Annotated in this window: 47 protein-coding genes, 1 tRNA gene and 1 rRNA gene (1 of these 49 running past the window's edge); 32 read left to right on the plus strand and 17 right to left on the minus strand. The window is 71.0% G+C overall.

Annotation, left to right across the window (positions count from 1 at the left end):
* From rrf to ACZ6KY_RS11675, 3 genes are all read left to right on the plus strand, one after another.
* Window positions 1-88: ribosomal RNA gene (gene rrf / locus ACZ6KY_RS11665) — 5S ribosomal RNA — on the plus strand; the annotation flags it as partial.
* 113 nt (window positions 89-201) lie between these two features.
* On the plus strand, window positions 202-864 hold the full coding sequence (locus ACZ6KY_RS11670) for a DegT/DnrJ/EryC1/StrS family aminotransferase (RefSeq protein WP_469310379.1): 663 nt from the start codon (window positions 202-204) through the stop codon (window positions 862-864).
* A gap of 85 nt (window positions 865-949) precedes the next feature.
* Window positions 950-1,022: transfer RNA gene (locus ACZ6KY_RS11675), tRNA-Thr, on the plus strand.
* Window positions 1,023-1,116: 94 nt separating this feature from the next.
* Here the strand turns inward: ACZ6KY_RS11675 and ACZ6KY_RS11680 are convergent.
* On the minus strand, window positions 1,117-3,864 hold the full coding sequence (locus tag ACZ6KY_RS11680; protein ID WP_469310139.1) for a SpoIIE family protein phosphatase: 2,748 nt from the start codon (window positions 3,862-3,864) through the stop codon (window positions 1,117-1,119).
* A gap of 388 nt (window positions 3,865-4,252) precedes the next feature.
* Between ACZ6KY_RS11680 and ACZ6KY_RS11685 the strand changes: the two genes are divergently transcribed.
* The 10 genes from ACZ6KY_RS11685 to ACZ6KY_RS11730 all read left to right on the plus strand — a co-directional run bounded on the left by ACZ6KY_RS11685 (window position 4,253) and on the right by ACZ6KY_RS11730 (window position 19,316).
* Complete coding sequence (locus ACZ6KY_RS11685) at window positions 4,253-9,748, plus strand: HAMP domain-containing protein (protein WP_469310140.1); 5,496 nt, start codon at window positions 4,253-4,255, stop codon at window positions 9,746-9,748.
* 325 nt (window positions 9,749-10,073) lie between these two features.
* Window positions 10,074-10,757 (plus strand): response regulator, encoded by a 684-nt coding sequence (locus ACZ6KY_RS11690; RefSeq protein WP_469310141.1) that lies wholly within the window; start codon window positions 10,074-10,076, stop codon window positions 10,755-10,757.
* Window positions 10,758-10,929: 172 nt separating this feature from the next.
* On the plus strand, window positions 10,930-13,668 hold the full coding sequence (locus ACZ6KY_RS11695) for a DNA translocase FtsK (protein WP_469310142.1): 2,739 nt from the start codon (window positions 10,930-10,932) through the stop codon (window positions 13,666-13,668).
* Between the two features lie 333 nt (window positions 13,669-14,001).
* Window positions 14,002-14,859, plus strand: a complete 858-nt coding sequence (locus ACZ6KY_RS11700) for a helix-turn-helix domain-containing protein (protein WP_469310143.1) — start codon at window positions 14,002-14,004, stop codon at window positions 14,857-14,859.
* A gap of 92 nt (window positions 14,860-14,951) precedes the next feature.
* A complete protein-coding gene (rimO, locus tag ACZ6KY_RS11705; protein WP_469310144.1) occupies window positions 14,952-16,427 on the plus strand; it encodes a 30S ribosomal protein S12 methylthiotransferase RimO in 1,476 nt (491 codons plus the stop codon).
* Entirely contained in the window at window positions 16,424-17,164 is a 741-nt protein-coding gene (pgsA, locus tag ACZ6KY_RS11710; protein ID WP_469310145.1) for a CDP-diacylglycerol--glycerol-3-phosphate 3-phosphatidyltransferase, read from the plus strand. The genes rimO and pgsA overlap by 4 nt, the downstream gene beginning before the upstream one ends.
* On the plus strand, window positions 17,161-17,706 hold the full coding sequence (locus tag ACZ6KY_RS11715) for a CinA family protein (protein WP_469310146.1): 546 nt from the start codon (window positions 17,161-17,163) through the stop codon (window positions 17,704-17,706). The genes pgsA and ACZ6KY_RS11715 overlap by 4 nt, the downstream gene beginning before the upstream one ends.
* A gap of 109 nt (window positions 17,707-17,815) precedes the next feature.
* On the plus strand, window positions 17,816-18,193 hold the full coding sequence (locus ACZ6KY_RS11720; protein ID WP_328553067.1) for a helix-turn-helix domain-containing protein: 378 nt from the start codon (window positions 17,816-17,818) through the stop codon (window positions 18,191-18,193).
* Window positions 18,194-18,438: 245 nt separating this feature from the next.
* The gene (locus tag ACZ6KY_RS11725; RefSeq protein WP_469310147.1) at window positions 18,439-18,909 is read left to right on the plus strand and encodes a Dps family protein; all 471 of its coding nucleotides are present in this window, start codon (window positions 18,439-18,441) and stop codon (window positions 18,907-18,909) included.
* Between the two features lie 101 nt (window positions 18,910-19,010).
* Window positions 19,011-19,316 (plus strand): hypothetical protein, encoded by a 306-nt coding sequence (locus ACZ6KY_RS11730; RefSeq protein ID WP_469310148.1) that lies wholly within the window; start codon window positions 19,011-19,013, stop codon window positions 19,314-19,316.
* Here the strand turns inward: ACZ6KY_RS11730 and ACZ6KY_RS11735 are convergent.
* The 3 genes from ACZ6KY_RS11735 to ACZ6KY_RS11745 all read right to left on the minus strand — a co-directional run bounded on the left by ACZ6KY_RS11735 (window position 19,264) and on the right by ACZ6KY_RS11745 (window position 26,189).
* Window positions 19,264-20,025: an SDR family NAD(P)-dependent oxidoreductase gene (locus tag ACZ6KY_RS11735; RefSeq protein ID WP_469310149.1), complete on the minus strand. Its 762-nt coding sequence runs from the start codon at window positions 20,023-20,025 to the stop codon at window positions 19,264-19,266. The two genes, ACZ6KY_RS11730 and ACZ6KY_RS11735, sit on opposite strands and share 53 nt — an antisense overlap.
* Window positions 20,026-20,207: 182 nt before the next feature.
* The gene (locus tag ACZ6KY_RS11740) at window positions 20,208-21,080 is read right to left on the minus strand and encodes an Fpg/Nei family DNA glycosylase (protein ID WP_469310150.1); all 873 of its coding nucleotides are present in this window, start codon (window positions 21,078-21,080) and stop codon (window positions 20,208-20,210) included.
* A gap of 33 nt (window positions 21,081-21,113) precedes the next feature.
* Window positions 21,114-26,189, minus strand: a complete 5,076-nt coding sequence (locus ACZ6KY_RS11745) for an ATP-dependent helicase (protein ID WP_469310151.1) — start codon at window positions 26,187-26,189, stop codon at window positions 21,114-21,116.
* Between the two features lie 175 nt (window positions 26,190-26,364).
* On the opposite strand from ACZ6KY_RS11745, the gene ACZ6KY_RS11750 reads away from it, so the two are divergent.
* From ACZ6KY_RS11750 to ACZ6KY_RS11760, 3 genes are read left to right on the plus strand one after another with little or no spacing between them, the layout of a single operon-like run.
* The gene (locus ACZ6KY_RS11750; protein ID WP_469310380.1) at window positions 26,365-27,357 is read left to right on the plus strand and encodes an AraC family transcriptional regulator; all 993 of its coding nucleotides are present in this window, start codon (window positions 26,365-26,367) and stop codon (window positions 27,355-27,357) included.
* A complete protein-coding gene (locus ACZ6KY_RS11755) occupies window positions 27,258-28,058 on the plus strand; it encodes an AzlC family ABC transporter permease (RefSeq protein ID WP_469310381.1) in 801 nt (266 codons plus the stop codon). The genes ACZ6KY_RS11750 and ACZ6KY_RS11755 overlap by 100 nt, the downstream gene beginning before the upstream one ends.
* Window positions 28,055-28,363, plus strand: coding sequence for an AzlD domain-containing protein (locus tag ACZ6KY_RS11760; RefSeq protein ID WP_469310152.1), 309 nt, complete (start codon window positions 28,055-28,057; stop codon window positions 28,361-28,363). The genes ACZ6KY_RS11755 and ACZ6KY_RS11760 overlap by 4 nt, the downstream gene beginning before the upstream one ends.
* A gap of 88 nt (window positions 28,364-28,451) precedes the next feature.
* On the opposite strand, the gene ACZ6KY_RS11765 is transcribed toward ACZ6KY_RS11760, so the two are convergent.
* Complete coding sequence (locus tag ACZ6KY_RS11765; RefSeq protein ID WP_469310153.1) at window positions 28,452-29,396, minus strand: hypothetical protein; 945 nt, start codon at window positions 29,394-29,396, stop codon at window positions 28,452-28,454.
* A gap of 80 nt (window positions 29,397-29,476) precedes the next feature.
* On the opposite strand from ACZ6KY_RS11765, the gene ACZ6KY_RS11770 reads away from it, so the two are divergent.
* Both ACZ6KY_RS11770 and ACZ6KY_RS11775 read left to right on the plus strand, forming a co-directional pair.
* A complete protein-coding gene (locus ACZ6KY_RS11770; RefSeq protein ID WP_469310154.1) occupies window positions 29,477-29,671 on the plus strand; it encodes a DUF3046 domain-containing protein in 195 nt (64 codons plus the stop codon).
* A 70-nt stretch (window positions 29,672-29,741) separates the two neighbouring features.
* Entirely contained in the window at window positions 29,742-30,953 is a 1,212-nt protein-coding gene (locus ACZ6KY_RS11775) for an AI-2E family transporter (RefSeq protein WP_469310155.1), read from the plus strand.
* A 19-nt stretch (window positions 30,954-30,972) separates the two neighbouring features.
* Here the strand turns inward: ACZ6KY_RS11775 and ACZ6KY_RS11780 are convergent, their stop codons facing one another.
* Window positions 30,973-31,752, minus strand: a complete 780-nt coding sequence (locus ACZ6KY_RS11780) for a hypothetical protein (protein WP_469310156.1) — start codon at window positions 31,750-31,752, stop codon at window positions 30,973-30,975.
* Between the two features lie 407 nt (window positions 31,753-32,159).
* On the opposite strand from ACZ6KY_RS11780, the gene recA reads away from it, so the two are divergent.
* Together recA and recX are read left to right on the plus strand one after the other, a co-directional pair.
* A complete protein-coding gene (gene recA, locus ACZ6KY_RS11785) occupies window positions 32,160-33,284 on the plus strand; it encodes a recombinase RecA (RefSeq protein ID WP_469310157.1) in 1,125 nt (374 codons plus the stop codon).
* A 3-nt stretch (window positions 33,285-33,287) separates the two neighbouring features.
* Window positions 33,288-34,220: a recombination regulator RecX gene (gene recX / locus ACZ6KY_RS11790; protein ID WP_469310158.1), complete on the plus strand. Its 933-nt coding sequence runs from the start codon at window positions 33,288-33,290 to the stop codon at window positions 34,218-34,220.
* Between the two features lie 41 nt (window positions 34,221-34,261).
* Here recX and ACZ6KY_RS11795 read toward each other — a convergent pair whose 3' ends face one another.
* From ACZ6KY_RS11795 to ACZ6KY_RS11830, 8 genes are all read right to left on the minus strand, one after another.
* Complete coding sequence (locus ACZ6KY_RS11795) at window positions 34,262-34,672, minus strand: rhodanese-like domain-containing protein (protein ID WP_469310159.1); 411 nt, start codon at window positions 34,670-34,672, stop codon at window positions 34,262-34,264.
* Window positions 34,669-35,232 carry a cupin domain-containing protein gene (locus tag ACZ6KY_RS11800; RefSeq protein ID WP_469310160.1) on the minus strand — a complete coding sequence of 188 codons (564 nt, stop codon included), beginning with the start codon at window positions 35,230-35,232 and terminating at the stop codon, window positions 34,669-34,671. Before ACZ6KY_RS11800 ends, ACZ6KY_RS11795 begins: the two co-directional genes overlap by 4 nt.
* A 76-nt stretch (window positions 35,233-35,308) precedes the next feature.
* Window positions 35,309-35,395 (minus strand): putative leader peptide, encoded by an 87-nt coding sequence (locus tag ACZ6KY_RS11805; protein WP_355850280.1) that lies wholly within the window; start codon window positions 35,393-35,395, stop codon window positions 35,309-35,311.
* A gap of 238 nt (window positions 35,396-35,633) precedes the next feature.
* Entirely contained in the window at window positions 35,634-37,391 is a 1,758-nt protein-coding gene (locus ACZ6KY_RS11810; RefSeq protein WP_469310161.1) for an FAD-dependent monooxygenase, read from the minus strand.
* Window positions 37,392-37,589: 198 nt separating this feature from the next.
* Window positions 37,590-38,480, minus strand: a complete 891-nt coding sequence (locus ACZ6KY_RS11815; RefSeq protein WP_469310162.1) for an amino acid ABC transporter permease — start codon at window positions 38,478-38,480, stop codon at window positions 37,590-37,592.
* Window positions 38,477-39,145 carry an amino acid ABC transporter permease gene (locus ACZ6KY_RS11820; RefSeq protein WP_469310382.1) on the minus strand — a complete coding sequence of 223 codons (669 nt, stop codon included), beginning with the start codon at window positions 39,143-39,145 and terminating at the stop codon, window positions 38,477-38,479. The genes ACZ6KY_RS11815 and ACZ6KY_RS11820 overlap by 4 nt, the downstream gene beginning before the upstream one ends.
* Before the next feature lie 191 nt (window positions 39,146-39,336).
* On the minus strand, window positions 39,337-40,179 hold the full coding sequence (locus ACZ6KY_RS11825) for a glutamate ABC transporter substrate-binding protein (protein ID WP_469310163.1): 843 nt from the start codon (window positions 40,177-40,179) through the stop codon (window positions 39,337-39,339).
* A gap of 103 nt (window positions 40,180-40,282) precedes the next feature.
* Window positions 40,283-41,059 carry an amino acid ABC transporter ATP-binding protein gene (locus tag ACZ6KY_RS11830; RefSeq protein WP_469310164.1) on the minus strand — a complete coding sequence of 259 codons (777 nt, stop codon included), beginning with the start codon at window positions 41,057-41,059 and terminating at the stop codon, window positions 40,283-40,285.
* Window positions 41,060-41,340: 281 nt separating this feature from the next.
* On the opposite strand from ACZ6KY_RS11830, the gene ACZ6KY_RS11835 reads away from it, so the two are divergent.
* Together ACZ6KY_RS11835 and ACZ6KY_RS11840 are read left to right on the plus strand one after the other, a co-directional pair.
* Window positions 41,341-42,027 carry a response regulator transcription factor gene (locus ACZ6KY_RS11835; RefSeq protein WP_469310165.1) on the plus strand — a complete coding sequence of 229 codons (687 nt, stop codon included), beginning with the start codon at window positions 41,341-41,343 and terminating at the stop codon, window positions 42,025-42,027.
* 9 nt (window positions 42,028-42,036) lie between these two features.
* On the plus strand, window positions 42,037-43,446 hold the full coding sequence (locus tag ACZ6KY_RS11840; protein WP_469310166.1) for a HAMP domain-containing sensor histidine kinase: 1,410 nt from the start codon (window positions 42,037-42,039) through the stop codon (window positions 43,444-43,446).
* Window positions 43,447-43,474: 28 nt separating this feature from the next.
* On the opposite strand, the gene ACZ6KY_RS11845 is transcribed toward ACZ6KY_RS11840, so the two are convergent.
* On the minus strand, window positions 43,475-44,473 hold the full coding sequence (locus ACZ6KY_RS11845; protein WP_469310167.1) for a TAXI family TRAP transporter solute-binding subunit: 999 nt from the start codon (window positions 44,471-44,473) through the stop codon (window positions 43,475-43,477).
* A gap of 82 nt (window positions 44,474-44,555) precedes the next feature.
* Here ACZ6KY_RS11845 and ACZ6KY_RS11850 point away from each other — a divergent pair, with 82 nt between their 5' ends.
* The 4 genes from ACZ6KY_RS11850 to ACZ6KY_RS11865 all read left to right on the plus strand — a co-directional run bounded on the left by ACZ6KY_RS11850 (window position 44,556) and on the right by ACZ6KY_RS11865 (window position 48,516).
* Window positions 44,556-45,020 (plus strand): pyrophosphohydrolase domain-containing protein, encoded by a 465-nt coding sequence (locus ACZ6KY_RS11850; protein ID WP_469310168.1) that lies wholly within the window; start codon window positions 44,556-44,558, stop codon window positions 45,018-45,020.
* A gap of 82 nt (window positions 45,021-45,102) precedes the next feature.
* Window positions 45,103-45,981 carry an alpha/beta fold hydrolase gene (locus ACZ6KY_RS11855; RefSeq protein WP_469310169.1) on the plus strand — a complete coding sequence of 293 codons (879 nt, stop codon included), beginning with the start codon at window positions 45,103-45,105 and terminating at the stop codon, window positions 45,979-45,981.
* Between the two features lie 124 nt (window positions 45,982-46,105).
* Complete coding sequence (gene miaB, locus ACZ6KY_RS11860; RefSeq protein ID WP_469310170.1) at window positions 46,106-47,632, plus strand: tRNA (N6-isopentenyl adenosine(37)-C2)-methylthiotransferase MiaB; 1,527 nt, start codon at window positions 46,106-46,108, stop codon at window positions 47,630-47,632.
* 113 nt (window positions 47,633-47,745) lie between these two features.
* Window positions 47,746-48,516, plus strand: coding sequence for a class III extradiol dioxygenase subunit B-like domain-containing protein (locus tag ACZ6KY_RS11865; RefSeq protein ID WP_469310171.1), 771 nt, complete (start codon window positions 47,746-47,748; stop codon window positions 48,514-48,516).
* 383 nt (window positions 48,517-48,899) lie between these two features.
* Here ACZ6KY_RS11865 and ACZ6KY_RS11870 read toward each other — a convergent pair whose 3' ends face one another.
* Both ACZ6KY_RS11870 and ACZ6KY_RS11875 read right to left on the minus strand, forming a co-directional pair.
* Window positions 48,900-49,163 carry an antitoxin gene (locus tag ACZ6KY_RS11870; RefSeq protein ID WP_469310172.1) on the minus strand — a complete coding sequence of 88 codons (264 nt, stop codon included), beginning with the start codon at window positions 49,161-49,163 and terminating at the stop codon, window positions 48,900-48,902.
* 24 nt (window positions 49,164-49,187) lie between these two features.
* Window positions 49,188-49,514, minus strand: a complete 327-nt coding sequence (locus ACZ6KY_RS11875) for a hypothetical protein (protein ID WP_469310173.1) — start codon at window positions 49,512-49,514, stop codon at window positions 49,188-49,190.
* Window positions 49,515-49,696: 182 nt separating this feature from the next.
* On the opposite strand from ACZ6KY_RS11875, the gene miaA reads away from it, so the two are divergent.
* The 6 genes from miaA to hflX form a co-directional block, all read left to right on the plus strand.
* Complete coding sequence (gene miaA, locus ACZ6KY_RS11880) at window positions 49,697-50,635, plus strand: tRNA (adenosine(37)-N6)-dimethylallyltransferase MiaA (protein ID WP_469310174.1); 939 nt, start codon at window positions 49,697-49,699, stop codon at window positions 50,633-50,635.
* Window positions 50,636-50,742: 107 nt separating this feature from the next.
* Window positions 50,743-51,282, plus strand: a complete 540-nt coding sequence (locus ACZ6KY_RS11885) for a hypothetical protein (protein ID WP_469310383.1) — start codon at window positions 50,743-50,745, stop codon at window positions 51,280-51,282.
* A 156-nt stretch (window positions 51,283-51,438) separates the two neighbouring features.
* Entirely contained in the window at window positions 51,439-52,308 is an 870-nt protein-coding gene (gene dapF / locus ACZ6KY_RS11890) for a diaminopimelate epimerase (protein ID WP_469310175.1), read from the plus strand.
* A gap of 306 nt (window positions 52,309-52,614) precedes the next feature.
* Window positions 52,615-54,810, plus strand: coding sequence for a RelA/SpoT family protein (locus ACZ6KY_RS11895; protein WP_469310176.1), 2,196 nt, complete (start codon window positions 52,615-52,617; stop codon window positions 54,808-54,810).
* Window positions 54,811-55,131: 321 nt separating this feature from the next.
* Window positions 55,132-56,637, plus strand: coding sequence for a M1 family metallopeptidase (locus ACZ6KY_RS11900; protein WP_469310177.1), 1,506 nt, complete (start codon window positions 55,132-55,134; stop codon window positions 56,635-56,637).
* A 268-nt stretch (window positions 56,638-56,905) separates the two neighbouring features.
* Window positions 56,906-57,671, plus strand: partial view of a GTPase HflX gene (gene hflX / locus ACZ6KY_RS11905; RefSeq protein ID WP_469310178.1) — the 5' portion only. 731 nt of this gene lie beyond the right edge of the window; 766 of the gene's 1,497 nt are visible here — the first part of the coding sequence; it begins with the start codon at window positions 56,906-56,908; its stop codon lies beyond the right edge, outside the window.

Below are 57,671 nucleotides of genomic sequence, written 5' to 3' on the forward strand. Positions count from 1 at the left end.
CGGTTACATTCCGAACCCGGAAGCTAAGCCTCACAGCGCCGATGGTACTGCAGGGGGGACCCTGTGGGAGAGTAGGACGCCGCCGAACAAATTTTAGAGAGCTGGTCCCCGAACTTCGGTTCGGGGACCAGCTCTTTTTTGTTTTGCGTCACTTGGAGTTCACGTTGCGCGACCAATATCCGGACCATGGGTACTGCTGCAATGCTCAGAGCCGCAGGCGTCGGAGCCGGTGACGAGGTCATCGTTCCGGCCTTCGGGAACGTGGAGGTCGCCGACGCCGTGGCCCAGGCCGGCGCCACGGTCGTCTTCGCCGACATAGACCCGGCGACGTACTGCCTCGACCCTCACGCGGTCGAGGCCGTCATAACGCCTCAGACGGCGGCGCTCGTCGTCGTGCACCGCTTCGGGCGGACGGCCGACATGACGCGGCTGCGGGAACTGGGCCAGCGGCATGAGGCGCTGGTCCTGGAGCAGGGCGAGTCCGAGACGCCGTACGACGAGATCGCGCAGCGCAGGGAGCGGGCCGCCTATCTCGACGGCCGGCTGAGCGGCGTACGCACGCCCGTCAGCGGCGACGGACACACCTATCAGCAGTACGTCGTACGAGTGCCCGGCAACGGGCGGCCGGACCGGGACGCCTTCGCACGGGCCGTACGGGCCAGGGGAGTCGAGTGCCGGGTGCCGGTGAAGACGTCGGTGCACCGCCTGCCCGGGTTCCGGCGGGACGTACAGCTTCCCGAGACCGAGCGGGCCGCCGACGAGACTCTTTCGCTGCCTGTGGACGGGGCGTTGACTAAGCGGGAGATGCAGCGGATCGTCTCCGCGTGCAACGCGCTCGGCGGATTGCTCCAGCCGGCCTTCTGATCCGGGGCTGGACTGGTTGGGAACACGGTTCAGTTCGGGGTATGATCTACCTCGTTGCCGCGAGGGAAACCTCGAAGGGCGACAGGCCCCCCTAGCTCAGTCGGTAGAGCGTCTCCATGGTAAGGAGAAGGTCAACGGTTCGATTCCGTTGGGGGGCTCAGACAGAAAAGGCCTCCGCCCTTGTGGGCGGGGGCCTTTCGCATGTCCGGGGCCGACGGTGCCTCAGCCCGTGAGAGCTGAGGCCGTGGGGCCTCAGTCCGTCTGGAGGCCCGGGACACGCATCGCCAGAATCGCCATGTCGTCCGACGGGGCGTCGGAGGCGAAGCGCTCGACCGCGCGCATGATGCGCGCGGCGACCGCGCCGGCCGTCAGCCCCGTGCAGGTGGTGAGGACGTCCGCGAGGCCGTCGTCACCGAGCATGCGGGTGCCCTCGCGGCGTTCCGTGACGCCGTCCGTGACGCACAGCAGGACATCGCCCGGATCCAGCGTGACCGTCTGCTCGTACAGCTCCAGGTCCTCCATGACACCGAGGAGCGGCTGCGGTTCGGCGGCCGGTTCGACCGTGCCGTCCTGGCGCAGGCGCAGCGGGAGCGGGTGGCCGGCGCAGACGACCTTCAGGACGGCGCTGCCGTCCTCCTGGGGCCACAACTCGCCGTAGAGGAGGGTCAGGAAGCGGCTGCGGGCGCCCTCGTCGAGGATCGCGGAGTTCAGCCGCTCCAGAACAGCGGGGCCGCCGTATCCCTCGCGGGCCAGCAGGCGCAGCGCGTGCCGGGCCAGGCCGGTGACCGCCGCGGCCTCCGGACCCGTACCGCAGACGTCGCCGATGGCGAAGCCGTACGCGCCGTCGCGGATGGGGAAGAGGTCGTAGAAGTCGCCGCCGACCTCGTTGCCCTCGCCGGCCGCGCGGTAGATGACCTCGACCTCGACGCCGTCGATGTGCGGGAGTTCCGGGGGCAGGAGGCTGCGCTGGAGGGACTGGCTGATGGCCGTGCGCTCCGAGTACAGGCGGGCGTTGTCCAGCGCGAGGGCCGCTCGACGGGAGAGGTCCTCGGCCAACTCCAGGATCTCCTGGCGGAAATGCTCGTCCGACGGCTTGCCGAGGGTCAGCATGCCGATGACGCGGTTGCGGGCCACCAGGGGGAGGACGACGGTCTCTCCGCCGACCGCCGCGGCCGTCGCCAGCGTCGTACCGATGCCGGAGGTCACCGACGTCTGGTTGCCGAGGCCCAGGCTGCGCATGGAGGTCCGCAGAGCCGCCTCGTGGGCCGCCGCGGCCGGGGCCGCCCAGACACGGGCGCCCGGGGTGGGCACCGGGTCCGGCGGGGCGATCTTCGAGAGCAACGCCTTGAGGCCGTCGATGCGTTCCTCGTCCTCGTGCAGGACGTACGAGAGGTACGGCTCCGAGGCCTGGTCGGCGATCGTGTAGACGGCGCACCAGGTGGCGAGGGTCGGCACGGTCATCTGGGCCATGAGGGCGAGCGTCTGGTCGCGGTCCAGGGTGCCGGCGAGCAGGTCGGAGGCCTCGACGAGAAAGGACAGCGAGCCGCGGCGCAGGCGTTCCAGCTCGCCGAGGCGGGCCGATTCCACCGCCAGGGCGATGCGGTCCGCGGCGAACTGGAGGCGCAGGGCCTCCTCGTTGGAGTAACGGCCGGGTGATTCGGCCGCGACGCCGAGGGAGCCGGTGAGGCGGCCCTCGACCTTGAGCGGGACCGTGACGACCGAGCGCATGCCGGTGCCGCCGAGCAGCGGTACGGCGCCGGGGACGACCATCAGGTCCTCGTGGACGGCGGGCATCCGGGCCGAGCCGTAGCGGCCGGGGCCCGCCTCGACGGGGACGCGGGCGAAGCGCTGGCGCGCGGAGGGCAGGCCCGTGGAGGCGCGTACCTCCAACTCCGTTTCGTCGTCGGTCGCGAGGAGCAGGAAGGCGGAGTCGCCGTCGAGCATGTCGCGGGCCCGCTCCACCGTGCGCTGGAGCAGACCGTCGAGGTCGTCAGGGGCCGGCGATCCGATGAAGACCTCGAACGGATCCGTGGCCTGGCCCTCGGAGTGGGTGCCCGAGTCGGAGGCGGGCCCGCGCAACGGGGTCTGCAGGACGGCGCGTTCGTGGTCGCGCACGAGGAGGCAGACGGTGGACGGCTCGCCGCTCGTGTCGCGGACCCGCAGGTGCGACGCGTACACCGGGGTGACGCGGCCGTCGGCGCAGCGGACGCCGTAACTGCCTTCCCAGCGGGAGAGTTGGAGGGCCTCGACGATGCCGGTGCTGGTGCCGGGGGTGTGCGGCCAGGCCGCGAAGTCGGTGAGCGGTTTGCCGGTGACCTGCTCGGCCGCGTACCCGAAGAGCTCTTCGGCGTCCTCGTTCCAGGCGTTGATGGAACCCGTGCGGTCGATCTGGACGACCGCCACGCGGACGCGGCCGTCGGCCAGCGGGAGGAGGTGGGCGGGGAGCGAGGGGCCGGCGGCGCGGGTGCCGACGGCGCGCTCGGGGAGGTCGAGCTGGAACCAGACCTGCTTGCGGGTGGGCGTGTACTCGACACCCCAGCGGCCGGCGAGGGCCGCGCACAACTGGAGGCCGCGGCCGCCCTCGCGGTCCGGGCTGCCCATGCTGACGGCGTTCGCCTGGAGCGGGATCTCGCGTTCCGGGTAGTGGTCCGCCACCTCGATGCGCACGCCGTCGTCACTGCGCAGACACAGAACGTCGGCGGCGGTGCCCGCGTGCACGACGGCGTTGGTGACCAGTTCGCTGGTCAGCACGACGGCGTCGTCGACGATGTCGGCGAACCCCCAGCCCTGGAGCGTGTCCCGGACGAACGAGCGGGCGGTCGCGACGGACCGTCCCACGGGTTCGAAACTGGCGGCCGCGCGCGCGGTGATCACAGAAGTCCTTGTCCGGTTGTCGGCGTGCGGGGTTCCGGGGCCGACCCGCTCCTGCGTGGGCAGGGCGTGGTTCCCTGTCGGCCGGGGATCCTGAGGCGTTCCCCCAGGATGCAGTCCGGTGGTCATGGTGCGGTGCCCCTCCGATGCCTGCCCGCTCGTACTCGTGCCACCGCCCAGGCCGGACGGGACCGGCGCGGCTGGACAGCCGCATGCAAGGTTACTTACCTTCGCCGCCCCTGCGGATGCCGGTCACGAGTGTTTCCGTCTTGAAGAGTCCGGCGTTTCCCTTCGGACAGGTGCGTGTGATTGCCTCCGGCCAGGGCCGGAGTTCCGTCCCCAGGGTGTGCGGACCGTGTGCGAAGCTGCCGAACTGTTATGGCCTGGTTCAGCCGGGGTGAAACACTGGGCAGGCTCCAGGAGAAGGTCCGGGCAGGTCGAATGCCTTCCCCGCACCACGAGCATAAGTACCCGAGTACGCCGAGCAGTATTGGTCGACCCTTGCGGGAGGGACACAGTGGAGTCTGGCGCAGCGACGCGGGGCGGTAGGACGCGCGCGAAAGGCGGACAGTCCCTGAACAGCGGGCGCACACCGCGCACCGGCACCACCGAGGTGGACACGGCGGCCCTGAACCGGCTGCTGGCCGCCCTGGTGTCGATGCGGGACGGCAACTTCCGCAAGCGGCTCACCGTTTCGGGTGACGGCGTGATGTCCGAGATCTCGGCGGTCTTCAACGAGGTCGCCGACCGCAATCTGCACCTGACGGGTGAGCTGTCGCGGGTACGGCGCGTGGTGGGCCGTGAGGGAAAGCTCACGGAGCGGCTGGACGCGGGCGCCGGTGAGGGCGCCTGGGCGGCCGCGATCGACGCGTCGAACGCGCTGGTGGACGATCTCGTACGACCTGTCTCCGAGGTCGGCCGGGTACTGTCCGCCGTCGCGGAGGGCGATCTGTCGCCGCGCATGGACCTGCGCGCGCAGGCCGCGGACGGCAACGGGCATCCGCTGCGCGGTGAGTTCCTGAAGGTCGGGAGGACCGTCAACAACCTGGTCGACCAGTTGTCGACGTTCACCGACGAGGTCACCCGGGTGGCCAGTGAGGTGGGTACCGAGGGCAAGCTGGGCGGACAGGCCCGGGTGCGCGGTATGTCCGGTTCGTGGAAGGACCTCACGGACTCGGTCAACACGATGGCGTACCGGCTCACCGCCCAGGTGCGTGACATCGCTCTCGTGACGACGGCCGTCGCCAAGGGCGACCTGTCGCGGAAGGTCACGGTTCACGTGGCCGGCGAGATGCTGGAGCTCAAGAACACCGTCAACACGATGGTGGACCAGCTGTCCTCGTTCTCCTCCGAGGTGACGCGCGTCGCCCGTGAGGTGGGCACCGAGGGTGAGCTGGGCGGTCAGGCGCAGGTGCCCGGTGTGGCCGGCGTGTGGAAGGACCTCACCGATTCGGTGAACCTCATGGCCGGGAACCTGACGGCCCAGGTGCGCGGGATCGCCCAGGTGACCACGGCGGTCGCGAGCGGTGACCTGTCGCAGAAGGTGACCGTCTCCGCGCGCGGCGAGGTCGCGCAGCTCGCCGAGACGATCAACCAGATGACCGAGACGCTGCGGACGTTCGCCGACGAGGTCACCCGCGTCGCCAACGAGGTCGGTGGCGAGGGCCGGCTCGGCGGTCAGGCGAACGTGCCGGGAGCGGCGGGAACGTGGAAGGACCTCACGGACTCCGTCAACACGGTCTTCCGGAACCTCACGACGCAGGTGCGTGACATCGCCGCCGTGACGACCGCGGTGGCCAACGGTGATCTGTCGCAGAAGGTCAGCGTCCAGGTCGCGGGCGAGATGCTGGAGCTGAAGAACACCGTCAACACGATGGTCGACCAGCTGTCGTCGTTCGGTGTCGAGGTCACGCGGGTCGCGCGCGAGGTCGGCGTCGAGGGTGAACTGGGCGGCCAGGCACAGGTTCCCGGGGTGGCCGGCACCTGGAAGGACCTCACGGACTCCGTCAACACGGCGTTCCAGAACCTGACGGGCCAGGTGCGCAACATCGCCCAGGTGACCACGGCGGTCGCCAACGGCGATCTGTCGCAGAAGGTCACCGTCCAGGTCGCCGGCGAGATGCTGGAGCTGAAGGTCACCGTGAACACCATGGTGGACCAGCTGTCGAGCTTCGCCGACCAGGTGACACGGATGGCCCGTGACGTGGGTACGGAGGGCCGGCTCGGCGGTCAGGCCCGGGTGGACGGCGTGTCCGGTACCTGGAAGGAACTCACCGACTCCGTCAACTTCATGGCGGGGAACCTGACTTCGCAGGTGCGGCAGATCGCCCAGGTCACCACGGCGGTGGCCCGGGGTGATCTGTCGCAGAAGATCGACGTGGACGCGCGCGGCGAGATCCTGGAGCTGAAGAACACCATCAACACGATGGTCGACCAGCTCTCCGCGTTCGCCGACCAGGTGACGCGGGTGGCGCGTGACGTGGGTACGGAGGGCCGGCTCGGCGGTCAGGCGCAGGTGCCCGGTGTCGCCGGTGTGTGGCGCGACCTGACCGACTCGGTGAACGGGATGGCCGGCAACCTCACCGCGCAGGTGCGCAACATCGCGCAGGTCGCGACGGCGGTGGCCCGGGGTGATCTGTCGCAGAAGATCGACGTGGACGCGCGCGGCGAGATCCTGGAGCTGAAGAACACCCTCAACACGATGGTGGACCAGCTCTCGAACTTCGCCGAGCAGGTGACGCGGGTGGCCCGCGAGGTGGGCACCGAGGGCATGCTCGGCGGGCAGGCCGAGGTGCAGGGTGTCTCGGGCACCTGGAAGGACCTCACCCAGTCCGTGAACTTCATGGCCAACAACCTGACCATCCAGGTGCGCAACATCGCCGAGGTCACGACCGCGGTCGCCATGGGGGACCTGTCCAAGAAGATCACCGTCGACGCCAAGGGCGAGATCCTCGAACTGGTCACCACCGTCAACACGATGGTCGACCAGCTGTCGTCGTTCGCCGAGCAGGTGACGCGGGTGGCCCGCGAGGTGGGCACCGAGGGCCAGTTGGGCGGTCAGGCGCGGGTGCCCGGGGTCACGGGCATCTGGAAGGACCTGAGCGACAACGTCAACCTGATGGCCTACAACCTGACCATGCAGGTGCGGAACATCTCGCAGGTGGCGGCGGCCGTCGCCAACGGTGACCTGACCCGGACGGTGACGATCGAGGCGCGCGGCGAGGTCGCGCAGCTCGCCGACACCTTCAACACCATGGTGAAGACGCTGAGTTCGTTCGCCGAGCAGGTCACCAAGGTGGCCCGAGAGGTGGGGACGGACGGCATCCTCGGCGGTCAGGCGCACGTCCCGGGAGTCGCCGGCACGTGGAAGGACCTCACCGAGTCGGTGAACGGGATGGCGTCCAACCTGACCGGCCAGGTGCGCAACATCGCGATGGTCACCACGGCCATCGCCAAGGGCGATCTGACCAAGAAGATCGACATCGACGCGCGCGGCGAGATCCTGGAGCTCAAGACCACCATCAACACGATGGTCGACCAGCTGTCGTCCTTCGCGGAGGAGGTCACCCGGGTCGCCCGCGAGGTGGGCACCGAGGGCCAGTTGGGCGGCCAGGCGCGGGTGCGTGACGTCGACGGCACCTGGCGCGACCTCACCGAGTCGGTGAACGAGATGGCCGGGAACCTGACCCGGCAGGTGCGTGCCATCGCGCGCGTGGCGACCGCGGTGACCCGCGGTGATCTGAACCTGAAGATCGACGTGGACGCCTCCGGCGAGATCCAGGAACTCCAGGACTACATCAACAAGATGATCGCCAACCTGCGCGACACCACCATCGCCAACAAGGAACAGGACTGGCTGAAGGGCAACCTCGCCCGCATCTCCGCGCTGATGCAGGGCCGCCGCGACCTCGCCGACGTGGCCTCGCTGATCATGAGCGAGCTGACGCCGGTCGTCTCGGCCCAGCACGGCGCGTTCTTCCTCTCGATGCCGCTGGTCGACGGCAAGGACGCGGGAACCGAGGACGAGGAGGCGTACGAGCTGCGCATGCTCGGGTCGTACGGCTACTCGATGGGCTCCATGCCGACGTCGTTCCGGCCCGGTGAGGCGCTGATCGGGACGGCCGCGCAGGAGAAGCGCACGATCCTCGTGGAGAACGCGCCGAGCGGCTATCTGAAGATCTCCTCCGGGCTCGGCGAGGCGCCTCCGGCGCAGGTCATCGTGCTTCCGGTGCTCTTCGAGGGGACCGTGCTCGGTGTCATCGAGCTGGCGTCCTTCACACCCTTCACGCACATCCAGAAGGACTTCCTGAACCAGATCGCCGAGATGATCGCGACGAGCGTCAACACCATCTCCGTCAACACCAAGACGGAGGTGCTGCTCCGGCAGTCGCAGGAGCTCACCGAGCAACTGCGCGAACGCTCGGCCGAGTTGGAGAACCGGCAGAAGGCGCTCCAGGACTCGAACGCGGAACTGGAGGACAAGGCCGAGCTGCTGGCCCAGCAGAACCGCGACATCGAGGTCAAGAACACCGAGATCGAGGAGGCCCGGCAGGTCCTGGAGGAGCGCGCCGAACAACTCGCGGTCTCCATGCGCTACAAGAGCGAGTTCCTGGCGAACATGTCGCACGAGCTGCGGACGCCGCTCAACTCCCTGCTGATCCTCGCCAAGTTGCTCGCCGACAACGCGGACACGAACCTCACCCCGAAGCAGGTCGAGTTCGCCGAGACGATCCACGGCGCGGGTTCCGACCTGCTCCAGCTGATCAACGACATCCTCGACCTGTCGAAGGTCGAGGCGGGCAAGATGGACGTGTCGCCGACCCGGATCGCGCTCGTCCAGCTCGTCGACTACGTGGAGGCCACGTTCCGTCCGCTGACCGCGGAGAAGGGGCTCGACTTCTCCGTACGGGTCTCGCCGGAACTGCCCGCCACGCTGCACACCGACGAGCAGCGCCTTCTCCAGGTGCTGCGCAACCTGCTCTCCAACGCGGTGAAGTTCACCGATTCCGGAGCCGTCGAGCTGGTGATCCGGCCCGCCGGGGCGGATGTTCCGGTGGCCATCAGGGAACAGCTCCTGGAGTCGGGGTCGCTGCGGGACGCGGACGCCGATCTGATCGCGTTCTCCGTGACGGACACCGGTATCGGGATCGCGGCCAGCAAGATGCGGGTGATCTTCGAGGCCTTCAAGCAGGCGGACGGCACGACCAGCCGCAAGTACGGCGGTACGGGTCTGGGGCTGTCCATCTCGCGGGAGATCGCGCGGCTGCTGGGCGGCGAGATCTACGCCCAGAGCGAGCCGGGACGCGGCTCGACCTTCACGCTGTACCTCCCGCTGCACCCGAGCGAACTGCCGCCGCAGGGCTACGGGCAGCTCTCGCCGACGCTGGAGGCGGGGGAGTTGCTGGCGTCCGAGGCGGAACTGCACGACATCGGGATGCCGGCCGAGGTGAAGTCGTACCAGGACGCCCAGAACGGGCCCGCCGCACTGTTCAGGAGGCGCCGCAGGGCGCTGCCCACGGCCGAGCAGCGCACCGCGGTCCCCGGGCAGCCGGACGGTGCCGCGGGCGCCGCTCAGGAGCCGTGGACGGCCGCGGGCCAGCAGGACGCGGGACCGCAGCAGGGCCGGGGCATCCGCTTCGAGGGCGAGAAGGTGCTGATCGTCGACGACGACATCCGGAACGTCTTCGCGCTGACCAGCGTCCTTGAGCAGCACGGCCTTTCGGTGCTGTACGCGGAGAACGGCCGCGAGGGCATCGAAGTCCTGGAGCAGCACGACGATGTGACGGTCGTTCTGATGGACATCATGATGCCCGAGATGGACGGCTATGCCACGACCACGGCGATCCGGCGGATGCCGCAGTTCGCGGGGCTGCCCATCATCGCGCTCACGGCGAAGGCCATGAAGGGTGACCGGGAGAAGGCGATCGAGTCGGGTGCCTCCGACTATGTGACCAAGCCCGTCGATCCCGATCATCTGCTGTCCGTGATGGCGCAGTGGATGCGTGAGGGGTGACACACTCGTACGCGAGGACGTGTGGCCGTCACGTGCTGTTGGGCATCGGGGCACGGTGCGGCACGGCGGCCCGGTGCCGGATGACTGGCTGTGCCCGAAGCCGTGTAGAAGCACGGGAAACGGGGAACCTTCTGGTCTCCCGCCGCGTTTCTGCTACGTGCACAGTGACATCACGGTGACAGGGTGTGGCGACAGGCGGGGTGCAGCTACCATGACCGGCACAAGGACGGGCGGCGCAAGGGAGTCGTCCCCTGGGGCGGCGCCCGGTGCCACCCCAAGTCCTGCGGACAGGGGAGGCCCCATGCCGGGGCGAGGAGGGCGGGCCATGGTGCAGAAGGCCAAGATCCTCCTGGTCGATGACCGGCCGGAGAATCTGCTGGCGCTGGAGGCGATCCTCTCCGCGCTCGATCAGACACTGGTACGGGCATCGTCCGGGGAGGAAGCGCTCAAAGCGCTGCTCACGGACGACTTCGCGGTCATTCTGCTGGACGTTCAGATGCCGGGCATGGACGGATTCGAGACCGCCGCGCACATCAAGCGGCGGGAGCGGACCCGGGACATCCCGATCATCTTCCTGACCGCCATCAACCACGGCCCGCACCACACCTTCCGGGGGTACGCGGCCGGCGCGGTGGACTACATCTCCAAGCCCTTCGACCCGTGGGTGCTGCGCGCGAAGGTCTCGGTGTTCGTCGAGCTCTACATGAAGAACTGTCAACTCCGGGAGCAGGCGGCCCTGTTGCGGCTCCAGTTGGAGGGTGGCGGCAAGGTGGCGCTCGGCGAGGCCAAGGAGCCCGCCGGACTCCTCGCCGAACTCTCGGCGCGGCTCGCGGCCGTCGAGGAGCAGGCCGAGGCGCTGTCCAAGCAGCTCGACGACGATTCCGCGGACGCGGCGGCGGTGGCGACCGCGGCCCACCTCGAACGCAAACTCACCGGACTGCGCAGGGCGCTGGACGCACTGGAGCCGGGTACGGGGAGCGGGGCACCCTCGGTGCCCTCGCAGAACTGAGGAGCGCCCGGACGTGTCCGGGCGGCAACGGAACGACGTGAGGAAGCGTCAGTTCCGCTCCTGGCGAGGGTGACACGATCGGGTGAAGTCGGTGGCCCCCCTGTTCGAGCGAAGTCGAGAACTTGGGGGAGGCACACGTGTCGCTGTCGTCTCCACCGGTAACCTCACACACATGGCCTCACGTCAGTCCGCAGCCAAGAAGCCGCCCGCGAAGAAGGCGGCCGCTCCGACGAAGGCTCCGGCGAAGAAGGCCCTCGCGAAAAAGGCAGCCGTCGGCAAGGCGCCCGCCAAGAGGGTCGCGGCGAAGAAGCCCGCTCCCGCGCCGGCGCCCAACCCGACCGCGGGCGTGTACCGACTCGTACGCGCCCTGTGGCTGGGCATCGCCCATGCCGTCGGAGCCACCTTCCGCGGGATAGGGCGGGGCGCGAAGGGGCTCGACCCGGCGCACCGCAAGGACGGACTCGCGCTCCTGCTGCTCGGTCTCGGACTGATCGTCGCTGCGGGTACCTGGTCCAATCTGCGCGGCCCGGTCGGCGACCTCGTCGAGATGCTGGTCACCGGTGCCTTCGGCCGTCTCGACCTCCTCGTCCCGATACTCCTCGCCGTCATCGCGGCCCGGCTCATCCGGCATCCCGAGCAGCCCGAGGCGAACGGCCGCATCGTGATCGGCCTGTCGGCGCTCGTGATCGGCGTGCTCGGGCAGGTGCACATCGCGTGCGGATCGCCCGCGCGCAGCGACGGGATGCAGGCGATAAGGGACGCCGGCGGGCTCATCGGCTGGGGGGCCTCCACCCCGCTGACGTACACGATGGGCGACGTCCTCGCCGTACCGCTCCTCGTGCTGCTCACGATCTTCGGACTGCTGGTCGTGACGGCGACCCCGGTCAACGCGATTCCGCAGCGGCTGCGGCTGCTCGGCCAGAAGCTCGGCATCGTCCAGGCCGACTTCGACGAGGAGGCGTTCGCCGAGGACGAGGAGCGCTACGACGAGCGGTGGCGCGACGGACTTCAGGCGGGCTCCCGCAGGCGCTCGCGCGACCCCGAGGCGTACGACCCCGACAGCGTCGAGCGGGAGGCGCTCACCAGGCGCCGGAGCCGCCCCCGGCGGCCCGGCGCGCAGCAGCCCGACATGAACCGGCCGATGGACGCGGTGGACGTCGCCGCGGCAGCCGCCGCGGCGCTGGACGGCGCCGTGCTGCACGGGATGCCGCCCTCGCCCCTGGTCGCCGACCTGACGCAGGGCGTCAGCGTGGAGCGTGACGGGTACGAGGAGACGACGCCGGTACCGGCCGCCCGCGCGAAGGTCGTACCGGGCGCCAAGCGGCCCCGGCAGGAGGCCCTGCCGGTCGAGTCGGTCGTGCCGGACCTCACCAAGTCCGCGCCCGACGCCCCGCGCGAGCTGCCCCCGCGCGCGGAGCAGCTCCAGCTCTCCGGGGATGTCACCTACTCGCTGCCCTCGCTCGACCTTCTGGAGCGCGGCGGTCCGGGCAAGACGCGCAGTGCCGCCAACGACGCGGTGGTCGCCTCCCTGCAGAACGTCTTCAGGGAGTTCAAGGTCGACGCCGCCGTCACCGGCTTCACCCGCGGGCCGACGGTCACCCGTTACGAGGTCGAGCTCGGCCCCGCCGTGAAGGTCGAGCGGATCACCGCGCTCACCAAGAACATCGCGTACGCGGTCGCCAGCCCCGACGTGCGGATCATCAGCCCGATCCCCGGCAAGTCCGCGGTCGGCATCGAGATCCCCAACACCGACCGCGAGATGGTCAACCTCGGCGACGTGCTGCGCCTCGCGGACGCGGCGGAGGACGACCATCCGATGCTGGTCGCGCTCGGCAAGGACGTCGAGGGCGGCTATGTGATGGCCAACCTGGCGAAGATGCCGCACGTCCTGGTCGCCGGAGCCACCGGTTCCGGCAAGTCGTCCTGCATCAACTGCCTGATCACCTCGGTCATGGTCCGGGCGACCCCCGAGGACGTGCGGATGGTCCTGGTGGACCCCAAGCGGGTCGAGCTGACCGCGTACGAGGGCATCCCGCACCTGATCACGCCGATCATCACCAACCCGAAGCGGGCCGCCGAGGCACTGCAGTGGGTCGTACGGGAGATGGACCTGCGCTACGACGACCTCGCGGCGTTCGGGTTCCGGCACATCGACGACTTCAACGCGGCCATCAGGAACGGCAAGGTCAAGCTGCCCGAGGGCAGTGAGCGCGAGCTGACCCCGTACCCGTACCTCCTGGTGATCGTCGACGAGCTCGCCGACCTGATGATGGTCGCGCCGCGTGACGTCGAGGACTCCATCGTGCGCATCACCCAGCTCGCCCGCGCGGCCGGCATCCATCTGGTGCTCGCCACGCAGCGGCCGTCCGTCGACGTCGTCACCGGTCTGATCAAGGCGAACGTGCCCTCCCGGCTCGCCTTCGCCACCTCGTCCCTCGCGGACTCGCGCGTCATCCTCGACCAGCCGGGCGCCGAGAAGCTCATCGGCAAGGGCGACGGACTCTTCCTGCCGATGGGGGCCAACAAGCCCACGCGTATGCAGGGCGCCTTCGTCACCGAGGACGAAGTCGCGGCGATCGTGCAGCACTGCAAGGATCAGATGGCGCCCGTCTTCCGGGACGACGTCACCGTGGGCACCAAGCAGAAGAAGGAGATCGACGAGGACATCGGCGACGACCTCGATCTGCTGTGCGCGGCCGCCGAACTGGTCGTCACCTCGCAGTTCGGGTCCACCTCGATGCTCCAGCGCAAGCTGCGCGTCGGCTTCGCCAAGGCCGGCCGGCTGATGGACCTGATGGAGTCGCGCGGGATCGTCGGGCCCAGCGAGGGTTCCAAGGCGCGTGACGTTCTCGTGAAGGCCGACGAGCTGGATGAGGTGTTGGCCGTGATGCGCGGGGAAACGGAAGCGTAGAGCCCGCGGCGAGAAAGACGGGACAGCCGGCAACGGCGCGGTGAGCGCGGGGCGGTCGCTCAGGGAGCGGCCGGCCTGTCGGGCGGATGGCGGAACGTCATGTTCCGCACCTGGCTGATATGTGAACGTGACTCACCCGTAAGGAGTCGGTGGGCAACCGTTTCGCCTTGTCGCACGTCAAGTTGAGCGAAGGGACGCCACCATGTCCCTATATCAGGATGACCGGCCATTCTGATGGCGTACAAAGTCCCACCGCCCGGTTGCCCCACCCTTTCGTACCCCCCCTAGACTGAACTTCCAGCACAGGTGGCTACACGCTCGAAAGGCGCCCCCGTGTCCATCGTCAACTCACCTGACGGCAACTCCCCCGAAGACGAGCGTCCGTTCGAAGACGACCCTGCGGCCGAGCGGCCCTCGATCGGACGTGCCCTTCAGCAGGCACGCATCGAGGCCGGTCTGACCGTCGACGACGTCAGTAACGCCACCCGCGTCCGTATCACCATCATTCACGCCATCGAACAGAACGACTTCGCTCCCTGTGGTGGCGACGTCTACGCGCGCGGGCACATCCGGACCCTGGCCCGCGCCGTCCGGCTCGATCCGGCCCAGCTGCTCGCGCGGTACGACGCCGAGCACGGCGGACGTCCCGCGCCGACGCCCGCCGCCCCGCTCTTCGAGGCGGAACGCATCCGTCCCGAGCGCCGCGGACCGAACTGGACGGCCGCCATGGTCGCCGCGATCGTCGCGGTGATCGGCTTCGTCGGGTTCACCATGGTCAAGGGCGGTGGCAACGGAGACGACTCGAAGACTCAGGTCGCCGAGGGGTCCACGCCGATCACCAAGAAGTCCGCCGCGCCGTCCACGCCGGCCACCAAGCCCGCCGACCCGAAGCCGGAACCGTCCGACAGCGCCATCGCGGCCGCCCCGCAGGACAAGGTGACCGTGCGGGTCAGCGCCGCGGACGGACGCAGCTGGATCTCCGCCAAGGACCACAACGGCCGGATGCTCTTCGACGGGCTGCTGAACAAGGGCGAGTCCAAGACCTTCCAGGACAGCTCCAAGATCAACCTCATCCTCGGGGACGCCGGAGCCATCCAGCTCTTCGTCAACGGCAAGAAGATCGAGGATCAGTTCCAGCCGGGCGCGGTCGAGCGCCTCACGTACACCAAGGGCGACCCGCAGGTCGGATAGGGGTCCCGAGAAGTACCACGTCGACGGGGTTGGCCAAGATCGGCCAACCCCGTCGACGTGGGGTGTCGGTGAGACAAAGTAGTCTTGAGCCCATGCCTGAACGCCGTACCGTCGCACTCGTCACCCTTGGCTGCGCCCGTAACGAGGTGGACTCGGAGGAGCTCGCAGGCCGCTTGGAGGCGGACGGCTGGCAACTCGTGGAGGACGCCGAACAAGCGGATGTCGCCGTCGTCAACACCTGTGGCTTCGTCGAAGCCGCCAAGAAGGACTCCGTCGACGCCCTCCTCGAAGCCAATGATCTCAAGGGGCACGGCAGAACCCAGGCCGTAGTGGCGGTGGGCTGCATGGCCGAGCGGTACGGCAAGGAACTCGCCGAAGCGCTTCCGGAGGCCGACGGCGTGCTCGGCTTCGACGACTACGCCGACATCTCCGACCGCCTCCAGACCATCCTGAACGGCGGCATCCACGCCTCCCACACCCCGCGCGACCGGCGCAAGCTGCTGCCGATCAGCCCGGCCGAGCGGCAGAGCGCCGGCGAGGAAGTGGCCCTTCCCGGCCACGGCACCCCCTCCGACCTGCCCGAGGGCGTCGCCCCGGTCTCCGGCCCCCGCGCGCCCCTGCGCCGCCGCCTGGACGGATCCCCGGTCGCCTCGGTGAAGCTGGCCTCCGGCTGCGACCGCCGCTGCACGTTCTGCGCCATCCCCTCCTTCCGCGGTTCGTTCATCTCGCGCCGCCCCAGCGACGTCCTGAACGAGACCCGCTGGCTCGCCGAACAGGGCGTCAAGGAAGTGATGCTCGTCTCGGAGAACAACACCTCGTACGGCAAGGACCTGGGTGATATCCGTCTCCTGGAGACGATGCTGCCCGAGCTGGCCGAGATCGACGGCATCGAGCGCGTGCGGGTCAGCTACCTGCAGCCCGCCGAGATGCGCCCCGGACTCATCGACGTCCTCACCTCGACACCGAACGTCGCGCCCTACTTCGACCTGTCCTTCCAGCACTCCGCGCCCGACGTGCTGCGCTCGATGCGCCGCTTCGGCGACACCGACCGGTTCCTGGAGCTGCTCGACACCATCCGTTCCAAGGCCCCTCAGGCCGGCGTGCGCTCCAACTTCATCGTGGGCTTCCCCGGCGAGAGCGAGGCCGACCTCGCGGAGCTGGAGCGCTTCCTCACCGGAGCCCGCCTCGACGCGATCGGTGTCTTCGGATACTCCGACGAGGACGGCACCGAAGCGGCGACGTACGAGAACAAGCTGGACGAGGACGTCGTAGCCGAACGCCTCGCGCGCGTGTCCCGGCTCGCCGAGGAGCTGGTCGCCCAGCGGGCCGAGGAGCGCGTGGGCGAGACCGTGCACGTGCTGGTGGAGTCCCTCGACGGCGAGGAGGGTGCGTACGGCCGCGCCGCGCACCAGGCGCCGGAGACGGACGGCCAGGTGCTGTTCACGAGCGGCGAGGGTCTGACCGTCGGCCGTATCGTCGAGGCCAAGGTGGTCGGTACAGAGGGTGTCGACCTGGTGGCCGAGCCGCTTCCGGGCTCGCTCGCGTGTACCGAGGAGGCGGCCAGATGACCGGAGTCCCGGCATCCGCGGCAGGCAGCTCCCCAGGCGCCAAAGGCGCGACGGGCGCTCCCGGCGCATCCGGTGCTCCGGGCGCATCCGGTGCTCCGGGGGGCGCGAAGCCGGCGCGGGGCGGGAAACTGGGCGCTGCGGCCGTCAATCAGGCCAGCCTCTGGAACATCGCCAACATACTGACCATGATCCGGCTCGCCCTCGTGCCGGGATTCGTGGCGCTGATGCTGGCCGACGGCGGCTACGACCCCGCCATGCGCGCCTGGGCCTGGGCGGCCTTCGCCGTCGCCATGATCACGGACATCTTCGACGGTCATCTGGCGCGCACGTACGACCTCGTCACCGACTTCGGGAAGATCGCCGACCCCATCGCCGACAAGGCGATCATGGGCGCGGCGCTGGTCTGCCTGTCCGCCCTCGGTGATCTGCCCTGGTGGGTCACCTTCGTGATCCTCGGGCGCGAGCTCGGCGTCACCCTGCTGCGCTTCGTCGTGATCCGCTACGGAGTCATCCCGGCGAGCCGCGGCGGCAAGCTGAAGACGCTGGCCCAGGGCACGGCGGTCGGCATGTACATCCTGCCGCTGACGGGGGCGCTGGCCTCCCTGAGGTTCTGGGTGATGGCCGTCGCGGTCGTTCTGACCGTGGTCACCGGACTCGACTATGTGAGACAGGCCATTGTGCTGCGCCGCCGCGGAATCGCCGAGCGGCGGGCCGCCGCCGCGGAGGCCGAGCGGTGACTTCCACGGCCACTGAAGTGGTGCGACTACTCACGGTGAGGGGCGAGACGCTCGCCGTCGCCGAGTCGCTCACCGGTGGCCTGGTGGCCGCGGAGATCACCGCGGTGCCGGGTGCCTCCAAGGCGTTCCGGGGCTCGGTGACCGCGTACGCCACCGAACTGAAACACGAACTGCTCGGCGTCGACGTCACTCTCCTGGCCGAGCGCGGCGCGGTGGATCCGCAGGTCGCGGCCCAGATGGCGGCCGGAGTGCGCAAGGCGCTCGGCGCCGACTGGGGGATAGCGACCACCGGTGTCGCCGGTCCCGAGCCCCAGGACGGACAGCCGGTCGGTACGGTCTACGTGGCCGTCGACGGACCCTCCGAAGCACCTTTCATCACCGCCCGTGGCGGGAAAGTGGCGCCGCTGCGGTTGAACGGCGACCGGGCGGAAATCCGTATGGAGAGTGTACGCAGCGTACTCGCGCTGCTCCTTCAGGAGCTCGCGGGCGAACAGACCGGGAATGAGCGGGCACAGGATACGGAACAGAACGGGGGGTTTTGATGTTTGCAGCCCTGAGTGAACACGACATCGCTCCCCGCACGGCCGCGGCGCGAGGCGGTACGGTGGGGCGTGAAGGATGCGGCTACGCGGTCCGAGGAGGGAGCCACCGATGATTCTGCTCCGTCGCCTGTTGGGTGACGTGCTGCGTCGGCAGCGCCAGCGCCAGGGCCGTACTCTGCGCGAAGTCTCCTCGTCCGCCCGAGTCTCACTCGGCTATCTCTCCGAGGTGGAGCGGGGGCAGAAGGAGGCATCCTCCGAGCTGCTCTCCGCGATCTGCGACGCGCTGGACGTACGGATGTCCGAGCTCATGCGGGAAGTGAGCGACGACCTCGCCCTCGCCGAGCTGGCACAGTCGGCTGCGGCCACCGAACCGGTGTCCGCGCCGGTGCGTCGCCCGATGCTCAATTCCGTATCGGTGACCGGTGTGCCACCGGAACGAGTCACGATCAAGGCGCCTGCCGAAGCGGTCGACGTCGTCGCCGCCTGACGCTCACCAGCTCGCGTCTCCTGAGCTGAGAACGCGTAACCGAAGCCCCGGCCGGGGCTTCTCCGGGGAAACCCGGAGGAGCCGGACCGGGGCTTTCGCGTTCCCTGGCGTCCCTTGTGGGTCCATTTGCCGGTATCCGGCGCGGCCTCCATGGTGGAGGGACGTGGTGAGGCCGGCGTCGGCCGTCGGGACCGACCCGGTCGCGCGGCAGGGTCGCCGGAGCCGTCGTGAATCGGAGGATGTGGATGTACGTCGTGAAGAGCTCCCTGTCCGACGCGGACCTGAAGACCGTCGCCGAGGCGCTCCAGGGTGCCCTGGTCGACCTGGTGGACCTCTCCCTCGTGGCGAAGCAGGTCCACTGGAACGTGGTGGGGCCCCGCTTCCGTTCCGTCCACCTCCAGCTCGACGAGGTCGTGGACGTCGCGCGACTGCACTCCGACACCGTGGCGGAGCGCGCCTCGACCCTGGGGGTTCCGCCGGACGGGCGGGCCGCGACGGTGGCGTCGAGCAGCGGCATCGGACCGACGCCCGAGGGCTGGATCAAGGACGCCGACGCCGTGCGAACCCTCGTGGAGGCGCTCGGCGCGGTGATCACGCGGATGCGGGAACGGGTGGCCGCCACGGGGGATCCGGATCCGGTGAGCCAGGACATCCTCATCGGGATCACGGCCGATCTGGAGAAGCATCACTGGATGTTCCAGGCGGAGAACGGGTGACGGCGCGGGAACCGCTGTGCCCCGGCCGGTTCCGCGTGCCGTCGGCGCGCCCTGCCCGCGTGTGAGATCGGCGGTTCGGTGCCGCGCCGGAGGAGGGTGCCATGACAGGGCGAACAGTGAGCCGGGGGGCCGCCCTGGTGTTCGGCGCGCTGTGGTGGTTCAGCGTGCTCCGGCTCGCGCTGGCACCGGATGCCGGGGTGCTCGACGGAGCGGTCGCCGCGGGCGGGTGGGGGCTCAGCCTGCTGCCGGTCCACTGTGTGCCCAAGTCCCGGGCGGCCGGCGCCGTGGGGTCGGACCGATGGCGGGAGCACTGGCGAGAGGTCTGGCGCCGACGTGGGGGCGGCGGGGGGCGGGCTACCAGGGCATGGCGACGCCGCCGTTGGGGCGGAGGATCTGACCCGTGGTGAACGCCGAGGCGTCCGAAGCCAGGTACAGCACGGCGTGGGCGATGTCCTCGGGTTCCCCGACGCGGCCCAGCGGTGACAGGCGGGCCATGAACGCCTCGGTGTGCGCCTGCCGCTCGCCGTGACGGTTGGTCATGGGGGTACGGATCCAGCCGGGTGCCACGGCGTTGACGCGAATGCCGTGCGGTCCGATCTCGGTCGCCAGCGTCCGCGTCAGCTGTACGACGGCGGCCTTGGCCGCGCTGTAGCACAACAGGCCAGGACCGCCGGTGTCGATCGCGCCCGAGGCCATGGTGACGACGCTGCCCCGGACGCTGTTCGCGATCATGGAGCGCGCGGCCTCCTGGCAGGCGTACAGCACCCCTTTGAAGTTGACGCTCAGCACCCGGTCGAGATCCTCGTCCAGCGTCTCCAGGACCGGGCTGCTGTGCATGATCCCGGCGATCGCCGCCATGACGTCGACACGGCCGCACGACGCGACGGCCTGCTGGATCTGGGCGCGGTCGGTGACATCGAGGGGATGGCTTTGGGCGGTGCCGCCCTGGTCCTTGATCAGCGTCGCCGTCTCGTGCAGGCCCTGCTCGTCGACGTCCGCGCAGTGCAGGGTGGCGCCCGCCTCCGCCAGCAGGAGGGCCGCCGCGCGGCCGATGCCGCCCGCCGCGCCGGTGACGAATGCGGTGCGTCCGGTGAGGTCGTACGCGGGGAGGGCCATGAAGGGACGGTACGAGGGTTTCTGACGGGTCGTCAATTGTTCGCGCGGGACTTGATACGCGACTCGGCCCTCGGCCCGACGCGCGGTTCGACGCCCAGACCGATGCCCGGTTCGGCGCCCGGCCCGGTGCGTGGCTGGACGCGCCGTCCGGTCGGCGTGGGCGCGTTGCTCGATGTGCTGCTCTAGCGGTGCCGTTGGCCGGGCGCCGGGGACTCGTGCCCGGTGGGGCGGGGCGCCGCGGCGGTGTGCCGGCCGCCCGCGCGCGGGGTGGGGCCCGCCTGGCATCGGGGGCACCAGTACGTCGGCCGCTCGCGGGAACCGTCGCCCTGGTTGCCTGCACGGATCGGCGTCGCACAGCGCGGACAGGGGCGCGGGGCGCGGCCGTACACGAAGAGGTTCTGGTCGCGCCGCCCGGTGGTGACGCGGGCCGGGCGGTCGCGGTTGAACTCCAGCAACTTCTTGGCGAGGACCGGAAGTTGGACGGCACGGTCGGTGGGCAGGGCGCCGACCGGGAGCCAGGGGGTGACGCCGAGCAGGAAACACAGCTCGCTCTTGTACACGTTGCCGATGCCGGCGAGATTCCGCTGGTCGAGGAGGGCCTCTCCGAGGGGGCGGTCGGGGTCGCGAAGGAGGTTCGCCAGCGCCTTGCCCGGGTCCCAGTCCGGACCCAGGAGATCGGGGCCGAGGTGACCGACCACGCGGGCCTCGTCGGCGGTGCGGAGCAGTTCCAGTACGGGCAGGCGGTAGCCGACCGCCGTGCGGTCCGCGGTGCCGAGGACGGCCCGGATCTGGTGGGCGGGACCTCCGCTCCAGCGCCGGCCGGGCTCGTACACCTTCCACGAACCGTCCATCCGCAGATGCGAGTGCAGCGTCAGACCGCCCTCGATGCGGGTGAGGAGGTGCTTGCCGCGCGGGGTGACGTCCAGGACGACGCGACCGGTGAGGTCGGCCGTGGCGTACCGGGGCACGCGCAGGTCGGAACAAGTCAGAACCCTGCCCGCGAGGGCTGTGTGCAGCCGCCTCGCGGCCTGCCAGACGGTGTCTCCTTCGGGCATGTCTCCAGGGTGGCACGGGTGGGGGCCGGCCGGTCAGGCGCGCAGGCGGAGTCCGCGCGGGGTGGCGATGAAGCCCGCTCCTTCCAGGAGGGCGCCGAGGGGGGAGGTGAGGGCCGAGGCGCCGTTGACGCGCTCGACGGTGACCGTGCCGAGCGAGCCGGCGCGGGCTGCCACGGCCAGGGCGTCCGCCGCCGCAGGCAGGCGCGTGTCCTGTGCGACCGAAGCGTCCGGGTCCGCGGGCCAGGCCAGCAGGGTCTTGCCGCCGCGCTCCATGTAGAGAGCCAGCTCACCGTCGACCAGGACGACCAGGGAACCCGCCTTGCGGCCCGGCTTGTGGCCCGCTTCGGTCGGGGGCTCGGGCCAGGACAGGGCCGCGCCGTAGGCGTTCGCCGGGTCCGCGGCGGCCAGTACGACAGCCGGGGAGGCCGTACGAATTCGGGAGCGGGCGCCCGGGAAACCCGAACGGCCGGGATGGCCGGAGCCGTTCGCCGGGTACGGCGAGCCGTTGCGGTGGGACGGGGTGTTCCGGCGGTGCGAGGCGTCGGGGTGAGGGGAGCCGGCCGGGAAGGCGGAGTCGGCGGAGAAGGTGTGGTCGTCCCCGAAGTCGAAGTCGAGGGCGGAGCCGGGGCCGAGGCGGGAATCGGTGCCAGGGTCGGGGCCGAAGGAGAGGTCGGGAGCGGAATCGGGTCCGAGGTCGGGGTCGTTCAGGGAACCCGGACCCTCCGCGGTATCGGCCCGGTCCAGGAAGTCGTCCCCACGGCCCGTGCCGTCGAAGCCCGAGCCGGTGTGCGGGAAGGCGGAGGTGTCCGGGAAGCCGTGCGCGGCGGGGGAGTCGTCCGGGAGGGCCGGGTCGGACAGGCCGGCGCCCCGGTCCCGTGCGTTCGCCGTCGCGCGGAGCCGGTCCACCGCGCCGTCCATCGCGAACTGGGCGGCGCCGAGACCCTCGACCACATAGCCGCGCCGCGCCTGACCGCTGTCCTCGAAGGCCGACAGGATGCGGTACACCGCCGAGAAGCCGCCCTCGACGCCCTCCGCCGCTACGGCGCCCCGGGTCACCACCCCGTGCCGGTCGAGCAGGGTGCGGGCCAGGGCGTGGGCGCGCACGGTGGGGTCGGGCTCGCGCTCGGGCAGCAGTGACCAGCGGCCCGCGACGGTGGGGGGACCGGTCCGCGATTGAGGGCGGGCCCCTCCCGTCAGAGAGCCGTAGCGCCCGCGGGGGACCGAGCGCTTGGCGCGGTGCGCCGTGGACCCAGCGGTGCGGCCCGATCCCAGGAGGGAACGCATCGGTGCGAGCGTGTCGTTCGTGAGGCGCCCGGACCAGGCCAGGTCCCAGATCGCGTCGGCGAGCTGCGGATCGGTGGCGTCGGGGTGCGTGGTGGCGCGGACCTGGTCGGCGATCTGACGGAAGAACAGGCCATAGCCACCGGAGAGGGTGTCGAGGACCGACTGATGCAGCGTGGTCGGCTCCAGGGGGTGCGCGGCCGGAAGGAGCAGGGGAGCGGCGTCCGCCAGATACAACGAGACCCAGCCGTCCTTGCCCGGCAGCGAACCCGCCCCGGCCCAGAGCACCTCCCCGGCGGCCGTGAGCTCGTCGAGCAGCGCGGGCGTGTAACCGGCGATCCGGGACGGCAGGACGAGCTTCTCCAGCGCGGACGCCGGCACGGACGCGCCCTGCAACTGCTCGACGGCGCGCACCAGTCCGTCGACGCCGCGCAGCCCGTGACCGCTGCCCACGTGCTGCCACTGGGGCAGGAACTGGGCGAGTGCGGCGGGTGGGACGGGCTCGAGTTCATGACGCAGCGCCGCGAGCGAACGGCGGCGCAGCCTGCGCAGCACCGTCGCGTCGCACCACTCCTGGCCGATGCCCGCCGGATGGAACTCCCCCTGGACGACCCGGCCGCTCGCGGCGAGCCGATGCAGCGCGCCGTCGGTGACGGCCGTGCCGAGACCGAAGCGGGCGGCGGCCGTCGTCGAGGTGAACGGCCCGTGGGTGCGCGCGTACCGGGCGAGGAGATCGCCGAGCGGATCCTTGACCGGTTCGGTGAAGGCTTCCGGGACGCCGACGGGCAACGCCGTGCCGAGCGCGTCGCGCAGCCGGCCCGCGTCCTCGATGGCCGCCCAGTGGTCGGCTCCGCCGATCCGGACCCGGATGGCGCGGCGGGCGGCGGCCAGCTCCTTCGCCCACTGCGGCTCCGCGCCCCGCCCGGTCAACTCGGCCTCCGTGAGCGGCCCCAGCAGACGCAGCAGGTCGGCGACACCCTCCACGTCCTTGATGCGGCGGTCCTCGGTGAGCCACTGGAGCTCGCGCTCCAGCTCGGTCAGGACGTCGGCGTCCAGCAGCTCGCGCAGTTCGGCCTGGCCCAGGAGCTCGGCCAGCAGCCGTGAGTCCAGCGACAGCGCGGCGGCCCGCCGCTCGGCGAGCGGCGAGTCGCCCTCGTACAGGAACTGGGCGACGTATCCGAAGAGCAGGGAGCGGGCGAAGGGGGAGGGCTCGGGTGTGGTGACCTCGACGAGCCGCACCTTGCGGGACTCGATGTCGCCCATCAGTTCCGTGAGGCCCGGGACGTCGAAGACGTCCTGGAGGCATTCGCGCACCGCTTCCAGAACGATCGGGAACGAACCGAACTCGCTTGCCACCTGGAGCAGTTGGGCGGCACGCTGTCGCTGCTGCCACAGGGGGGTGCGCTTGCCGGGGCTGCGGCGCGGCAGGAGCAGGGCGCGGGCGGCGCACTCGCGGAAGCGGGCGGCGAACAGGGCCGAACCGCCCACCTGGTCCGTGACGATCTGGTTGACCTCGCCCTTGTCGAAGGCGACGTCCGCCGCGCCGATCGGCGCCTGGTCCGCGTCGTACTCCGTGCCCGCCTTCGCAGGTGCCTGGTCGAGCAGGTCCAGGCTCATCAGGTCGGCGGCGGGCAGCCGCAGCACGATGCCGTCGTCGGCGTGCATGACCTGGGCGTCCATGCCGTACCGCTCGGAGAGCTTGGCGCCCAGGGCGAGGGCCCAGGGGGCGTGGACCTGGGCGCCGAAGGGCGAGTGCACGACGACACGCCAGTCGCCCAGCTCGTCGCGGAAGCGTTCGACGACGATCGTGCGGTCGTCCGGGATGTGGCCGCACGCCTCGCGCTGTTCCCTCAGGTACGCGATCACGTTGTCGGCGGCCCAGGCGTCCAGGCCGGCGGCGAGCAGGCGCGGCCGGGCCTCGTCCTCGGGGAGCGAGCCGACCTCGCGGAGGAACGCGCCCACCGCGCGCCCCAGTTCGAGCGGACGTCCGAGCTGGTCGCCCTTCCAGAACGGCAGCCGGCCGGGGACACCGGGCGCCGGGGAGACCAGGACCCGGTCCCGGGTGATGTCCTCGATGCGCCAGGAACTGGTGCCGAGGGTGAACACATCGCCCACCCGGGACTCGTAGACCATCTCCTCGTCGAGCTCGCCGACCCGGCCGCCGCCCTTCTTGGGGTCGGCCCCCGCGAGGAAGACCCCGAAGAGCCCGCGGTCGGGGATGGTGCCCCCGGAGGTGACGGCGAGACGCTGGGCGCCGGGGCGGCCGGTCACCGTGCCCGCGACGCGGTCCCACACCACACGGGGCCTCAGCTCGGCGAAGGCGTCCGACGGATAGCGGCCCGCGAGCATGTCGAGCACGGCGGTGAACGCCGATTCCGGGAGCGAGGCGAAGGGGGCCGCCCGGCGGACCGTGGTGAGCAGGTCGTCGACCTGCCAGGTGTCGAGCGCGGTCATGGCGACGAGCTGCTGGGCCAGCACGTCCAGCGGGTTGGCGGGAACCCGGAGGGACTCGATGGATCCGGTGCGCATCCGCTCGGTGACCACGGCCGCCTGCACCAGGTCTCCCCGGTACTTCGGGAAGACCACGCCGGTGGAGACCGCGCCGACCTGGTGACCCGCGCGGCCCACGCGCTGGAGCCCCGACGCCACGGACGGCGGTGACTCGACCTGGATGACGAGGTCGACCGCGCCCATGTCGATGCCCAGTTCGAGGCTGGAGGTGGCGACCACGGCGGGCAGACGGCCCGCCTTCAGGTCCTCCTCGACCTGCGCCCGCTGCTCCTTGGAGACCGAACCGTGGTGGGCGCGGGCGATGACCTGCGGCGCCCCCTGAGCCGCGCCCGAGCCGCCCATCAGCTCGGCGGGGGCGTGCGCCTCCTCCAGGGGCTCGCCGGTCGCCCTCTCGTAGGCGATCTCGTTGAGCCGGTTGCACAGACGCTCGGCCAGGCGGCGCGAGTTGGCGAACACGATCGTCGAGCGGTGGGACTGGACGAGGTCGGCGATCCGCTCCTCGACATGCGGCCAGATGGAGGGCTTCTCCGCGCCCTCCTTGCCGTCGGCGGCCGGGGAGCCGCCCAGCTCGCCCAGGTCCTCCACCGGGACGACCACGGAGAGGTCGAACTCCTTGCCGGACGGCGGCTGGACGATCTCCACCTTGCGCTGCGGAGAGAGATAGCGCGCCACCTCGTCCACGGGACGCACCGTCGCGGAGAGCCCGATACGCCGGGCGGGCTTCGGCAGCAGCTCGTCGAGGCGCTCCAGGGTGAGCGCGAGATGGGCGCCGCGCTTGGTGCCCGCGACCGCGTGCACCTCGTCCAGGATCACCGTCTCGATGCCCGTCAGCGCGTCGCGCGTGGCCGAGGTCAGCATCAGGAACAGCGACTCGGGGGTCGTGATCAGGATGTCCGGCGGGCGGGTGGCCAGCGCCCGGCGCTCGGCGGGCGGGGTGTCGCCGGAACGGATGCCCACCTTCACCTGCGGCTCCGGCAGCCCGAGCCGCACGGACTCCTGCCGGATGCCGGTCAGCGGGCTGCGCAGATTCCGCTCCACGTCGACCGCGAGCGCCTTGAGCGGTGACACGTACAGCACCCGGCAGCGCTTCCTCGGGTCCGCCGGCGGTGGCGTCGAGGCCAGCTGGTCGAGCGCGGCGAGGAACGCGGCCAGCGTCTTGCCTGAACCGGTCGGGGCGACGACCAGCACGTCCGAGCCCGCACCGATGGCCGCCCATGCTCCGGCCTGGGCCGCGGTGGGCGCGGAGAAGGCCCCCGTGAACCAGCCGCGGGTCGCGGGGGAGAAGCCGTCGAGGGCTCGGTGTGCGGAGCTGACCATGCGTCCATCCTGCACCCGCCCACTGACAATCGCGCTGACCTGCGAGAACGCCTCGACGGAGCAACGCAGGGCAGGGCGGGACAGGACGGAGCGGGGCGCGGTGGAACGGGGTGGGGCAAGACGGGCAGGGTGGGCGTCGGCGGTGGATCCTGGCCAGGTGGCGGAGAATGAGGGGGTGGCAGGTTCGGGGCAGGAGCGGGCGCGGCACTGGCGGTACGCGGAGCTGCCCGGTGTCGATCTGCTGCGGGCCCGCTACGTCGAGAAGATCTTCGTGCGGCACACCCACGAGAACTTCGTCATCGCCGCCGTCACCGAGGGCGTCGAGGTCTTCCACCACGGCGGCGCCGACCAGTACGCGGGCCCGGGTTCGCTGGCACTCGTCAACCCCGACACCCCGCACACCGGGCGCGCGGGCGTTCCCGAAGGCTGGAAGTACGGCGCCGTGTACCCCTCGCCGGACACGGTGGCCGAGATCGCCGCCGAGACCACCCTCCTTCGCGGCACCCCCGGATTCACCCGTCCGGTACTCGACGACCCTTACGCGGCGGGCCTGGTCCATCAGGTGCTCAGGGCCGCGGAGGAGGGCAACGCGCTGGCCGCCGACACCCTGCTGCGGGTCGCCGTGACCCGGCTGCTGCGCCTGAACGGAGGGCCGCTGCCGCAGCGGGCCGTGCGTACCGCGGGCGCCCGGCTCGCGGCACGCGCGCGTGCGGTGCTGGAGGAGCGGATGGCCGAGCCGCCGACCCTGGAGCGGCTCGCCGCCGACCTCGGCACCAGCTCGTTCGCGTTGCTGCGCGCGTTCCGGGACGCCTACGGCATGCCACCCCACACCTGGCTGACCGACGCGCGGGTACGCCGGGCCCGCCACCTCCTGGACGCCGGTTCCGCGCCCGCCGAGGCTGCCGTCGCCGTCGGCTTCACCGACCAGCCGCACCTCAACCGCCACTTCAGCCGGATCGTGGGCGTCCCTCCGGGCGCCTACCAGCGGGAGCGCAAGAACGTACAAGACACCGGGGCGCGACTCCCCGTACCGTCCGGCGCGTGGCACAACAGACAGCTCTCGCAGACATACGCAGTGAAGAAGGCGGAAAACCCGACGCCGCCGTCGTCCGTGACGCCCTCGGGGTCGGGGTCGCCGTCGGACTGTCCGGTTTCGCCTTCGGGGTGACCTCGGCCGGCAGCGGGCTCACGCTGCTCCAGACCTGCGCCCTCAGCCTCCTGGTGTTCACCGGGGCGTCGCAGTTCGCGCTCGTGGGCGCGCTCGCGGCCGGGGGCAACCCGCTCACCGCCGCCGCGGGCGCGTTCTTCCTCGGGGTCCGCAACGCCTTCTACGGGCTGCGTCTGTCCCAGCTCCTCGCCCTTCCGCGCGCGGTGCGCCCGTTCGCCGCGCAGTGGGTGATCGACGAGACCACGGCCGTCGCGCTCGCCCAGCCCACCCGCCGCAGCGTGCGGATCGGCTTCACCGTCACGGGCCTCTCGCTGTATCTGCTGTGGAACCTCACCACCCTGGCCGGGGCTGCCGGGGCCGAGGCCATCGGCGACACCGACGCCTGGGGCCTGGACGCGGCCGGGCCCGCCGTGTTCCTGGCTCTGCTCGCGCCGATGCTGAAGACCACCACGGAACGCGCCGTCGCGGGAATCGCCGTCCTTCTGGGGCTCGGTCTGCTGCCCGTGCTGCCCGCCGGAGTACCGGTGCTGGTGGCCGCCCTGGCCGCCCCCGCCGTGCTCTACGTGACGGGGCGCCGCGGCGCGACGACCGCCGCCGACGCCTCCGCGGGCGCATCGGACGAGGCGTCGGCCGGTGCGGTGAACGCGCCACAGGACGGCGCCCAGAACGACGTATCAGACGTATCAGGGGAAGACCGTTGAACATCTGGATCGCCATCGGCGCCACCGCCGTCGGCTGCTACGCCCTCAAACTCGTCGGTCTGTTGATCCCCGCGGGCGTACTGGAGCGGCCGCTCGTGCAGCGCCTCGCCGCCCTGCTGCCCGTCGCGCTCCTGGCGGCCCTCACGGCCCAGCAGACCTTCGCCGACGGGCGCGTCCTCGTCATCGACGCGAAGGCGGCAGGGCTGGCCGCGGCCGCCGTCGCGCTGATCCTGCGCGCCCCGTTCCTGGTGGTGGTCGCCGCGGCCGTGGTGGTGACGGCCGGGGTCCGCGCGATGACGGGCTGACACCCGGGCAGGCGGGGCCGACACCCGGACGTACCGGCGCACCCGTATACGCGGGACCGGCATCCAGGCACCTGGGCCGACGGTGGCCTCAGGCGATGGACCGGCCGTACGCCCGGAGCGTGCGCAGTGCCTCGATCGTCACCATGGGGCGGCACTCCAGGGCGGTGCCCGGTGCCCACTGACGCCATCGGATCGGCCACCCGCCGTCCTCCTGCTGCTCGTCGAGGAGGTGGTCAAGCGAGCGTGCCATCTCCTCGTCGGTGAACCACGCGCGCGCGAGTGAGTCCGGGGTCCGCGCGTAGTCGTGCGGGAAGTGGTGCTCACCCGGCGCGTAATCGGGCGGGACGGGGTACGCCTCCAGGCGCCCGGGTTCCAGCGCGGCGAGCCGCTGCTCACGGACGAGGCGGCCCAGCCGGTCGGCGCTCGCCTCCGCGCGCGGGCGGTCGGCCGCGGAGTCCAGGAAGGCGACCGCCGCCTCCACCTCGTACGGATGGGACTTCTCCAGGGACTCGACCGCCTGCCAGCAGAAGTCGGTGGCCCGGAACAGCCAGGCGTTCCACACCTCGTTGCGGTGCAGCAGGCCCACCACCGGGCCGGTGGCGAGGAGTTCGCTCGGCGGGTCGTCGACGATCGGCACGAACGGGGCCGTCGGATAGCCGCGCTGACTGGGACGGACGGCGGGCAGCGCGCCGTCCGCGGTCGACACGGAGGTCAGATAGCGGCACACCCGCTCCACGCGCTGCCCGCCGCAGCGGCCGATCGAGTCGAGCACACGCAGCGCGTGCCCGGTGTGCAGCGGCTGGCTGACGGGACCGCGCAGATCGGGTTCGAGCGCGTGACCGTACCCTTCGTCGTCGTTGCGGTAGGCGGCCAGCGCGGTCTCCACCGCGTCGGCGCCGCCGCCCAGGAAGTGGTAGGCGAAGCGGCGCTGTTCCAGCACGCGCGCGGTGAGCCAGACGAAGTGCTCGGCGCGGGCGAGTGGGGAGTGCGCGGGGGGCGTCTGGGGGAGTGGAGATGCTCCGGTTTCGGCCATGCGTCAGACCGTAGGGCGGAAAGCGGTCTCGGCACGCGGTCCCGGCTCGGGCCCACTCTCAGGGGCGGGATACTGGAGTCATGCGGTTGACGGTCTTCTGGCAGCGAATGGCTGATCACTTCGGCGCGGGGTACACCGAGACGTTCGCGCGCGATCATGTGATGACGGAACTCGGCGGGCGCACCGTCCACGAGGCGCTGAACGCGGGCTGGGAGGCCAAGGACGTGTGGCGCGTGGTGTGCGCGACCATGAACGTTCCGTACGAAAACCGCTGAAGGGGACCGAAGACCGGGAAAGACGGGGGGACGTGGACCCGGTGTCGGTGGCGTGGGCCAGACTGGCCGGGTGGCCCCGACAGACGAGAACACGCAGGTAGATCAGCAGGCATCACCGTTCGGCACGACGCCGCCCGACCTGCCGGGCGGGGACGCCGCCGGGCCGGGCGCGCGCATGCCGCGCTGGCTGCCGCGTGCCATGGTGCTCGCCCTTACGCTCATAGCCGTGTTCCAGCTGGGCAGTTGGGCGTTCCATCAGCTCACCGGCCTGCTGATCAACATCCTGATCGCGTTCTTCCTGGCGCTCGCGATAGAACCCGCGGTCAGCTGGATGGCCTCACGGGGCATGCGCAGAGGGCTGGCCACCTTCCTTGTCTTCCTGGGCTCGTTGATCATGATCGCCGGGTTCGTCACCCTGCTCGGGTCGATGCTCGCGGGCCAGATCATCAAGATGATCGAGGATTTCCCGGACTACCTCGACTCGGTCATCAACTGGGTCAACACGCACTTCCACACCGAACTGAGACGGGTCGACATCCAGGAAGGCCTGCTCCACTCCGACTGGCTGCGGAAGTACGTGCAGAACAGCGCCACCGGCGTCCTGGACGTGTCCGGGCAGGTACTGGGCGGCCTCTTCCAGCTGCTGACGGTCGCGCTGTTCTCGTTCTACTTCGCCGCCGACGGACCGCGACTGCGGCGCGCGCTGTGCTCGGTGCTGCCGCCGGCCCGGCAGGCCGAGGTGCTGCGCGCCTGGGAGATAGCCGTCGACAAGACCGGCGGCTATCTGTACTCACGTGGTCTGATGGCGCTGATCTCGGGCGTGGCGCACTACATCCTGCTGGAGGCGCTGGGCGTGCCCTACGCGCCCGTGCTCGGCGTGTGGGTGGGGCTGGTCTCGCAGTTCATCCCGACCATCGGCACCTATCTCGCGGGCGCCCTGCCGATGCTGATCGCGTTCACGATCGACCCCTGGTACGCGCTGTGGGTGCTCGTCTTCGTCGTGGTCTACCAGCAGTTCGAGAACTATGTGCTCCAGCCCAAGCTGACCTCCAGGACGGTGGACATCCACCCCGCGGTCGCCTTCGGGTCCGTCATCGCGGGCACGGCGCTCCTCGGGGCCGTCGGCGCGCTGATCGCCATCCCCGCCGTCGCCACCCTGCAGGCGTTCCTGGGGGCGTATGTGAAGCGCTACGACGTCACGGACGACCCCCGCGTGCACGGGCACCGTACGCGCAGCTCGGTCGGCCTCCTCGCGCGCGTGCGGGCGCAGTTCGGCCGGTGAGCGGGTCCTCGCCGCGCGGTCACCAGGTGAGGACGGCGTGCGCACCGGCGACGACGACGGCCGCCGCGTAGCAGCCGACCGCCCCCTGCGCGACCCGCTGTCTGACCGTGTCGCTCCAGTCGGTGCGCGACAGCAGCCAGGCCAGCGCGGGCAGCACCAGGACGGCGTGCAGGCTCACGCCGTGCAGCGGCTTGAGCGGAGCCGTCGAGTGGTACGCGGCCTCCTGGTGGCCGGTCCGGGTGAGGACGACCCCGCGCGCGATCATCGCGGCACCCGAGGCCAGTGCGACGAGCAGGATCGCGAACCCTGAGCGCACGGCGAGCGGCATGCCGACGGGGCCCGTGGGGCGGTTCCGGAACGAGGCGACGGCGAAGAGGGTCAGCACCACGACCAGGACCCCTCCGCCCACCGCGAGCATCATGGACACCGCCGTGTCGAAGCCGGTCTCCATGTTGAGATGGGAGGGCACCCGGCGCCACGCCTGGAGGGTGATGCCGCCGACCTCCACCACACAGTCCGCGGCGAACACGACGAGCAGCGCGGTGCGCTGCCTCGCCTCCATCCGCACGTACGACGTGACCCAGGTGATCGCGATCAGGGTCAGCCCGAAGGAGAGCCCGAAGGTGACGGGCTTGCGCCAGGAGACGGGACCGTCCCACGGGCCGCCGTCGACGGCGAAGAGCAGCAGGTGCAGGCAGCCCGACAGGACGAGCAGGGCGCCCGTCGCACAGCAGAGCCACTCGGCCGGCCGGAGCGCGGGCTTCGGCGGTATCAGGGGACGGGTCCTCGTCGTTCGCATGGCGCACAGCCTGCCGGACGGGCCGGGTGGCGTCGTCGTACGCCCGAAGACACCGGGGGTACGCCCGGGAGAGCAGCCCGGGTCCGGGGCGGGCGCCTGGGGCGGGGCGGGGCGGGTGCCGGCGCGGGGGCCGGGACGCGTTTCGGGCCGGGACCGATGGGATCTTCGGGGCGTTGTCGGAGCGTGAACGTAGTCTCGGAGGTGCCGCGTGGTGCGCTTGACACGAAAATCGAACATCCATTCTCATGGAAGTTCCGGCGGAGCTTTCGATGGGGGATTCGGCACGGTTTCGACGGAGATGTGCCCGAGTTATCCACAGGCCGGACGGGCGTCGGGGCGCATTGTCAGTGGCAGGCGTTAGCGTCTTCGACGTGAAGCGATCGACTCAAGCAAACCGGGTGGAACCCATGGCAGGAACCGACCGCGAGAAGGCGCTCGACGCCGCGCTCGCGCAGATTGAACGGCAGTTCGGCAAGGGTGCAGTGATGCGCCTGGGCGAGCGGCCGAATGAGCCCATCGAGGTCATCCCCACCGGGTCGACCGCGCTCGACGTCGCGCTCGGCGTCGGCGGCCTGCCGCGCGGCCGAGTGGTGGAGGTGTACGGCCCGGAGTCCTCCGGTAAGACGACCCTGACCCTGCACGCGGTGGCGAACGCGCAGAAGGCCGGCGGCCAGGTGGCGTTCATCGACGCCGAGCACGCCCTCGACCCCGAGTACGCGAAGAAGCTCGGCGTCGACATCGACAACCTGATCCTGTCGCAGCCGGACAACGGTGAGCAGGCCCTGGAGATCGTGGACATGCTGGTCCGCTCCGGTGCGCTCGACCTGATCGTCATCGACTCCGTCGCCGCCCTGGTGCCGCGCGCGGAGATCGAGGGCGAGATGGGCGACTCGCACGTGGGTCTGCAGGCCCGTCTGATGAGCCAGGCACTCCGCAAGATCACCGGCGCGCTGAGCCAGTCCCAGACCACCGCGATCTTCATCAACCAGCTCCGCGAGAAGATCGGCGTGATGTTCGGCTCCCCGGAGACCACGACGGGTGGCCGGGCGCTGAAGTTCTACGCCTCGGTGCGACTCGACATCCGCCGCATCGAGACGCTGAAGGACGGCACGGACGCGGTCGGCAACCGCACGCGCGTGAAGGTCGTCAAGAACAAGGTCGCGCCGCCCTTCAAGCAGGCCGAGTTCGACATCCTCTACGGGCAGGGCATCAGCCGCGAGGGCGGCCTGATCGACATGGGCGTGGAGCACGGCTTCGTCCGCAAGGCCGGCGCCTGGTACACGTACGAGGGCGACCAGCTCGGCCAGGGCAAGGAGAACGCGCGCAACTTCCTCAAGGACAACCCCGACCTCGCCAACGAGATCGAGAAGAAGATCCTGGAGAAGCTGGGCGTCGGTGTGAAGCCCGCGGCGCCCACCGCCGAGCCGGGCGCGGACGCTGCGGTCTCGGCCGCCCCGGACGACGCCGCGAAGACGGTGCCCGCTCCGGCTGCCAAGACCACCAAGTCCAGGGCCGCGGCGGCCAAGAGCTAGGCCATGACGCGACGAACCGACTGGGCCGAGTACGCCTACCCCCTCACCCCCGGGGGGCCGGGGCAGGGGGACGGCGGGGGAGACGGTGGCCCGGCCGGAGACGGTGACAGGTCGTACGGCGGTGCCGGGGGGTACGGCGGTCAGCCGTACGGCACCGACGACGGGCTCTACGGAGCCGACGGTTTCCACGGCGTCGGTCCGGACGACGCTGATCCGGACGGCGGCGGTTCGACGGGCGGTGACGCGCGGTGGGGTGACGGCCCGCCGGGCGGTCACGGTTCGCCGGACGCGGTCTCCCGGCGCGGTGGACGCGGTGAGGGCGGACCGCGTGCTGGACGAGGTCGTCGACGGCGTGGCGGCTTCGGCGAATCGTCCGGCGACCCGCAGGACGGAGGCACCTCCTCCTCGTCGAGGGCCGAGAAGGGGGAGTCCCCGGGGGACCCGGCTGAGCGGGCGCGCGCGATCTGCCTGCGCCTGCTCACCGGGACCCCGCGCACCCGGAAGCAGCTGGCGGACGCGTTGCGCAAGCGCGAGATCCCGGACGAGGTGGCGGACGAGGTGCTGTCACGGTTCGAGGAGGTCGGGCTGATCAACGACAGCGCCTTCGCGGACGCCTGGGTCGAGTCCCGCCACCATGGCCGGGGGCTGGCCAGACGGGCGCTCGTCCAGGAGCTGCGGACCAAGGGCGTGGATTCGACGCTGATCGACGAGGCCGTCGGACAGCTCGACTCCGAGCGGGAGGAGGCGACCGCGCGTGAGCTGGTCGCCCGCAAGCTGCGCTCCACCCGCGGACTCGACCGCGACAAGCGGCTGAGACGCCTCGCGGGCATGCTCGCCCGCAAGGGCTACTCCCAGGGCATGGCCCTGAGCGTGGTCCGCCGGGCGCTGGAGGAAGAGGGCGAGGACACGGAAGGGCTCGGGGACGAGGGGTTCTGATCCCGCGGGCCTCGGTACGAGTGAACCCGTGGATGCGGCGGTCAGCTCTCCGTGTCGGCTGCCGTCACCGGTAGGCCGGCGCTCTTCCACGCCTGGAAGCCACCGACCAGATCGGTGGCCCGGTGCAGTCCCAAACGGCGCAGCGACTCGACGGCCAGGCTCGACGCGTACCCCTCGTTGCAGAACACCACGATCCGCAGGTCATGGCTCGTGGCCTCCGGGGCGCGGTGACTGCCCGTGGGGTCGAGCCGCCACTCCAGTTCGTTGCGCTCGACGACGAGGGCGCCGGGGATCAGGCCGTCGCGTTCGCGCAGGGCGGCGTACCGGGTGTCGACCAGGAGTGCTTCGCCACTTCGTACGGCCTCGAAAGCCTCTTCGGCCTCCACTCGGTCCAGGCCCGCGCGGACCTGCTCCAGCAACGCGTCGATGCCCACGGGCGGCGGGGTGCTCACTGCCAGTCCTCCGGACGCTCGACGTGCTCCAGGCGCAGGATCTGGCCCGTACGGCTGTAGCGGCGGATCTGCGGGAGCGGCGGGTAGTAGGCGTGGACCGAGATCGCGTGCTCCTCGGTGGACTCGTTGAGCACCTCGTGCACGTGATGACGGCCGAAGCCGCGGCCGGTGCCCGCGGGCAGCCTGCGCTCCCGGTCGATCTCCTCGGTGAGTTCCAGGGTCTTCCAGCCGTCGGCGGGCAGCCGGGCGGCGAGTGAGTTCTCCTTGAGCTCGCCGGACGCGGTGAGGAAGGCGCCCACCGATTCGGCGTGGTCGTGCCACCCGGTTCCGCTGCCGGGCGGCCAGCCGATGAGCCACGCCTCGCTGCCGCCGGGGCCTTCGAGCCGCACCCAGGTGCGGCCCTCGGGGTCGAGGGGGAGCGAGGCGATCAGCTCGGCATCGGCCGCCGTACGGCGTACGAAGGCGAGCAGGTCGGCCTGGGTGGGCGTACGGGGTCCGGCGGAGGCAGCGGCCTCGGCGGAAACCGCGGCAGACGTGGAGACAGCGGGTGACACAGACACTCGGACCGTCCTGAGAGTTCGCGAGAGGAGCGCGCGGAGGCACGAGAGTGGCGCGCGGGAGATTGAGGATGCGAAGTCAGAGGGACGGACGACACACGCAGCCCGCATAGCGGACGAGGTCCATATGGACCCTCCGCCACAGGCGCACACAGGTGTCAGTCACGATCCGGAGTACACCATGGTGGCGAAGGCCGGTCAACTCACCGTCACTATATGGACCGTGGTGGCCCAATCAGCCGGGAAACCGCAGGCCGGACGGTTACCGAGCGTTCAACTCCTTCCCGTCGTCGTTCAGCTCCCGCCCGCGGTCGTGCAGTTCCGGGCCGTCGTCTTTCAGCCGCCCGGGCCGTCGTCCTTCAGATCCGGACCGGCGCCTCTCAGGTCCTGCCCGCCGTCGTCTTTCAGGTTCTGCCCGCTGTCGCCTCCGCGGCGGGTTCCGCCCCCGCCGCTGCCGGTCCGCCGAGGGTCGCCTCGGCCGCCTCGTACAGGTCGGCCGGGCGGACTCCGCCGAGCGCGGTGACCAGATGTCCGTCGGGGCGGACCAGAAGCACGGTGTGCGCCGCCGCTCCCGGGTAGCTCTCCGCGACGAGCAGCTCGGCGGGGTGCGGCAGCGCGGTCACGGCGGCGGCGAGCCGGGGCATGATGCCGGCCGTCACCCAGTGCTTGCGCTCCCACACCCCCGTACCCGGAGCGATCAGCACGACGAGCAGGACGCCGCGTCCGAGCCGCTCCCGCAGCGGTACGAACGAGCCGTCCTCCGCGGTCACCCGCACATCGACGACCGGTGCGCCGGGCTCGGTGTCGACGGGGGCGTGCGACTCGGCGGGCGGAGGCATGAGCGGGGAGTCGGCGTACGCCCCCGGCGCGCCCAGCGGGCCGCGCCCCAGGTGGCCGTCCGTGAGCAGCACGTCGTGGCCGCGGGCGGACCCGGGTACGTAGGCGCGCAGCCCGCCACCGCCGCGCAGCAGGGGCAGTGCCTGGTCGGCGGCGCGCAGCCGGGCGGCGACCACGGCGCGCCGCTCCGCCTGGTAACTGTCGAGGAGTGTCTTGTGCGGGCCGTGGTGCCAGGCGAGGCCCAGCTTCCAGGCGAGGTTGTCGGCGTCCCGCAGCCCTTCGTCAAGGCCCTGGGTGCCGAGGGCGCCGAGCAGATGGGCCGCGTCCCCGGCGAGGAAGACCCGGCCGGCGCGCCAGCGGCGGGCGAGACGGTGGTGGACGGTGTGGACTCCGGTGTCGAGCAGTTCGTACGCGGGTGTGGTGCCCCCGCTCCAGCCGCCGAGGGTCTCCCGGATGCGCGCGACCAGCAGGTCGGGCGTGACCAGGTCCTTGCCCGGGGGCAGCAGCCAGTCCAGCCGCCACACGTCCTCGGCGAGCGGGCGTGCGCTCACCTCGCCGGCCGAGGGGCCGGAGGTCCGCCATGGCGTCATCCGGTGCAGCAACGCCTCGCCGGGCCAGGGGAGTTCGGTACGCAGGGCCGCCACGGCGTGCCGTTCGACGGCGGTACGCCCGGGGAAGCGGATGTCCTGGAGTTTGCGCACCGTCGAGCGTGGTCCGTCGCAGCCGACCAGGTAACTGCCGCGCCACCAGGTGCCGTTGGAGCCCCTGGTGTGCGCTGTGATGCCGGAGGTGTCCTGCTCGACGGAGTCGAGGCGGCTGTGCACGGCGACCTTGATGAGCCGCTCGTGGATGATGGCCTCGCGCAGGACACCGGTCAGCGCGTGCTGGGCGATGTGCAGCGGTGCGGTGAACTCCTCGCCGTCCGCCGGGCTTTCCGCGCCCCGCGAAGGGCCGGTGCCGCGTGGGGCGACGGCCCCCCGAGGGCCCTCGCCCCACGCGGTCTCGGTGCCCAGGGAATCGGCGGCGCCGTTCGTACCCTCCGCGCTGCCGGAGCCCTCCCCGCCGAAAGCGATCGCGCGCATCACCTGCTTGCGCCGCATCGACCGCCATCCGGCCCAACGGAAGCCGGCGTCGTCGAGAGGGAGACCGGTCAGCCGCTCGACGAGCGCGACCGTGTCCTCGCGCAGCACCACGGTCCGCGCGAGCCGCAGTTCGTCCTTGCCGGGGCCTTCGTCGAGGACCACGGAGGGGACCTCCTGGCGGGCCAGCGCAAGGGCGAGCGTGAGCCCCACGGGCCCTGCTCCGACGATGATCACCGGGTCCACGGCGCGGTGCCCCCTGCACGGAGCTGTGTCCTGAGGGACGTACGGGAACAGGCAGGTGGAGCGGGGTGCACGATCACAGAACGTATGCAACCCATTGCCGCTGCTTGCGTCAAGTGACGGGGTCAGCGGCGATCGTGCCACTGGCCCCGCCGGTCACACGGGGCGACTGTTCTTCGGACGATTCGTCAGACCGCGTCCCTATCCGCCGCCCCCGCCCGCCCCCGTCGCCGTACCGGCGATGGTGGCGTCGTTCGGCGAGAGGACCGCGCCGGTCGTCTTCTTGCCTCGGCGCAGTCGGCCTTCCAGCCAGGAGGCGAAGCTGGTGATCGCGAAGTTCAACACGATGAAGATGACGGCGACCACGATGAAACTCGGGACGACGTTGGCGTAGTTGGCCGCGAGCGTGCTGCGTGCCGTGAGGAGTTCCGCGTAGCCGATCATCACACCGCCCAGGGCGGTGTCCTTCACGATGACGACGAGCTGGCCGACGATCGCCGGGAGCATCACGGTGACCGACTGCGGCAGCAGGATGCTCGTCATCGTCTGGCCCTTGCGCAGCCCGATCGCGTACGCGGCCTCCGTCTGTCCCTTGGGGAGGGCGAGGATGCCGGCCCGTACGACCTCGGCGAGGACCGAGGAGTTGTAGAGCACCAGACCGGTGACGACCGCGTAGAACGGGCGGTCCTCACTCGCGATGTTCGGGGACTTGGCGTAGAGCTCGTTCGCGAACAGCATGAGCAGCAGGACCGGGATCGACCGGAAGAACTCGACCACGGCGCCCGCCGGAACGCGCACCCAGCGGTGGTCGGACAGGCGCGCGATGCCGAAGACGGCGCCCAGGGGGAGTGCGATCACCATGCTGAGCGCGGCGGCCTTCAGTGTGCCGAGCAGGCCCGGCCACAGATAGGTGCTCCAGGCGTCCGCCGTGGTGAACGGCTCCCACAGAGCCCATTTCAGCTGGCCCTTGTCGTCCAACGTCAGCCATATCCACCACAGGAGCAGTGCGAGCAGGACGACGAAGAGTACCGAGAAGATCACATTGCGGCGCTTGGCGCGGGGGCCGGGGGCGTCGTAGAGAACGGAGGTCATCGCTTCACCGCCAGTCGCTTGCCAAGCCAGCCGAGGATGAGGCCGGTGGGAAGGGTCAGGACCACGAACCCGAAGGCGAAGACCGCTGCGATGAGGACCGTCTGGGCCTCGTTCTCGATCATCGTCTTCATCAGGGTGGCGGCCTCGGCCACGCCGATGGCGGCGGCCACCGTCGTGTTCTTGGTCAGCGCGATCAGCACGTTCGCCAGCGGGGCGATGACGGAACGGAACGCCTGCGGCAGCACGACGAGCCGAAGGGTCTGGCTGAAGCTCAGCCCGATCGCGCGGGCCGCCTCGGCCTGTCCGACCGGAACGGTGTTGATGCCGGAACGCAGCGCCTCGCAGACGAAGGCCGCGTGATAGCCGACGAGACTGAGGACCGCGAGCCGGAAGGCCTGGAGCTTGAAGTCGTCGGAGGCGCCCATCGTCACACCGAAGATGTCCGCGAGGCCGAGCGAACTGAAGACGATGATGACCGTCAGGGGGATGTTCCGGACGATGTTCACGTAGGCGGTGCCGAATCCGCGCATGAGCGGGACCGGGCTGACCCGCATCGCGGCCAGCAGGGTGCCCAGGACCAGGGAGCCGAGGGCGGAGAAGACGGTGAGCTTCACCGTCATCCAGAACGCCCCCAGGACGTCATAACCTTGAAGAAAGTCGAACACGATCTCCCGCGCTTCCGGGTGGTGGCGTACGTGACGGACGGGGTGGCCGCGGTGTGCCGCCGCCGTGATCGCGGTGGGCGGCGGCACACCTGCGCAACCCCGCGGGAACCGCGGATTCCCGCGTTGCCCGAGGGTTCCCGCGTGAACTCGGTGATCCCCTGCGTTACTCGACGGCGGTCAAGTCCCCCGCGCTACTTGACGATCACGCCGATCTTCGGGGCCGGCTCGTTCTTGTAGCCGGCGGGGGCGAAGTTCTTCTCGACCGCCTTCTGCCAGGAGCCGTCGCTCACCATCTTCTCCAGCGCGGTGTTGATCTTGTTCACCGTCGCCGTGTCGCCCTTCTTGACGCCGATGCCGTAGTTCTCGTTGCTGAGCTTGAGGCCGAGGAGCTTGAACTGACCCTTGTACTTGTCCTGCGCGGCGAAGCCCGCGAGGATCGAGTCGTCGGTGGTCACCGCGTCCACGGCGCCGCTCTGCAGCCCCGCGATGCACTCCGAGTAGCCGCTCAGCTCACGCAGTTGGGCATGAGGGGCGATCGTCTTCTGGACGTTCTGCGCCGAGGTGGAGCCGGTCACGGAGCAGAGCTTCTTGCCGTTGAGGTCCGTGCCCTTGGAGATCTTCGAGTCGGACTTGACGAGCAGGTCCTGGTGGGCCAGCAGGTACGGGCCGGCGAAGTCGACCTTCTGCTTGCGCTCGTCGGTGATCGAGTAGGTGGCCGCGATGAACTTCACGTCGCCACGGGCGAGGGCGTTCTCGCGGTCGGCGCTCTTGGTCTGGACGAACTGGATCTGGCTGGGCTTGTATCCGAGCTGCTTGGCCACGTAGGTCGCGACGTCCACGTCGAAACCGGCGAAGGATCCGTCCGGCTGCTGCAGGCCGAGACCGGGCTGGTCGTACTTGATGCCGATCTTGATCTTGCCGCCGCCCGAGGACGAGGACCCGCTGTCGTTCTTGTCGCTCGAACCGCACGCGGTGGCGGTCACGGCGAGCGCGAGTACGGCGGCCGAGGCGGCGGCTGCCTTGCGGAGCTTCATGGTGAACATCCTTTGAGTAAGGGTGAAGTGCGGGCCGTCGACGGGCGGTGACGTGAGTGGTCCCCCGCGCGTGAGGACGTCAGGATCCCCACGCGCGGGGACATCAGTGGTGCAGGATCTTCGAGAGGAAGTCCTTGGCACGGTCACTGCGCGGATTGCTGAAGAACTGGTCCGGCACAGCCTCTTCGACGATGCGGCCGTCGGCCATGAAGACGACCCGGTTGGCAGCCGAACGAGCGAAGCCCATCTCGTGGGTGACGACGATCATCGTCATGCCGTCCCGGGCGAGCTGCTGCATGACTTCGAGGACCTCGTTGATCATCTCGGGGTCCAGCGCCGAGGTCGGCTCGTCGAAGAGCATGACCTTCGGGTCCATCGCCAAGGCCCGTGCGATGGCGACGCGTTGCTGCTGGCCGCCCGACAACTGCGCCGGGTACTTGTCCGCCTGCGTGCCGACGCCGACGCGGTCGAGCAGCCCGCGGGCCTTCTCCTCCGCCGCCTGCTTGCCGGTCTTGCGGACCTTGATCTGCCCCAGCATCACGTTCTCGAGCACGGTCTTGTGCGCGAAGAGGTTGAAGGACTGGAAGACCATGCCCACATCGGCCCGGAGCCGGGCGAGCGCCTTGCCCTCCTGGGGCAGCGGCCTGCCGTCGATCGAGATGTCACCCGAATCGATGGTCTCCAGGCGGTTGATGGTGCGGCACAGGGTGGACTTCCCGGACCCGGAGGGCCCGATGACCACGACGACCTCGCCACGGGTGATCGTCAGGTCGATGTCCTGGAGCACGTGCAACGCGCCGAAGTGCTTGTTGACGCTCTTCAGGACGACCAGTTCGTCGGTCGCGGCCATGGCGTCCTTGGCCACCGATACTTCGGTCATCGCTTTTGGGCTCCGTCCTCCTCGGTTTCGGTGGACAGTAGTAACGCCGCATGACCAGCGTCATTACATCTGAGGGGAACTTGAGCATCACGATCCGGTAGCAATCGGACACGTGTCGTAGCGGGTCGTACAAACGCGCGTACCGGCTGGGTAACGGAAGCACCGAGCAACCCGAAGCCCCTTGACGCCGTCCTTGTCCATCGGCGTGACTTCCATGGTGCACGCGCGTGCACCGCGTTCCGCAAGCAGACCGTACGACCGATGAACCGGAGGGGGTCGGAATGAGACTGCTCCTCGTCGAGGACGACAATCACGTCGCCGCCGCCCTGTCCGCGGTGCTGGCACGGCACGGCTTCGACGTCACCCACGCCCGCAGCGGCGAGGAGGCCCTGCGGGCACTGGTCCCGGAGAGCGACGGCTTCAGTGTCGTCCTGCTCGACCTCGGACTGCCCGACCAGGACGGCTACGAGGTCTGCGGCAAGATCCGCAAGCGGACCGCCACGCCGGTGATCATGGTCACCGCGCGCGCGGACGTACGGTCCCGCATCCACGGCCTCAACCTCGGCGCAGACGACTACGTGGTGAAGCCCTACGACACCGGGGAACTGCTCGCCCGGATCCACGCCGTCGCCCGGCGCACCGCCCACGACGACGCCTCGTCCCCCGGCGAGACCATGCTGCTCCTCGGCCCGGTACGCATCGAACTCCCCAACCGCCAGGTCACCGTGGACGGTTCGACGGTCCAGCTGACCCGCAAGGAGTTCGACCTGCTCGCGCTGCTCGCCCAGCGCCCCGGCGTCGTGTTCCGCCGGGAGCAGATCATCAGCGAGGTGTGGCGCACCAGTTGGGAAGGAACCGGACGCACCCTGGAGGTGCACGTCGCGTCGCTGCGCTCCAAGCTGCGGATGCCGGCGCTGATCGAGACCGTACGCGGCGTCGGGTACCGGCTCGTCGCCCCGGCCTCGTAGCGGGCACGGGTGCGCACACGTCTTCTCCCGCTGCTCATCGTCCTGATGGCAGCCGTGCTGCTGGCGCTCGGCGTCCCGCTCGCGGTGAGCGTCGCGGCGGCACAGCAGCAGCGCGTGGTCGTCGACCGTATCGACGACACCGCGCGCTTCGCGTCCCTCGCCCAGTACGTCACCGAGCCTCCGAGCGGCGGTTCCCAGGGGGGCTTCCCCGACGAACGACGCGAGACCCTGCGCACCGAACTCACCCGCTACTACGAGGTGTACGGCATCCGGGCGGGCGTCTTCTACCGCAACGACATCCCCATGGCCGACGCGCCGGACCACTGGCTCCTGCCCAGGGCCGGCGTGGCCCGCGACGCCTTCGACGAGGCGCTCGTCAGCCGCCGCAGCCACGACCCCGAACAGGTCTGGCCCTGGCAGCAGCACCGTCTCGTCGTCGCCTCCCCGGTCATCAGGGACGGTGACGTCATCGCCGTCGTCGTCACCGACTCGCCCACCGGGCAGATGCGTTCCAAGACCCTGCACGGCTGGCTGATCATCGGCGCCGGCGAGATCGCCGCGATGCTCCTCGCGCTCGGCGCCGCGCTGCGCCTCACCGGCTGGGTGCTCAAACCCGTGCGCGTCCTCGACGCAACCACCCACGACATCGCGACCGGCCGGCTGAAGTCCCGGGTCGCGCCCGCCGGCGGACCGCCCGAACTCCAGCGCCTGGCCCGGTCGTTCAACGAGATGGCGGACAACGTCGAGGACGTGCTGGAACAGCAGCGTGCCTTCGTCGCCGACGCCTCGCACCAACTGCGCAACCCGCTCTCGGCGTTGCTGCTGCGCATCGAGCTGCTCGCCCTCGAACTCCCCGAGGACAACGAGGAGATCGCCTCGGTCCGCACGGAGGGCAAGCGCCTCACCCAGGTACTGGACGACCTGCTCGACCTGGCGCTCGCCGAGCACGCCGAGGCCGATGTGCGCCTCACCGACATCGGCGCGCTGGCCGCGGAGCGCGTGGCGTCCTGGCAGCCGGTCGCCGAGAGCAGAGGTGTGCGGCTGGCGGGGAACTGCCCGCCCACCACCGCGTGGGCGGATCCCATCACGCTGTCCAGCGCCCTGGACGCGGTGATCGACAACGCGGTCAAGTTCACGCCCGAGGGGGAGAACGTCGAGGTGACGGTCGCCTCGAACGGCGAGTCCTCGACCATCGTGGTCACCGACGGCGGCCCAGGCCTCGGCGACGAGGACCTGGCCCGCATCGGCGACCGCTTCTGGCGCAGCGCGGTCCACCAGAACGTCAAGGGCTCCGGCCTCGGCCTCTCCATCTCGCGGGCCCTGCTCGCCGCGGGCGGCGGCTCCATCGCGTACGACCACCACGAGCCGCACGGCCTGCGGGTGACGGTGACGGTACCGAGGTCGGGGCCGGCGGCCTGAGAGATCCCGGTGGCGTCGAGCCGTACGACTACGGCTTGATCGACCGGTAGTAGCGGCGCGCGCCCTCGTGCAGGGGCAGCGGGTCCGTGTAGATCGCCGTGCGCACGTCCACCAGCTGGGCCGCGTGCACCACGTCGCCGATGTGGTCGCGGCTGGCGATCACCGTGCGGGTGAGGTCCTCGGTGAGCTTCGGGTCCGCGTCCTCCCGGGTGATCAGGAAGTTGGCCACGGCCAGGGTCTGCACGGAGGAGCCGCGCTGCGCCTCGGGATAGGCGTCGGCGGGCATCACGGCGGACCGGTAGTAGCGGGAGGCACCGCCCTGCTCGTGCAGCTTCTCGACGAGGTCGCTGCCGATCGGCACCAGCCGGATGGCGTCGGCCTTGGAGAGCTCCTGAACGGCGTTCGTCGGCAGGCCGCCCGACCAGAAGAAGGCGTCGATCTTGTGGTGCTCAAGCAGGTCGGGCATGTTCGCGATGCCGTCGGCGAAGGGCTTGATGTCCGTGTCGGGGTCGAGACCCGCCGCCTGGAGCACATGGTCCGCGATCAGCCGCACCCCGGAACCGCCCGGTCCGACGGCGACCCTCTTGCCCTTCAGGTCCGCCACGGACCGCACCGGCGAGGAGCGCGGGACCACCAGGTGCACATAGTCGTCGTAGAGCCGCGAGCAGCCGCGCAGCCGCCCCGATCCCGGCTTGTTCTGCAGGATGTACGTCTCCACGGCGTCGGCCGCCGCGATGGTGAAGTCGGCCTCGCCCGTGGCCACCCGCCGGACGTTCTCCTGAGATCCGTCGCTGCTCACCAGCTTCACGTTCAGGTGGGGCATGTCCTTGGCGATGGCGCCCTGGAGGAGCTTGCCGTACATCTGGTAGACCCCGGTCCGGGTGCCCGTACTGAAGGTGATCGTCCCGCTCGGGGACTCCTCGCCCAGCGGCAGCAGCCACCACAGCAGCAGCCCGACCACCACGAGGACGGCCGTCGAGCCGAACAGCGCGCGGCGCCGGCCGATACGGGGGAGTGCCTGGAACATGCGCGCGATCCTGCCAGCCCTGGGCGGTCCTGGCCAGGGCCGGTCCCCCAAGGGGGTTCCGGCGGATCGGTAGGCTCGCCGAATGCAGTCGTCCTCCCCGTCGCAGATCCCGCCGTCCACCGCTCCGGTGTCTCCCGGCTCCCCGGTACCTTCCCCGGCCTCGCTGGTCCGTGAGTTCCATCTCACCTTCGGCCTCGACGTCCGCGCCGCCCCGGCCGAGGTCTCCCCGGAGCTGGCCGCACACCGCGGCGAACTGCTGGCCGAGGAGGCGGCCGAGGTCGCCGAGGTCTCGGTCGACGGCCCGCTCGACCGGCTGGCGCACGAGCTCGCCGACGTCGTGTACGTGGCGTACGGCACGGCCCTCGTCCACGGGATCGACCTCGACGCGGTGATCGCGGAGATCCACCGGGCCAACATGACGAAGCTCGGCCCCGACGGCCAGGTGGCCCGCAGGGCCGACGGGAAGGTACTCAAGGGCGAGCACTACCGCGCACCGGACGTGTCGGAGGTGCTGCGGCGGCAGGGGTGGAACGCGCCGGACGCGTGACACCCGGGGCGCCCCGACCGGGGAGCCCGCCACGGGCCGCCGCCACCGCCGGGGAGCCCACCAGCGACGACCAGGAGAGCCCATGAACGAGCCTGCCGAACTCGATCTGCCCGCCGAAGGCGGAACCCTCCGTGTCCTGCGGTTCGGCAAGGGGCCGCGGATCGCTCTGGCGGCGCACGGCATCACCGGATCCGGGATGTCCTTCTGTGCGATGGCCCGTCAACTCCCCGACGAGTGGAGCCTGTTCGCGCCCGATCTGAGGGGCCGCGGCGGCAGCGCGGGCGCCCCGGGCCCGTACGGCCTCGACCGGCACGCCATGGATCTGTGCCGCCTGGCGGAGCACCTGGGCGCGGGCCGGCCGGTCGCCCTGGCCGGGCACTCGATGGGCGCGTACGTCGCGCTGCGCGCGGCCGCGCGCCGGCCAGGGCTGTTCGACCGGCTGCTGCTCGTCGACGGCGGGCTGCCACTGCCCGTGCCGCCCGGCACCGACCTCGACGCCGTCCTCGACGACACCCTCGGCCCCGCGCTGACCCGCCTCAGCCGGACGTACGAGACCGACCAGACGTACATCGACTTCTTCCGCGCGCATCCGGCGCTCGGCCCTCACTGGAACGCGGACATCGAGACGTACGTGCGTTACGACCTCGCCGGTCCCCGGGGTGCCCGGCGTTCGAAGGCGCGCGAGGAGGCCGTGCGGTACGACGGGCGCGATCTGCTGACCTCCGCCGACCTGTTCGCCGCCGACCTCACAGAGCTCGGCGTCCCGGCTCTGCTGCTGCACGCGCCGCTCGGACTGCTCGGCCAGGAGCCGCCGATGCTGGGGGCGTCCGTCGTCGACCGCTGGACCGGCCCTTCCCGCGGCCTCCCCGCCGAGCTGATCGAGGGCTCCAACCACTACACGATCCTGCTCGGAACCGCCGCGAGCACGCTCGCGGAGCGGTTCGCCGGACTGGGTGGGTGACCAGCCACGGATCGCGCGCAGGGTGCCGGCGGCCGTACGTCGCGTGACGGGTGATGTGCGGCGGGTGACGGGTGCGAAAGCTCCGGCGTCCGGACGTACTCCGGGTACCGCCTACCCTTGTCACATGAGCAGCGGCGACCGGAGTCAGGCAGTGGACGTTCAGGAATCCAAGACGTACGAAGTGCGCACCTACGGGTGTCAGATGAACGTCCACGACTCCGAACGGCTCTCCGGGCTCCTCGAAGGCGCCGGTTACGTGCGGGCGCCCGAGGGCTCCGACGGGGACGCGGACGTCGTCGTCTTCAACACCTGCGCCGTACGCGAGAACGCCGACAACAAGCTCTACGGCAACCTCGGCCGCCTCGCGCCGATGAAGACGAAGCGCCCCGGGATGCAGATCGCCGTCGGCGGCTGCCTCGCCCAGAAGGACCGCGACACCATCGTGAAGCGGGCGCCCTGGGTGGACGTCGTCTTCGGCACGCACAACATCGGCAAGCTGCCGGTCCTCCTGGAGCGCGCCCGCGTCCAGGAGGAGGCGCAGATCGAGATCGCCGAGTCCCTGGAGGCCTTCCCCTCCACGCTGCCGACCCGCCGCGAGAGCGCGTACGCGGCCTGGGTGTCGATCTCCGTCGGCTGCAACAACACCTGCACCTTCTGCATCGTCCCGGCACTGCGCGGCAAGGAGAAGGACCGCAGGACCGGCGACATCCTCGCCGAGATCGAGGCCCTGGTCGGCGAGGGCGTCTCCGAGATCACCCTGCTCGGCCAGAACGTCAACGCGTACGGCAGCGACATCGGCGACCGCGAGGCCTTCAGCAAGCTGCTGCGCGCCTGCGGGAAGATCGAGGGCCTGGAGCGCGTCCGCTTCACCTCGCCGCACCCGCGCGACTTCACCGACGACGTGATCGCCGCCATGGCCGAGACGCCCAACGTGATGCCGCAGCTGCACATGCCGATGCAGTCCGGATCGGACACCGTCCTGAAGGCGATGCGCCGCTCGTACCGGCAGGAGCGTTTCCTCGGGATCATCGAGAAGGTCCGGGCCGCCATCCCGGACGCGGCGATCACCACCGACATCATCGTGGGCTTCCCCGGCGAGACGGAGGAGGACTTCGAGCAGACCCTGCACGCGGTCCGCGAGGCCCGCTTCTCGGCGGCCTTCACGTTCCAGTACTCCAAGCGCCCCGGCACCCCGGCGGCCACCATGGAGGGGCAGATCCCCAAGGAGGTCGTCCAGGCGCGCTACGAGCGTCTCGTCGTCCTCCAGGAGGAGATCTCCTGGGCCGAGAACAAGAAGCAGGTCGGCCGCGTCCTGGAGCTGATGGTCGCCGAGGGCGAGGGCCGCAAGGACGGCGCCACCCACCGTCTCTCCGGCCGCGCCCCCGACAACCGGCTGGTCCACTTCACCAAGCCCGACGAAGAGGTCCGCCCCGGCGACGTGGTCACCGTCGAGATCACGTACGCCGCCCCGCACCACCTGCTCGCCGAGGGCACCGTCCGGGACGTGCGCCGCACGCGTGCGGGGGACGCCTGGGAGAAGCGCAACGCAGCCGAGGCAGCCAAGCCGGCGGGCGTCATGCTGGGCCTGCCGAAGATCGGCGCCCCGGAGCCGCTGCCGGTCGCCGTGGGCAGCGGCTGCGGCTGCGACTGACAGGACGGGACGGGGCGCCCCGCCGGGCGGCGGCGGCGTGTTCACGCCCGCACTTCCCGGACACGGAGTGGGGCCGGGGCGGATCGTCGGTGTGCGGCGTTACGCTGCGGCTCATGCTTGTAGCCGCCGCAGTCTGCCCCTGCCCTCCGCTGCTGGTCCCCGGCATCGCCGCCGGCGCGGCACCCGAACTGGACGCCGCGCGCGCGGCCTGCACGGACGCGCTGGGCGTGCTCGCCGCCTCGCGTCCCGACCTGCTGGTGGTCGTCGGCCCCGCCGACGAGCGCGGTCGCGGACCGCATCCGGAGGGAACCCGCGGCTCCTTCAGCGGCTTCGGGGTCGATCTCGACGTATGCCTCGGCCGCCCGGACGCGGCACGCCTGAACCCCGGCGGGGCGAGCGAGGGCTCCGACGCGGGCGGCACGAGCCCCGGTGCCTCGGAACGCGAACTGCCGCCCTCCCTCGCCGTCGCCGCCTGGCTGCTGGAACGCACCGGCTGGTCCGACGCCCCGGTGGAGGGGCTCGGAGTGGGTGAACCCCTGGAGGCCGAGCGGTGCGTCCGGGCCGGGGAGCAGATCGGCGGGCGGGCCGGGCGGGTGGCCGTGCTGGTGATGGGTGACGCCAGCGCGTGCAGGACCCTCAAGGCGCCGGGCTATCTCGACGAGCGCGCGGCGGACTTCGACGCGGAGGTCGCGCGGGCGCTCGGGGCCGCCGACGTCGCGGCCCTGAAGGCGCTGGACACGTCACTGGCGATCGAGCTGAAGGCCGCCGGGCGCGCGCCCTGGCAGGTCCTCGCGGGCGCGGCCGAGGGCGCGGGACTCGGCGGCGCCCTTCTCTACGACGACGCTCCGTACGGCGTGGGATATCTGGTGGCGGCCTGGTCGTAGAACCGGGGCGGAGCCGGAGCCGCGCCCGGAAGGCGCGGCGTCTTGGGCCGTACGAGCCAGGGAGCCGCGCCCGGGGCCGTACGAGCCAAGACGTGGCGCCCGGGGCCGTACGAGCGTGAGGTCGCCGGGGCGCGCCCCGCGGTGGCTCTCCGCCGACTCCCGCGGCCTCTCCGTCGGCTCCCGGAGGGGACAGGCGCGCCGACGCGCCGTCAGCCGTGCCGGCCCCGGACGCAGCGTCAGCCGTACCGGCCCGGACGAGCCGTCAGCCCGGTACCGGCCTGGACGAGCGGTCGGGCGTACCGGTCCGTACACCCACCCGGACACGGCGGACGGCCGGAAGCGGTCTGAGCGCTTCACGGCCGTCCGCCGAGCCGCGGGGTTGTTCAGGGCGTCCGAGGTGAGGTCGGAGCGCCCGGCGGGCTCGCCGCATCGCCGCCGTCCTTGTGCGCGAGGCGGTCCATGGCGTCCTTGGCCTTGACCGTACCCGTCTGGATCTTGTCGCTGTACTTGTGCTTGGTCTTCTCGTCGACCACCTTCGCGGCCTTGTCGAGGCCGTGGGTGACCTTGTGCCCGTGCTGTTGCGCGAGCCCGGAGACCTTGTCCTTGGCGGGCTCCAGCTTGGCTTTCAGATTGTCCATCAGACCCATGGTTCGCCTTCCCTCGCGGGAGAGTTACGTGCGGGAGCCGTTGCCGGCCTCGTTGTCGGCGGCCTGTTCGGCGGTCTGCTGCTTGGGGATGTCGACGTCCTCGGAACTGGCGGCCCCGGCGGTTTCCGCCGTCGCCCCGCCGTCGTTCCCGGACGAACCCTCCGTCGCGGAAGACCCCTTCGTCTCCGACGAGCCCGTCGTCTCCGAAGAACCCTCCGTCTCCGACGAACCCTTCTCCTCCACCGCCACCTCCGCCTCGGTGGCGACCGGCTCCGCGGCGGGCCGCACCCCGGCGGCCGGCGCCTCCTCCGTAGCCCTTGACCTCCGGAGAAGCCGTTCAAAAACGCCCATATCAGCTCCATACGTTACTCGTGAGGGCGAAATTCCGCGTTACTCGGTGCGTCCCGTTGCGTCACCCGGGTCACCGGTTCTCGAAACCGGCGGCTGGAACCTCGCAAGAGGGAACGAACCCGGACCCCTGGCGTCACGTAGCTCGTTGGAGGTGAGGCCCCCGGGTTTGCGAGACTGGGACCGTGAGTAGCGCACCCCCCGCCCCCCGGGTCATCGCCGTCGTCGGACCGACCGCGGCAGGAAAGTCCGATCTGGGCGTTTTCCTCGCCAGGTACCTCGGAGGCGAGGTGGTCAACGCCGACTCCATGCAGCTGTACCGAGGGATGGACATCGGCACCGCCAAGCTGACGCCCGACGAGCGCGGCGGCATCCCGCACCACCTTCTGGACGTCTGGGACGTGAGGGTCGCCGCCAGCGTCGCCGAGTACCAGCGGCTCGCCCGTGCCCGTATCGACGCGCTGCTCGCCGAGGGGCGCTGGCCGATCCTGGTGGGCGGCTCCGGACTCTACGTCCGCGGGGCCGTCGACAAGATGGAGTTCCCCGGCACCGACCCCGAGGTGCGCGCCCGCCTGGAGGAGGAGCTGACCCTGCGCGGCTCCGGAGCCCTGCACGCGCGGCTCGCCATGGCCGACCCCGGGGCCGCGCAGGCGATCCTGCCCAGCAACGGCCGCCGTATCGTCCGCGCCCTCGAAGTCATCGAGATCACCGGCAAGCCCTTCACCGCCAACCTGCCCGGCCACGACTCCGTGTACGACACCCTCCAGATCGGTGTCGACGTGGCGCGCCCCGAGCTCGACGAGCGCATCGCGCGCCGGGTGGACCGGATGTGGGAGGCCGGGCTCGTGGACGAAGTGCGCACCCTGGAGGCACACGGCCTGCGCGCGGGGCGCACGGCGTCCCGCGCGCTCGGGTATCAGCAGGTCCTCGCGGCGCTCGCCGGGGAGTGCACCGAGGACGAGGCCCGCGCCGAGACCGTTCGCGCCACCAAGCGCTTCGCGCGCCGTCAGGATTCATGGTTCCGGCGGGACCCCAGGGTGCATTGGCTCAGTGGGGCCGCGGCGGACCTCACGGAACTCCCGGAGCTCGCACTGGCGTTGGTCGAACGACCGGTCACAGCCTGATCACGTCATGGCATCGGGACGCTCCGGCCGTCATCCGGGCCTCCGGCGCCGTGCCATCATCAAGCTTCGATCGACCAGTGAAGTCCGAGTTGGGAGGGCGCGTGGCGATGGAGGCCGGCCCTCGCGACACTGCACGAGGCACTGAGTACGGTGCTGATCCGGACGGAGTTCGTCTGAGCATCGATCCGGACGCCGATCCCGGCGTCGAGCCGGAGCTGGGCGGAGAGCGACTGAGCTCCGACGGCCCCGAGGACACCCCCGGCGGGGTGATCGCCGACGGCCCCGAGCCCGGCGCGATGTCCCCGGAGCCCGAGGTCGAGGTCGAGCTGCGCCCGCAGCGCCTGCTGCGCATCTGGCAGCTCGCGCCCATCGTGGCGCTGGCCACGACGGGCTCCCTGATGTTCGCCTTCCCGCTCGCCTTCGAGTTCGGTGACGGCGGTGCCGTGGTCGCCATGCTCGGGCTGCTGATCTGCCTGTGCGCCGCCGGCTGGGGCATGATGGCCGCCCGCCGGGTCGGCTACGCCCTGCCCGGCTTCCCGCCGCGCGGCTCCGGCCGACGTGCTGACTGGCGGGTGGTGGTCGCGTACGTCGTGGTCGTCGCCGCCGTGGCCGTACTCGCCGTGGGGCGCGTCGCCCGACTGCGCTGACCCCACGGGTCCGGTCCACCAGGACACGGGCCCGATCCGGTTCCCCGTCTCGGCGCCTCGGCCCGGCGCCGACGTGAGTGTCCTGCCGACCGAGCCCGGCGAGTGTCCTGCCCGCCCACCGCCGGCCGTGTCGTACCAACCCCGTACGATCGAGGAATGAGCACGCGGATCGCCTTCCTCAAGGGGCACGGGACCGAGAACGACTTCGTGATCATCCCGGACCCGGAGAACGCCATCGACCTGCCTCCCGCCGCCGTCGCCGCCCTGTGCGACCGCCGCGCGGGCATCGGCGGCGACGGTGTGCTGCACGTCGTGCGGTCCGCCGCGCACCCCGAGGCCAAGCGGATGGCGGCCGAGGCGGAGTGGTTCATGGACTACCGCAACGGCGACGGCTCGGTCGCCGAGATGTGCGGCAACGGAGTGCGTGTGTTCGCCCACTACCTCCACCGCGCCGGATATGTGGCCGAAGGTGACATTGCGGTCGCCACGCGCGGGGGAGTGAAGCCCGTGCACATCGCCAAGGACGGAGACGTCACCGTCGGCATGGGCAAGGCGCTCCTCCCCGAAGGAGGGGTCTCGGTGAGCGTCGGCGAGCGCACCTGGCCCGCGCGCAACGTGAACATGGGCAACCCGCACGCCGTCGCCTTCGTGGACGACCTCGCGCACGCCGGCGATCTGCTCACGCCGCCGCCGTTCACCCCGGCGTCGGCGTACCCGGACGGGGTCAACGTCGAGTTCGTGGTCGACCGGGGGCCGCGCCATGTCGCCCTGCGGGTCCACGAGCGCGGCTCCGGCGAGACCCGCTCCTGCGGCACGGGCGCGTGTGCCGTGGCCGTCGCCGCGGCCCGCCGTGACAACGCCGACCCCGCCGTGACCGGCACCCCGGCGACGTACACCGTCGACGTGCCCGGCGGCAGCCTGGTGATCACCGAGCACGCGGACGGCGAGATCGAGATGACGGGCCCCGCGGTGATCGTCGCCGAGGGCGAGATCGACGCGGAGTGGCTGGACGGCGCCCTGCGCTGAGCCGTGCGGCCGGGGACGTCCGCCTCGTCCCCACCCCGGTGCCCTCGGCACGGCACCGCACAGCACCGACGTGTCACTGGTCGGACGTCGTACGTGCATGCCGTCCGTTCCAGAAATTCGAAACCGTAAACCCCAAAACCTTCGCTCGAATGGGTGATCCGTTTCACGCTCGGCGAGAGGCGGTCAACCGGGCGTGGTGGGGTCGGTAGCATCAAGCACCGGCCCGGACGGGGGATCGACACCATCCCCTGAGCCGAGTACGCCATGGGGCACCCGTCCGCCGGTCTTACGCAGCCGGAGGTGCCCATGAGTGCGGAGGCGACGAATCCCGCGACGCCAGGCCCTGCAACGCCCGCCCCCCAGCGTTCGGCCTCGCTGGAGCCGGGGGTGCCCCCGGCGCACCGCAAGAAGGCGCGGCCCCGGATCGACCTGCGCCGGCTGGGGCGGGCCGCACTGCTCGGGCCCGCGGCCCGCGACCGGCTGCCGGACGCGATCGGGCATGTGGCCGAGGCGCACCGCGCCCACCATCCCGACGCCAAGCTGGAGCCCCTGCGCCGGGCTTACGTGCTCGCGGAGTCCTCGCACCGGGGCCAGATGCGCAAGAGCGGCGAGCCGTACATCACGCACCCGCTCGCCGTGACCCTGATCCTGGCCGAACTCGGAGCCGAGACAACGACGTTGACCGCTTCCCTGCTCCACGACACCGTCGAGGACACGGAAGTGACGCTCGAGCAGGTGCGAGCGGAGTTCGGCGACGAGGTCTGCTATCTGGTGGACGGCGTCACCAAGTTGGAGAAGGTCGACTACGGCGCCGCCGCCGAACCGGAGACCTTCCGCAAGATGCTCGTCGCGACGGGCAACGACGTCCGGGTGATGTCGATCAAACTCGCGGACCGGCTGCACAACATGCGGACCCTCGGCGTCATGCGCCCCGAGAAGCAGGCGCGCATCGCCAAAGTGACCCGGGACGTGCTGATCCCGCTCGCCGAGCGACTCGGTGTCCAGGCACTCAAGACCGAACTGGAAGACCTCGTCTTCGCGATCCTGCACCCCGAGGAGTACGCGCACACCCGGGAGCTCCTCTCCGAGAACGCGAACCGCGACGACGACCCCCTCGCGGAGATCGCCGAGGAGGTGCGCGTGGTCCTGCGCGACGCCGGGATCCAGGCCGAAGTCCTCATAAGGCCACGGCACTTCGTCTCCGTACACCGGGTGTCGCGCAAACGCGGCCCGATGCGCGGCGCCGACTTCGGACGTCTCCTGGTGCTCGTGAACGAGGACGCCGACTGCTACGGCGTCCTCGGCGAACTGCACACCTGTCTCACCCCGGTGGTGTCGGAGTTCAAGGACTTCATCGCCGTCCCCAAGTTCAACCTGTACCAGTCGCTGCACACGGCCGTCACCCGTGGCGACGGCCAGGTCGCCGAAGTCCTCATCCGTACGCACCAGATGCACAAGGTCGCCGAGGCCGGAGTCATCGCGCTCGGCAATCCCTACGCGCCGCCGTCGGAGGAACAGTCCGACGGCGGCGCCGAACGCCCCTTCGACGGCGAACGCGCGGACCCCACCCGCCCCGGCTGGCTCTCCCGCCTGCTCGACTGGCAGCAGGGCGCCCCGGATCCGGACACGTTCTGGTCGACGCTCCGCGAAGACCTCGCCCAGGACCGCGAGATCACCGTCTTCCGCGCCGACGGAGGCTCGTTGGGCCTTCCGGAGGGCGCCAGTTGCGTCGACGCGGCCTACGCGGCGTACGGCGAGGACGCGCACGCCTGCATCGGCGCCCGCGTCAACGGCCGCCTGGCGACGCTGAGTACGGTCCTGAAGGACGGCGACACCGTCCAGCTCCTCATGGGCCAGGACCCCGCCTCCGAGCCGTCCAGGGAATGGCTGGAGCACGCGCACACGGCCGCCGCGCGGATCGCCATCCAGCGCTGGATCGCCACGCACCCCGCACCCGGCGCCGAGGAGGCGTCCAGAACCTCCGCCACGGGCCCCAGGCCGCCCGTCGAGGCCCCGGCGCGCCCCGCCGAGGCACAGGTCGCCCGCCCCGCGAGTGCCGTCGCCGACCCGCCCGGCGCGTCCGTCCGCATGGCCGGCTGCTGTACGCCCGTACCCCCCGACGAGGTGACCGGCTTCGCCGTCCGCGGGGGAGTGGTCACCGTGCACCGCGTGGAGTGCGCCGGAGCGGCGCGCATGAAGAGCGCGGGGCGCCCGGAGGTCGGGGTGCGCTGGGGGGACACCACCGAGTGCCGCGTCACCCTGGTCGCCGAGTCGTTCGGGCGTCCGCATCTGCTCGCCGACCTCACCGAGGCCATCGCGGCGGAGGGCGTCGCCGTCGTCTCCGCGACCGTCGAACCGCCGAGCCAGCAGCGGGTGCGCCACACCTACACGCTCCAACTCCCGGACGCGGCCCGCCTCCAGGGCCTCATGCGCGCCATGCGCAATGTGCCCGGCGTGTACGACGTGAGCCGGGCCCAGCACCCGGCGACGGCAGCTCAGTAGACCGGGCGACCCAAGTCCCGCTGGACCGGGCGACGGCAGCCCCGTGCACACCGGGCGGCGGCAGTGCCGTAGCCACCGCCCGTGAAGAGTCCCCCGTGGAGACCGGGCGAGCGCAGCCGAGACGGCGGTCGAGCACGGCCCGGCAGGCCGGGCCGCGGCAGCCCAGCAGGCCGGGCGACCGCGGCCCCGTAGAGACCAGGTACCTGGCGTCCGACGCCGTCTGCCGCGCGCTGGCCCCAATGAGTCTTGGGACCGACCCGTTCGGGTGGGCCGGGCGCGAGTCGGCAGCGCGGAACCGGCGGGCGCTGGTAGCGGTGGTCCATGCCGCTCAACCCCACCCCCACGCCCGCACGCCCGAGGAGCCGCCGCGTCACGGCGGCCCTGCTCGCCTCGGCCGTCTCCGTCTGTCTGATCGCCGCGAGCGCCCCGGACCCGGCCGTGCCCCTGGGAGTCGGTGACCGCCTCTTCCCCACCCTCGGCAACCCCGGGTACGACGTCGAGTCGTACGACCTCGACTTCACCTACCCCGGCGCCAACGACAAGCCGCTCAAGGCCGTCACCACGATCGACGCCCTCACCACCGCCCCGCTCGACCGGGTCAACCTCGACTTCGCGCACGGAACGGTGCGATCGGTCGAGGTCAACGGAGCCCCGGCCGACTTCACGAAGGCCGGCGACGACCTGGTGGTGACGCCGGCCGAGCCGCTGCCCGCCGGGAGCCCGCTGCGCATCACCGTGCGGCACACCAGCGATCCGGTCAGCGCGAAGGGCCAGGACGGCGGCTGGGTACGGACCAAGGACGGGCTCGCGATGGCCGACCAGGCCGACGCCGCGCACCTCGTCTTCCCGTGCAACGACCACCCTTCCGACAAGGCGATGTTCACCATCCACGTCACGGCCCCCGAGGCGTACACGGTCGTCGCGAACGGTCTGCCCGAGGGCACCCACCGGACTCGCGGGGCCAGGACCTGGACGTATCGGACCGAGCACCCCATGGCCACCGAGCTGACCCAGGTGTCCATCGGCCGCTCCGCCGTGCTGCACCGGGCGGGGCCGCACGGACTGCCCGTCCGGGATGTGATCCCCAGCGCCGACCGCGCGGCGCTCGAACCGTGGCTCCGCAAGACCCCCGGCCAGATCGCCTGGATGGAGAGCAAGGTCGGGCCGTACCCCTTCGAGACCTACGGGCTGCTGATGGCCCAGGCGCAGACCGGCTTCGAGCTGGAGACGCAGACGCTGTCGCTCTTCGAGAAGGAGCTCTTCACCGAGCCCGCCTACCCGAAGTGGTACGTCGAGTCGATCATGGTGCACGAGCTGTCGCACCAGTGGTTCGGCGACAGTGTCAGTCCCCGCACCTGGTCGGACGTATGGCTCAACGAAGGGCACGCCACCTGGTACGAAGCCCTGTACGCCGAGGAGAAGGCGAACAAGCCCATGGAGAAGCGGATGAAGGCGGCCTACCGGCTGTCCGACTCCTGGCGCGCCACCGGCGGGCCGCCCGCGAGGCCCAAGGGACCCCAGCCCGGCCACAAGATCAGCATCTTCCGCCCGAACGTCTACGACGGCGCGGCGCTGGCCCTGTACGCGCTGCGCCAGGAGATCGGGCGCCCGGCCTTCGAGCGGCTGGAGCGGACGTGGGTGAGCGTCAACCGCGACGGCGTGGCCTCGACGGCCGACTTCGTGGACCTCGCCTCCGCCGTCGCCGCGCGCGATCTGAGGGGGTTCTTCAAGGCATGGCTGTACGACGCGAAGACACCGCCGATGCCGGGTCACCCGGACTGGAGGAGCGACGCCCCGAAGGCACGTAAGGCACACGGGAGCGCGTGAGGAACCGGGGCCCGCGGGCCCTTGGAGCGGCGGGACCGGGCGTACGGCGGCACCCCGCGGGAGTGATGCCCGCGGGTGTCCGGCGGGCCCCGATAAGTCGCGTGACGAGACGAGCCGTACCGTGCGACCATCTTCGAGCCGGCGGCGCGGCCCCCTTCGGAGGGTTGGCCCGGCCGGAACCGGGAATCTCCCGGTGGCCTCGGGCGTTGTTCCCTTTGACGGACGACTCTCGTCGGCCCGCGGCTCGCCCCACCTACGTAAGGATCCAATGACCTCCTCTTCTTCCCCTTCCCAGGACACGCAGAGTTCCGCGCAGAACTACCCTGAAGGTCTTCGGGCCGATGCCCTGATGGAAGAGGACGTCGCCTGGAGCCATGAGATCGACGGAGACCGGGACGGCGAGCAGTACGAACGCTCCGAGCGCGCGGCGCTGCGCCGTGTGGCGGGCCTCTCCACCGAACTCGAGGACGTCACCGAGGTCGAGTACCGACAGCTCCGCCTGGAGCGCGTCGTCCTCGTCGGTGTCTGGACCTCGGGCACCATCCGGGACGCGGACAACTCGCTGGCCGAGCTGGCCGCGCTCGCGGAGACCGCGGGAGCGCTCGTGCTCGACGGCGTCGTCCAGCGCCGCGACAAGCCCGACGCGGCCACGTACATCGGTTCCGGCAAGGCCAACGAGCTCCGGGACATCGTGATCGAGACCGGCGCCGACACCGTCATCTGCGACGGTGAGCTGAGCCCCGGCCAGCTGATCCACCTGGAAGACGTCGTCAAGGTCAAGGTCATCGACCGTACGGCCCTGATCCTCGACATCTTCGCCCAGCACGCCAAGTCCCGAGAGGGCAAGGCGCAGGTCGCGCTCGCGCAGATGCAGTACATGCTGCCGAGGCTGCGCGGCTGGGGTCAGTCGCTGTCCCGTCAGATGGGCGGCGGCAAGGGCGGCGGCCTCGCCACCCGTGGTCCCGGTGAGACCAAGATCGAGACGGACCGGCGCCGTATCCGCGAGAAGATGGCGAAGATGCGCCGGGAGATCG

The organism is Streptomyces sp. NPDC042002, assembly GCF_055588305.1.

Coding starts and splice junctions, on each gene's coding strand:
- ACZ6KY_RS11670 (WP_469310379.1), top strand. CDS start 202: ATGCTCAGAGCCGCAGGCGTCGGAGCCGGTGACGAGGTCATCGTTCCG.
- ACZ6KY_RS11680 (WP_469310139.1), bottom strand. CDS start 3,864: ATGACCACCGGACTGCATCCTGGGGGAACGCCTCAGGATCCCCGGCCG.
- ACZ6KY_RS11690 (WP_469310141.1), top strand. CDS start 10,074: ATGGTGCAGAAGGCCAAGATCCTCCTGGTCGATGACCGGCCGGAGAAT.
- ACZ6KY_RS11695 (WP_469310142.1), top strand. CDS start 10,930: ATGGCCTCACGTCAGTCCGCAGCCAAGAAGCCGCCCGCGAAGAAGGCG.
- rimO (WP_469310144.1), top strand. CDS start 14,952: ATGCCTGAACGCCGTACCGTCGCACTCGTCACCCTTGGCTGCGCCCGT.
- pgsA (WP_469310145.1), top strand. CDS start 16,424: ATGACCGGAGTCCCGGCATCCGCGGCAGGCAGCTCCCCAGGCGCCAAA.
- ACZ6KY_RS11720 (WP_328553067.1), top strand. CDS start 17,816: ATGATTCTGCTCCGTCGCCTGTTGGGTGACGTGCTGCGTCGGCAGCGC.
- ACZ6KY_RS11725 (WP_469310147.1), top strand. CDS start 18,439: ATGTACGTCGTGAAGAGCTCCCTGTCCGACGCGGACCTGAAGACCGTC.
- ACZ6KY_RS11730 (WP_469310148.1), top strand. CDS start 19,011: ATGACAGGGCGAACAGTGAGCCGGGGGGCCGCCCTGGTGTTCGGCGCG.
- ACZ6KY_RS11735 (WP_469310149.1), bottom strand. CDS start 20,025: ATGGCCCTCCCCGCGTACGACCTCACCGGACGCACCGCATTCGTCACC.
- ACZ6KY_RS11740 (WP_469310150.1), bottom strand. CDS start 21,080: ATGCCCGAAGGAGACACCGTCTGGCAGGCCGCGAGGCGGCTGCACACA.
- ACZ6KY_RS11745 (WP_469310151.1), bottom strand. CDS start 26,189: ATGGTCAGCTCCGCACACCGAGCCCTCGACGGCTTCTCCCCCGCGACC.
- ACZ6KY_RS11765 (WP_469310153.1), bottom strand. CDS start 29,396: ATGGCCGAAACCGGAGCATCTCCACTCCCCCAGACGCCCCCCGCGCAC.
- ACZ6KY_RS11770 (WP_469310154.1), top strand. CDS start 29,477: ATGCGGTTGACGGTCTTCTGGCAGCGAATGGCTGATCACTTCGGCGCG.
- ACZ6KY_RS11780 (WP_469310156.1), bottom strand. CDS start 31,752: ATGCGAACGACGAGGACCCGTCCCCTGATACCGCCGAAGCCCGCGCTC.
- recA (WP_469310157.1), top strand. CDS start 32,160: ATGGCAGGAACCGACCGCGAGAAGGCGCTCGACGCCGCGCTCGCGCAG.
- recX (WP_469310158.1), top strand. CDS start 33,288: ATGACGCGACGAACCGACTGGGCCGAGTACGCCTACCCCCTCACCCCC.
- ACZ6KY_RS11815 (WP_469310162.1), bottom strand. CDS start 38,480: ATGACCTCCGTTCTCTACGACGCCCCCGGCCCCCGCGCCAAGCGCCGC.
- ACZ6KY_RS11825 (WP_469310163.1), bottom strand. CDS start 40,179: ATGAAGCTCCGCAAGGCAGCCGCCGCCTCGGCCGCCGTACTCGCGCTC.
- ACZ6KY_RS11830 (WP_469310164.1), bottom strand. CDS start 41,059: ATGACCGAAGTATCGGTGGCCAAGGACGCCATGGCCGCGACCGACGAA.
- ACZ6KY_RS11835 (WP_469310165.1), top strand. CDS start 41,341: ATGAGACTGCTCCTCGTCGAGGACGACAATCACGTCGCCGCCGCCCTG.
- ACZ6KY_RS11845 (WP_469310167.1), bottom strand. CDS start 44,473: ATGTTCCAGGCACTCCCCCGTATCGGCCGGCGCCGCGCGCTGTTCGGC.
- ACZ6KY_RS11850 (WP_469310168.1), top strand. CDS start 44,556: ATGCAGTCGTCCTCCCCGTCGCAGATCCCGCCGTCCACCGCTCCGGTG.
- ACZ6KY_RS11855 (WP_469310169.1), top strand. CDS start 45,103: ATGAACGAGCCTGCCGAACTCGATCTGCCCGCCGAAGGCGGAACCCTC.
- miaB (WP_469310170.1), top strand. CDS start 46,106: ATGAGCAGCGGCGACCGGAGTCAGGCAGTGGACGTTCAGGAATCCAAG.
- ACZ6KY_RS11865 (WP_469310171.1), top strand. CDS start 47,746: ATGCTTGTAGCCGCCGCAGTCTGCCCCTGCCCTCCGCTGCTGGTCCCC.
- ACZ6KY_RS11870 (WP_469310172.1), bottom strand. CDS start 49,163: ATGGGTCTGATGGACAATCTGAAAGCCAAGCTGGAGCCCGCCAAGGAC.
- ACZ6KY_RS11875 (WP_469310173.1), bottom strand. CDS start 49,514: ATGGGCGTTTTTGAACGGCTTCTCCGGAGGTCAAGGGCTACGGAGGAG.
- ACZ6KY_RS11885 (WP_469310383.1), top strand. CDS start 50,743: ATGGAGGCCGGCCCTCGCGACACTGCACGAGGCACTGAGTACGGTGCT.
- dapF (WP_469310175.1), top strand. CDS start 51,439: ATGAGCACGCGGATCGCCTTCCTCAAGGGGCACGGGACCGAGAACGAC.
- ACZ6KY_RS11895 (WP_469310176.1), top strand. CDS start 52,615: ATGAGTGCGGAGGCGACGAATCCCGCGACGCCAGGCCCTGCAACGCCC.
- ACZ6KY_RS11900 (WP_469310177.1), top strand. CDS start 55,132: ATGCCGCTCAACCCCACCCCCACGCCCGCACGCCCGAGGAGCCGCCGC.